General features: G+C 31.9%; 45 protein-coding genes and 1 tRNA gene. 14 read left to right on the top strand and 32 right to left on the bottom strand.

Annotation, left to right across the window (positions count from 1 at the left end; all coding sequences use genetic code 11):
* The 11 genes from atpA to ACE01P_RS21035 all read right to left on the bottom strand — a co-directional run.
* A partial coding sequence (gene atpA, locus ACE01P_RS21085; RefSeq protein ID WP_379701018.1) for a F0F1 ATP synthase subunit alpha occupies positions 1 to 1,272 on the bottom strand: 1,272 nt, incomplete at its 3' end.
* 37 nt (positions 1,273 to 1,309) lie between these two features.
* Positions 1,310 to 1,843, bottom strand: coding sequence for an ATP synthase F1 subunit delta (gene atpH, locus ACE01P_RS21080; RefSeq protein ID WP_379701017.1), 534 nt, complete (start codon positions 1,841 to 1,843; stop codon positions 1,310 to 1,312).
* 4 nt (positions 1,844 to 1,847) lie between these two features.
* Positions 1,848 to 2,348, bottom strand: coding sequence for a F0F1 ATP synthase subunit B (locus tag ACE01P_RS21075; RefSeq protein ID WP_290963757.1), 501 nt, complete (start codon positions 2,346 to 2,348; stop codon positions 1,848 to 1,850).
* Positions 2,349 to 2,438: 90 nt separating this feature from the next.
* Positions 2,439 to 2,636: an ATP synthase F0 subunit C gene (gene atpE, locus ACE01P_RS21070; protein ID WP_008465835.1), complete on the bottom strand. Its 198-nt coding sequence runs from the start codon at positions 2,634 to 2,636 to the stop codon at positions 2,439 to 2,441.
* Positions 2,637 to 2,669: 33 nt separating this feature from the next.
* Positions 2,670 to 3,845 (bottom strand): F0F1 ATP synthase subunit A, encoded by a 1,176-nt coding sequence (gene atpB / locus ACE01P_RS21065; RefSeq protein ID WP_379701016.1) that lies wholly within the window; start codon positions 3,843 to 3,845, stop codon positions 2,670 to 2,672.
* 118 nt (positions 3,846 to 3,963) lie between these two features.
* Positions 3,964 to 4,356, bottom strand: a complete 393-nt coding sequence (locus ACE01P_RS21060) for a hypothetical protein (RefSeq protein WP_379701015.1) — start codon at positions 4,354 to 4,356, stop codon at positions 3,964 to 3,966.
* Between the two features lie 58 nt (positions 4,357 to 4,414).
* Positions 4,415 to 4,642 carry an AtpZ/AtpI family protein gene (locus ACE01P_RS21055; RefSeq protein ID WP_095930601.1) on the bottom strand — a complete coding sequence of 76 codons (228 nt, stop codon included), beginning with the start codon at positions 4,640 to 4,642 and terminating at the stop codon, positions 4,415 to 4,417.
* The gene (locus ACE01P_RS21050; RefSeq protein ID WP_379701014.1) at positions 4,620 to 5,021 is read right to left on the bottom strand and encodes a polymer-forming cytoskeletal protein; all 402 of its coding nucleotides are present in this window, start codon (positions 5,019 to 5,021) and stop codon (positions 4,620 to 4,622) included. The genes ACE01P_RS21055 and ACE01P_RS21050 overlap by 23 nt, the downstream gene beginning before the upstream one ends.
* Positions 5,022 to 5,026: 5 nt before the next feature.
* On the bottom strand, positions 5,027 to 7,639 hold the full coding sequence (locus tag ACE01P_RS21045; RefSeq protein WP_379701013.1) for a tetratricopeptide repeat protein: 2,613 nt from the start codon (positions 7,637 to 7,639) through the stop codon (positions 5,027 to 5,029).
* A gap of 91 nt (positions 7,640 to 7,730) precedes the next feature.
* On the bottom strand, positions 7,731 to 8,426 hold the full coding sequence (locus ACE01P_RS21040; protein ID WP_379701011.1) for an ABC transporter ATP-binding protein: 696 nt from the start codon (positions 8,424 to 8,426) through the stop codon (positions 7,731 to 7,733).
* Positions 8,427 to 8,496: 70 nt separating this feature from the next.
* The gene (locus ACE01P_RS21035; RefSeq protein WP_379701010.1) at positions 8,497 to 9,957 is read right to left on the bottom strand and encodes a DUF5687 family protein; all 1,461 of its coding nucleotides are present in this window, start codon (positions 9,955 to 9,957) and stop codon (positions 8,497 to 8,499) included.
* A 128-nt stretch (positions 9,958 to 10,085) separates the two neighbouring features.
* Between ACE01P_RS21035 and ACE01P_RS21030 the strand changes: the two genes are divergently transcribed.
* Together ACE01P_RS21030 and ACE01P_RS21025 are read left to right on the top strand one after the other, a co-directional pair.
* Positions 10,086 to 11,138 (top strand): 2Fe-2S iron-sulfur cluster-binding protein, encoded by a 1,053-nt coding sequence (locus ACE01P_RS21030; protein ID WP_379701009.1) that lies wholly within the window; start codon positions 10,086 to 10,088, stop codon positions 11,136 to 11,138.
* A gap of 248 nt (positions 11,139 to 11,386) precedes the next feature.
* Positions 11,387 to 11,782 (top strand): hypothetical protein, encoded by a 396-nt coding sequence (locus ACE01P_RS21025; RefSeq protein ID WP_379701008.1) that lies wholly within the window; start codon positions 11,387 to 11,389, stop codon positions 11,780 to 11,782.
* A 136-nt stretch (positions 11,783 to 11,918) separates the two neighbouring features.
* On the opposite strand, the gene ACE01P_RS21020 is transcribed toward ACE01P_RS21025, so the two are convergent.
* Together ACE01P_RS21020 and ACE01P_RS21015 are read right to left on the bottom strand one after the other, a co-directional pair.
* A complete protein-coding gene (locus ACE01P_RS21020) occupies positions 11,919 to 12,926 on the bottom strand; it encodes a glycosyltransferase family 9 protein (RefSeq protein ID WP_379701007.1) in 1,008 nt (335 codons plus the stop codon).
* Between the two features lie 43 nt (positions 12,927 to 12,969).
* Complete coding sequence (locus tag ACE01P_RS21015; protein WP_095930592.1) at positions 12,970 to 13,575, bottom strand: DUF4254 domain-containing protein; 606 nt, start codon at positions 13,573 to 13,575, stop codon at positions 12,970 to 12,972.
* A gap of 110 nt (positions 13,576 to 13,685) precedes the next feature.
* Between ACE01P_RS21015 and upp the strand changes: the two genes are divergently transcribed.
* Positions 13,686 to 14,339, top strand: coding sequence for a uracil phosphoribosyltransferase (gene upp / locus ACE01P_RS21010; RefSeq protein WP_379701006.1), 654 nt, complete (start codon positions 13,686 to 13,688; stop codon positions 14,337 to 14,339).
* Here the strand turns inward: upp and ACE01P_RS21005 are convergent.
* Positions 14,334 to 15,263 (bottom strand): DUF6427 family protein, encoded by a 930-nt coding sequence (locus ACE01P_RS21005; RefSeq protein ID WP_379701005.1) that lies wholly within the window; start codon positions 15,261 to 15,263, stop codon positions 14,334 to 14,336. The two genes, upp and ACE01P_RS21005, sit on opposite strands and share 6 nt — an antisense overlap.
* A 141-nt stretch (positions 15,264 to 15,404) precedes the next feature.
* On the opposite strand from ACE01P_RS21005, the gene ACE01P_RS21000 reads away from it, so the two are divergent.
* On the top strand, positions 15,405 to 15,635 hold the full coding sequence (locus tag ACE01P_RS21000; protein ID WP_379701004.1) for a uracil phosphoribosyltransferase: 231 nt from the start codon (positions 15,405 to 15,407) through the stop codon (positions 15,633 to 15,635).
* Positions 15,636 to 15,678: 43 nt separating this feature from the next.
* Here the strand turns inward: ACE01P_RS21000 and purD are convergent, their stop codons facing one another.
* Positions 15,679 to 16,953: a phosphoribosylamine--glycine ligase gene (gene purD / locus ACE01P_RS20995; RefSeq protein WP_379701003.1), complete on the bottom strand. Its 1,275-nt coding sequence runs from the start codon at positions 16,951 to 16,953 to the stop codon at positions 15,679 to 15,681.
* Positions 16,954 to 17,087: 134 nt separating this feature from the next.
* Here purD and ACE01P_RS20990 point away from each other — a divergent pair, with 134 nt between their 5' ends.
* Both ACE01P_RS20990 and ACE01P_RS20985 read left to right on the top strand, forming a co-directional pair.
* A complete protein-coding gene (locus tag ACE01P_RS20990) occupies positions 17,088 to 18,398 on the top strand; it encodes a phenylacetate--CoA ligase family protein (protein WP_379701002.1) in 1,311 nt (436 codons plus the stop codon).
* Between the two features lie 43 nt (positions 18,399 to 18,441).
* Positions 18,442 to 18,783, top strand: a complete 342-nt coding sequence (locus ACE01P_RS20985; RefSeq protein ID WP_379701001.1) for an ORF6N domain-containing protein — start codon at positions 18,442 to 18,444, stop codon at positions 18,781 to 18,783.
* 68 nt (positions 18,784 to 18,851) lie between these two features.
* On the opposite strand, the gene ACE01P_RS20980 is transcribed toward ACE01P_RS20985, so the two are convergent.
* Positions 18,852 to 19,619, bottom strand: coding sequence for a glycosyltransferase family 2 protein (locus tag ACE01P_RS20980; protein WP_379701000.1), 768 nt, complete (start codon positions 19,617 to 19,619; stop codon positions 18,852 to 18,854).
* Positions 19,620 to 19,692: 73 nt separating this feature from the next.
* Positions 19,693 to 20,676, bottom strand: coding sequence for a UDP-glucuronic acid decarboxylase family protein (locus ACE01P_RS20975; protein ID WP_379700999.1), 984 nt, complete (start codon positions 20,674 to 20,676; stop codon positions 19,693 to 19,695).
* Between the two features lie 186 nt (positions 20,677 to 20,862).
* On the opposite strand from ACE01P_RS20975, the gene ACE01P_RS20970 reads away from it, so the two are divergent.
* Positions 20,863 to 21,972 carry a glycosyltransferase gene (locus tag ACE01P_RS20970; RefSeq protein WP_379700998.1) on the top strand — a complete coding sequence of 370 codons (1,110 nt, stop codon included), beginning with the start codon at positions 20,863 to 20,865 and terminating at the stop codon, positions 21,970 to 21,972.
* Here the strand turns inward: ACE01P_RS20970 and ACE01P_RS20965 are convergent.
* From ACE01P_RS20965 to ACE01P_RS20930, 8 genes are all read right to left on the bottom strand, one after another.
* A complete protein-coding gene (locus ACE01P_RS20965; RefSeq protein ID WP_379700997.1) occupies positions 21,908 to 23,044 on the bottom strand; it encodes an O-antigen ligase family protein in 1,137 nt (378 codons plus the stop codon). The two genes, ACE01P_RS20970 and ACE01P_RS20965, sit on opposite strands and share 65 nt — an antisense overlap.
* 139 nt (positions 23,045 to 23,183) lie before the next feature.
* Positions 23,184 to 24,248 carry a hypothetical protein gene (locus ACE01P_RS20960; protein ID WP_379700996.1) on the bottom strand — a complete coding sequence of 355 codons (1,065 nt, stop codon included), beginning with the start codon at positions 24,246 to 24,248 and terminating at the stop codon, positions 23,184 to 23,186.
* Between the two features lie 11 nt (positions 24,249 to 24,259).
* Positions 24,260 to 25,288 carry a glycosyltransferase family 2 protein gene (locus tag ACE01P_RS20955; RefSeq protein ID WP_379700995.1) on the bottom strand — a complete coding sequence of 343 codons (1,029 nt, stop codon included), beginning with the start codon at positions 25,286 to 25,288 and terminating at the stop codon, positions 24,260 to 24,262.
* Positions 25,289 to 26,593 carry an MATE family efflux transporter gene (locus ACE01P_RS20950; protein WP_379700994.1) on the bottom strand — a complete coding sequence of 435 codons (1,305 nt, stop codon included), beginning with the start codon at positions 26,591 to 26,593 and terminating at the stop codon, positions 25,289 to 25,291.
* Between the two features lie 39 nt (positions 26,594 to 26,632).
* Positions 26,633 to 27,625, bottom strand: a complete 993-nt coding sequence (locus ACE01P_RS20945; RefSeq protein ID WP_379700993.1) for a hypothetical protein — start codon at positions 27,623 to 27,625, stop codon at positions 26,633 to 26,635.
* 6 nt (positions 27,626 to 27,631) lie between these two features.
* On the bottom strand, positions 27,632 to 29,311 hold the full coding sequence (locus tag ACE01P_RS20940; RefSeq protein ID WP_379700992.1) for a DUF6909 family protein: 1,680 nt from the start codon (positions 29,309 to 29,311) through the stop codon (positions 27,632 to 27,634).
* Positions 29,312 to 29,448: 137 nt separating this feature from the next.
* On the bottom strand, positions 29,449 to 30,933 hold the full coding sequence (locus tag ACE01P_RS20935) for a GH3 auxin-responsive promoter family protein (RefSeq protein ID WP_379700991.1): 1,485 nt from the start codon (positions 30,931 to 30,933) through the stop codon (positions 29,449 to 29,451).
* An 11-nt stretch (positions 30,934 to 30,944) separates the two neighbouring features.
* The gene (locus tag ACE01P_RS20930; protein ID WP_379700990.1) at positions 30,945 to 31,451 is read right to left on the bottom strand and encodes a peptidase; all 507 of its coding nucleotides are present in this window, start codon (positions 31,449 to 31,451) and stop codon (positions 30,945 to 30,947) included.
* A 212-nt stretch (positions 31,452 to 31,663) separates the two neighbouring features.
* Between ACE01P_RS20930 and ACE01P_RS20925 the strand changes: the two genes are divergently transcribed.
* Both ACE01P_RS20925 and ACE01P_RS20920 read left to right on the top strand, forming a co-directional pair.
* Entirely contained in the window at positions 31,664 to 31,843 is a 180-nt protein-coding gene (locus ACE01P_RS20925; RefSeq protein ID WP_008465789.1) for a twin-arginine translocase TatA/TatE family subunit, read from the top strand.
* A 99-nt stretch (positions 31,844 to 31,942) separates the two neighbouring features.
* Positions 31,943 to 33,343, top strand: coding sequence for a glycosyl hydrolase family 8 (locus tag ACE01P_RS20920; protein WP_379700989.1), 1,401 nt, complete (start codon positions 31,943 to 31,945; stop codon positions 33,341 to 33,343).
* 68 nt (positions 33,344 to 33,411) lie between these two features.
* On the opposite strand, the gene ACE01P_RS20915 is transcribed toward ACE01P_RS20920, so the two are convergent.
* The 3 genes from ACE01P_RS20915 to ACE01P_RS20905 form a co-directional block, all read right to left on the bottom strand.
* Complete coding sequence (locus ACE01P_RS20915) at positions 33,412 to 34,038, bottom strand: hypothetical protein (RefSeq protein WP_379700988.1); 627 nt, start codon at positions 34,036 to 34,038, stop codon at positions 33,412 to 33,414.
* A 222-nt stretch (positions 34,039 to 34,260) separates the two neighbouring features.
* On the bottom strand, positions 34,261 to 36,384 hold the full coding sequence (locus tag ACE01P_RS20910) for a Tex family protein (RefSeq protein ID WP_379700987.1): 2,124 nt from the start codon (positions 36,382 to 36,384) through the stop codon (positions 34,261 to 34,263).
* A gap of 125 nt (positions 36,385 to 36,509) precedes the next feature.
* The gene (locus ACE01P_RS20905) at positions 36,510 to 37,331 is read right to left on the bottom strand and encodes a Bro-N domain-containing protein (protein WP_379700986.1); all 822 of its coding nucleotides are present in this window, start codon (positions 37,329 to 37,331) and stop codon (positions 36,510 to 36,512) included.
* A gap of 78 nt (positions 37,332 to 37,409) precedes the next feature.
* Between ACE01P_RS20905 and ACE01P_RS20900 the strand changes: the two genes are divergently transcribed.
* Positions 37,410 to 37,679, top strand: a complete 270-nt coding sequence (locus ACE01P_RS20900; protein WP_379700985.1) for a DUF1294 domain-containing protein — start codon at positions 37,410 to 37,412, stop codon at positions 37,677 to 37,679.
* A 151-nt stretch (positions 37,680 to 37,830) separates the two neighbouring features.
* Here ACE01P_RS20900 and rpiB read toward each other — a convergent pair whose 3' ends face one another.
* Positions 37,831 to 38,262, bottom strand: a complete 432-nt coding sequence (gene rpiB, locus ACE01P_RS20895) for a ribose 5-phosphate isomerase B (RefSeq protein WP_008465784.1) — start codon at positions 38,260 to 38,262, stop codon at positions 37,831 to 37,833.
* Between the two features lie 803 nt (positions 38,263 to 39,065).
* Positions 39,066 to 39,299, bottom strand: coding sequence for a putative signal transducing protein (locus ACE01P_RS20890; RefSeq protein WP_379700984.1), 234 nt, complete (start codon positions 39,297 to 39,299; stop codon positions 39,066 to 39,068).
* 110 nt (positions 39,300 to 39,409) lie between these two features.
* On the opposite strand from ACE01P_RS20890, the gene rnr reads away from it, so the two are divergent.
* Genes rnr through ACE01P_RS20875 form a run of 3 tightly spaced genes read left to right on the top strand, consistent with a single transcriptional unit; the run spans position 39,410 to position 42,981 of the window.
* Entirely contained in the window at positions 39,410 to 41,593 is a 2,184-nt protein-coding gene (gene rnr / locus ACE01P_RS20885) for a ribonuclease R (RefSeq protein ID WP_379700983.1), read from the top strand.
* A gap of 24 nt (positions 41,594 to 41,617) precedes the next feature.
* Complete coding sequence (locus ACE01P_RS20880) at positions 41,618 to 42,286, top strand: head GIN domain-containing protein (RefSeq protein ID WP_379700982.1); 669 nt, start codon at positions 41,618 to 41,620, stop codon at positions 42,284 to 42,286.
* Between the two features lie 14 nt (positions 42,287 to 42,300).
* Complete coding sequence (locus ACE01P_RS20875) at positions 42,301 to 42,981, top strand: LysE family translocator (protein ID WP_379700981.1); 681 nt, start codon at positions 42,301 to 42,303, stop codon at positions 42,979 to 42,981.
* Positions 42,982 to 43,241: 260 nt separating this feature from the next.
* Here ACE01P_RS20875 and ACE01P_RS20870 read toward each other — a convergent pair.
* Positions 43,242 to 43,312: transfer RNA gene (locus ACE01P_RS20870), tRNA-Cys, on the bottom strand.
* A gap of 94 nt (positions 43,313 to 43,406) precedes the next feature.
* Positions 43,407 to 43,766, bottom strand: a complete 360-nt coding sequence (gene folB, locus ACE01P_RS20865; RefSeq protein WP_379700980.1) for a dihydroneopterin aldolase — start codon at positions 43,764 to 43,766, stop codon at positions 43,407 to 43,409.
* 107 nt (positions 43,767 to 43,873) lie between these two features.
* Between folB and ACE01P_RS20860 the strand changes: the two genes are divergently transcribed.
* A partial coding sequence (locus ACE01P_RS20860; RefSeq protein WP_379701019.1) for a glutamate--tRNA ligase family protein occupies positions 43,874 to 44,030 on the top strand: 157 nt, incomplete at its 3' end.

Raw genomic sequence — 44,030 nt, 5'->3', positions numbered from 1 at the left:
ACCAAATTTAGCGAAAGCTTCTAATTCACGGAATTGAGCTTGGTCTAATTTTAAAGTTCCAGAAACTTTTTTCATTGATTTAATTTGAGCATTACCTCCAACACGAGATACAGAGATACCTACGTTAATTGCAGGACGAACCCCAGAGTTGAACAAATCTCCATCAAGGAAAATCTGACCATCTGTAATAGAGATTACGTTTGTTGGGATATATGCAGAAACGTCACCAGCTTGAGTTTCAATAATTGGTAAAGCAGTTAATGAACCACCACCTTTTACGATAGACTTAATAGAATCTGGTAAATCGTTCATGTTTTTAGCGATACCGTCATCAGCGATTACTTTACAAGCACGCTCTAATAAACGAGAGTGTAAGTAGAAAACGTCTCCAGGGTAAGCCTCACGTCCCGGTGGTCTTCTTAATAAAAGAGAAACCTCACGGTAAGCAACAGCTTGTTTAGATAAATCATCATAAACGATAAGAGCTGGACGACCTGAATCTCTGAAGTATTCTCCAATTGCAGCACCAGCGAATGGAGCGTAAACTTGCATTGGAGCTGGGTCAGAAGCATTAGCAGCAACGATAACTGTATAAGCCATTGCTCCTTTTTCTTCTAACATTTTTGCAATTCCTGCTACAGTTGAAGCTTTTTGTCCAATTGCAACATATATACAGAATACAGGTTTTCCTGCATCGTAAAATTCTTTTTGATTTAAGATTGTATCGATACAAACAGTTGATTTACCTGTTTGACGGTCACCAATAACAAGCTCACGTTGTCCACGACCAACTGGGATCATAGCATCAACAGCTTTTACACCTGTTTGTAATGGCTCAGTTACTGGTTGACGGAAGATAACTCCAGGAGCTTTTCTTTCCAAAGGCATTTCGTATAAGTCACCACCGATTGGTCCTTTTCCATCAATTGGAAAACCAAGAGTGTTAACAACACGTCCTACCATTTGCTCACCAACTTTAAGAGAAGCAATACGTTGAGTTCTTTTTGCTGTAGATCCTTCTTTAATACCTGTTGAAGGTCCTAATAATACAACACCCACATTATCCTCGTCAAGATTCAATACGATACCTTCCATACCGTTATCAAATTCTACTAACTCTCCATATTGTACATTAGATAGCCCGTAAACACGAGCAATACCGTCTCCAACTTGAAGTACTGATCCTACTTCCTCTAGCGTAGCGCCAGATTCAAAACCTTCTACTTGCTTTCTTAATATCGCTGAAATTTCAGCAGGTTTGATTTCCGCCATCTTAATTTATAATTTAGACACTTTTTGTGTTATAAAACTAATTACTTAACTCTCTTTTTAATACTTGTAATCTGTTAGCAACTGAAGCGTTGTACTGATTATCTCCTATTCTCAAAATAAACCCACCAATAATTGAAGGATCTACTATATTTTCAATTGTAATTTTTTTATCTGATAAAGTTGCAACTTTTGCTAAAACTTTAGCTTCTAAAGCAGCATCCATCGGAATTGCTGTAGTAACTTTTGCTACTTCAACACCTTGACTTTCATCAAATAATTTATTGTATCCTAATGCAATTGCATCTAGAATTTCAAATCTTTTGTTTTCGTATAATAAACGGAATAATCCTTTTGTTACTCCATTTACATTTGAGAAAACTTCTAAAAGTGCACTTTCTTTAACTTCAGCTTTTGTAGTTGGGTTAAGAATAAATGTACTCAATTCTTGATTCGTCTCAATTGCATTTGCAATTGACTTCATATCGTTATTGACAGCTTCGGCAACACCTTTAGAGTTTGCTAAGTCTAGAATTGCTTTTGCATAACGAATTGCTGCTCTTGTACTTGCCATAATCTTAGTTTAACTTTACGTCACCTAACATTTTCTCAACTAATTTAGTTTGAGATTCTTTGTTAGATAATTCTTCTTTCAATAATTTTTCAGCAATACTCAATGATAGAGAAGAAACTTGAGATTTCAATTCTGCCATTGCAGCATTTTTTTCGCTTTCGATAGCAGCTTTAGCTTGCTCGATCATTTTTTGACCAGCTTCTTGCGCTTCGTTTTTAGAATCAGCAATCATTTTCTCTTTCATTTCGCGAGCTTCTTTCAACATCGCGTCACGTTCTGCACGAGCTTCATTCAAAATTCTTTGATTGTCAGCTTGTAAATTTTCCATTTCTCTCTTTGCGTTTTCAGCAGAAAGCAATGCATTTTTAATACCTTCTTCTCTTGCAGTAATAGATTCCATAATTGGTTTCCAAGCAAATTTTACTAAAAGTAAAATTAATATTACCAAGATTAAAGCCTGCCAGAAGAATAATCCGAATGAAAAATCGTTAATTAACTTATCCATTTTATATAACTATATTAAATATTTAATTTCTTTTTTAAAAGTAACAACATCTTTAACCAACCGTTAAAGATGCTGTTATTTCTCTCTTTATTATTTTCCTAAGATTAAAGCAGCGAATGCTAAACCTTCTAATAAAGCCGCGATAATAATCATCGCAGTTTGAATTTTACCAGCAGCTTCTGGCTGACGAGCAATAGCGTCCATAGCAGATCCACCGATTTTACCTAAACCTAAACCTGCACCGATTACTACTAAACCAGCACCTACTAAAGTTGGAATTGTTCCCATAACTATTTATATATATAAAATTAAACTTCTAAATTAAATAATTGCTGTTTCATCTTCGTGGTGGTGAGCATGATCATGATCTTGAACTGCCATACCAATAAACAATGATGATAACATTGTAAAGATAAACGCTTGCAAAAACGCAACTAAAATTTCAATAACAGAGATGAACAATGTCAATCCTAATGAGATTGGTAAATCTGCTGCTAAATTTTTACCAACGAAAATCATTCCGATCAAACTCATAACTACTACGTGTCCTGCAGTAATGTTAGCGTACAAACGAATTAATAATGCGAATGGTTTTGTTAATGTTCCTAAAACCTCAATTGGAGCTAAAATGATTTTCATTGGAACTGGTACTCCTGGCATCCAGAAGATGTGTCCCCAATAATCTTTGTTTGCACTAAATTGAGTGATGATAAATGTAAAGGCTGCTAGACAAACTGTGATAGCGATGTTTCCTGTTACGTTGATTCCTAGCGGAGTCATTCCTAATAAGTTCAAAATCCAAACAAAGAAAAATACAGTTAATAGGTAACCCATATATTTACGGTATTTTTTCTCTCCAATATTTGGAACTGCGATTTCATCTCTGATGAAAATAATAAGTGGTTCTAAAACTCTACCGAATCCAGTTGGGATTGGTCCTTTTTTATATGATTTTGCTAAACCAGTAAACATTAACAATAATAATACTGATACAAAAAGCATTGAAACAACATTTTTAGTAATTGAAAAATCTAATGGCTTTTCATTTTCTGGATGACCGTGCTCATTAAATGTAACTGTTCCGGCTGCATCTGTTTTGTAAATTTTACCGTGAACTAATTTGTAGAAATTTCCATCAACTTCTGCAACTGTTTCTCCAAAGTGGAATTTTGAAGAAGAGAAAACTTTTAATCCACCATCAATTAAAATAACTGGTAATGGAAAACCGAAGTGTTTATTTTCTTTTTCATCTTGAAAGAAAACAAAGTCATGAGAATCTTGTAAGTGGTGATCAATAAATGCATCCACTTTTGCCTTAGGATCTAGAGCAACATGCTCTCCTTCTTCATGAGCGTTATGTGAAACTACTTTCTCTTCGTGAGTCGTTTCAGTTTGAACATGCGTCGAATCATTCTCTTGATTTGCAAAACCCATAATAGGTAGAGAAGCTACAAAAGCTGCAAGAATAAAGCTGAGTGGTTTGTTTGAAATCACCATATCGTGGAAAATCTTATTTTTTTACGTTTCTAAAATTTGGTGCAAAGGTACATTTTTTATTAATATTCAAAAGGATATGAAAAATTATTTTTAAACCTTGTTTTAAAGAATTGTTATTTTAACGCTTTTGATTTAATAATCGGACAGTTAAAAGCGTCTGAAATAACAAAAACAGCACAAATGTTATAAAAAAACTAACTTTTTCAACATCGCTTTCTCCAGTTTTGTTTTTTAAGATCGGCTGCAGAATTAAATAGGCTAATAGCATTTGTGTAAAAGTTCCAAATAAAAACGCCATTCCGACGATTTCAAAATTCTTCTTTTTTACTACTAATAATATAAGGTATAATAAAGACGAAATCGCGAAGAAAGAAAAATACAGTAATTCTAAACTGTAATGAAAATTCTCCGTACCAATTTCACTAAAGAAAAAAACTGCTTTATGAACAATGTAAGCTCCTAAAGCAAGACATAACAAATAAAAAAACAGTTTGTAATTTTTTGAAAGCATTTGAAATAATTTTTGTGCAAAGATGCAACTTTTATCTCAAGGCATTTTTATTTACAAACTACTTTGTTTTATTGATATCATTTACTTGTCGGATTACATTATACAATGCAACTCCGACACCGGCTAATACAAAAATGGTATTATAATATACTTTTGGACTTGGATGTTTCTCGTCGAGCCAAGTGCCAAAATAAGAGAATACAAAAATGATCACTCCCATTTGAAAGGGAATGTTAATAAATGCCAGCCATTTATTTCTCCTATTATTGTTCGGCTCCTTTTCCATCTTCTAACATTATAACCTGATTAGAATGTGCAAGCATCGTACAGGTTGCAGTAAAGTCGGCACCTGGTTCTATCGACAGTTTTCCTACTGATACTTCTCCGTGTATTATGGCAGTCGATTTAATATTAAGAGTTTCAAGGACTTTTATTTTTCCGTGAAATTCTCCTTCAATATCTGCATTGTTACAGATAATTTCTCCTTTAACAGATCCTTTTGCCCCAATAACAATTTTGCCTTGTGAAGTAAAATTTCCAATCAATTCGCCGTCTAATCTAAAATCGGCTTTAGAGACTATATCTCCTACGATGGATGTTCCTTCTACAATTCTATTCGTTTTTCCTAATTGTTCAGTTCCGTTTTTTTTTACTTTTTCAAACATGGCGGTTAAGGGTTTTTCGGGGTCAAGTATGCTTCTAAATTCTTTTTAATCTGAACAATTTTATAATTATCATTTGATATAATTATTGCCTGATCTGGGATTTTATATTTTTTATCGTCTCTGAAAACTCCTGCAATATCATTTGCATAAGCTTCAGATTTTAAACCATGAATAACTACAAAACTTTCTGTTTTATTGTACTTATCCAAAGATGATGTCAATCTTTCGTAATTTTCAACTAATAAAAATACTCGAATTGCTTCTTCAATTCTTTTAACTGCTTTTGTATCAGTATTAGCAACACGGTATACTATTTTCCAGTTTTTAGTATCTGTTGTTGTAAAGTTAAGTTTCTCTAAAACAGGAACTTGTTTCTCTAAAATTTCTCTCGCATTTTTACCTTCTTCACTATTTGGGTAATTATCCGCTACATTTTCAAGTCCTTTTTTATAAGCATCTAAGCCATACACTTTTCCTGAAACGTTGGCTTTTAGCAATTCATATTTCGAAACTATATCGTCTCCAGAGTATTGGTTAATCAGATTATCAATATTTGATAAGACTTCGTCAAAATGTTCTTCTTCAAAAAGTTTATACCATTTTTTATATTCTTTGTCAGGACTAGAATTTGGATCGTCTTCTTTATGATTTAAAATATGAGCATATCTCGAATCTGAATATTTCGAAGAAATCTCTGTTTTTATAGCTTCTGCTTTCGCCGGATTTGTAATTTGATAAATTTTGTACAAATTATACATCGATGGCAGAACTAGTTTTTCTTCAGGATTATTCTGAAGCAATTGTTCTAGTTTGTCGCTCGCTAAATTATATTCTTTAAACTTCTCCTTATATATAAGTCCTAATTGATAGTATGAAAAATTACGTTCTTTTCCAATACTATCCATTGCCGCTTGCGAAGAAGGAAGCTGTTTTACATAATATGCAACCGTATATTTTTCTGGTACAATCGTATCATTCAATACGTTGGCAACTTCTTTATTAGCAATTGAATCATTCAAAGCTTCGTTATTAGCAGCCTTTACTCCTCCCAATCTCCAGTTTCCAGCCATAGTCCTGCTACCCCACATTTTTTTAAATTGAAGTTTTCCGTAAGCAACAGTTGTCGGATTATAAAAATAGAAGGTGCTTGCATTATCATTTGCGCCTGGAGGCATTCCTATTCCCTCTGGATCAGATGATTTGCCCAATGATTGAGGATTTACGGCTCCATTACCTGGAATTTCCGCCTGAGAATTTCGATCGATATTGGCTAATCGTTCTTTTTCTTTTTCTTCTAAAAGTTTTTTAGCTTCGTCTTTCTTTTTAAGTTCGGCAATATAATTTTCGAAATAATCTTTCTTTCCGTTTGGCGGGAGATTGTATACCTTAATAATACTATCGTTACGTTTTGCGATTGCTTCGTATTTAATTACGTCGTCAAGATTTTTTCTGTTTTTTTCGATAAAAGTGTATTCTCTGGTTTTAGGATCCATTTTTACCAAAGTACTGTCATAATATTTTGCCGCCATTGAATAATCTGTATTTTTAAAATACATGTTTCCAATGTTTCTGTAAGCAGAAGCCATCAAATACGAATCTTTAGATTTTCTTCCCAAAGATTTATTGTAAAGTTTCAAAGCATTTTCTTGATCATTCTTTTTATCATAATAAACTCCCATTTCATAAAAAAGAACATCATAGTAAGGACGATTTTCACGATCAGTCACCAATTTATTATATATCTTTAAGAAAATCGTATCATTATCTTTCCCATAATCAAACATCTGAGCCTTTTTTGCATAAGCATGCATCATGTACTTACGATCTGCTTTTCTGTTTAAATCAATAACAGCATCATAATAATAAATGGCGCTATCACGTTGGCCTTCTGCTTGATACATTTGCCCAAGGATAAAACGATATCTCGCGCGCTCTTCGTTATTTCTTGTGAATTGTTCTGCAACTCTGAGTTTAGCAACGGCACTGTCTTTTTCTTCCAAATTCAGATAAGCTTCTGCCAAAAGAGCGTGGGCATCTGCATAAGTTTGTTTATCTAAATCTGTTTTTTTAAGTAAAATTTTGATGTTTTTAAGAGCAATTGCATCGTTTCCTAAACGCATATTGGTTTTTTCGCGCCAGATTTTTGCCGTATAAATATTATTGCTTTCGGGATATTTGTATAAAATATAATTGAATGCCTCAATTGCTGGAATAAAACGCTGATCGTAATATCTTGCTTTTCCAAGCATAAGATAAGCTTCGTCAATCTGCCAGTTTCTTTCTCTTCCTCCAATATTCATAGAGTGTTTTTGAATGGCTTTTGTAGCTTTTGTTTCTGCTTTTTCAAAGTCAGGATTTTTAGCTTTTTCGCCTTCAGAAAAATTTTCATCAAACTGCATTTTTTCAATCGGCAGCTGTTTCCAGAAATTGTCTTCGTTATTGGCCTGAATAGACTTTAAACCTTTTTCAAGACCAATTCCTCCATTGTAAAGAATGTTATATTTTGTCCCGATTGAGTGAGAACTTCGAGCCAAAAAAGTATTTTTTTTGGTAGAACAAGCTATCAAAAAGAATAAAAAAACGAGAGTAAAACTATATTTAAGAGTATTCTTTTTCAATAGAAACGAGTTTAAAACAGATAACTACTAAAAATTGGTTTTAGTATATTCTATTTGTAAAAATACGCTTCTTTTTTAAATATAGAAATTCTTACACGGCAAAAAATAATTCTAGTTCCTGTAAGGTCTCTTTTGAGGTCTGAATATCCTTAACAATTTCGCCTTTATTAAGAGCAACAATTCGATTGCAAACCTCTACAGTATGTTGTAAATCATGGCTTGAAACCAAAACAGTTACATTTGGATCATCGGCCAATTCCTTGATGATTTTTTTTAATCGGCTCACTGTCGTTGGATCTAAATTTGCAAAAGGTTCGTCTAAAATTACAACTTCTGGATTTCCAATAAGCGTTGCGATAATACCTACTTTTTTCTGGTTTCCTTTTGATAAATCTCGAAGGTATTTTTTGTTCTTTAAAATTTCTCCATTAAAAAACTCTTCATGTTTTGCCAACAAAGCATCAATATCTGCTTTATTCTGATTGCGCAAATCACCAATAAAATAAAAATATTCTTCTGGTGTTAAATATCCGATAAGGAAATTTTCATCTAAAAATGATCCAGTAAAAGATTTCCAGCTCTCGCTTGTATTTACCTGAATATCATTACTTTTTATATATCCTGTTGAAGGCTGGATTAGGTCTAAAAGCAAACTGAAGAAAGTTGTTTTTCCTGCTCCGTTATTTCCAACCAAACCAAAACTTTGCCCTTTTGGAATTTCTAGATTACTGATATTTAAAACTGTTGTTTCGTTATATATTTTAGAAAGCTGATGTACTTGTATCATTGCAATTTTATGTTTTATGAGTTTAATTTTTAGATTAATTTTCTAATTGGCAAATTCTATAATTATCAAATTAACTCTTTTGTTTGTAAGCACTTATAGTACTATACTTTTCTTTTTTGTATCTCTTTTCTATTAATGAAAATACTTTTTCTTTGAAGATAAAACCCAGCACTCCTGCCCCTGCAACTAATATTAATGCAACTGTTTTATCTCCGTAGTGTAAGCCAAGCCAATACAGCAATGAAGGCAAAAATATTTTTGGCAATGACAATAGCATTGCATTCACATTAAACACTTTTTTATCTGAAAAAGCTCCGCCAGCATTACTTAAATCGATTGGCGTCTTGGTAAAAGCACCGCCCAGAAGGACCATGTGAGAATTAACTCCTATATTATAAATCGCTCCAACTACAATAATTAAATACGTTTCCCATCCGTACAAAAGATAAAAGGAAGCAAGTATCGTCGAGATGAAAGTTGCAATTACAATAAGCCACCATTTTGAAGTGATGTAACCTCTATACGGAATATTCTGCGTCATCATTAATTGATAATATGAACTGTCCCAGCTTGGTACAAATTGTCCAAAGACAAATAGAAATCCTCCTGAAACAAATATTCCAGCAAAAATTTGCATGGCTGGCGGCTGGTGCGTGTTTCCGAAAAAAATCAATCCGTAGAATAAAAAGATCACACTCATAACAATTGTGGTTTTTGACCTTTTATTTCTTTTGATGAGTTTAATGTCGTTTTTCAAAAATGTTCCCAAAGTACCAAACTGATTCAGCCAAGCAAGATTTTCTGTAGAAGCAACATCTTGTTTTACAGAGAGTCCCGCGTCGAGATATAGATTTCTTTCGAAATATTTAAAAGTAAAATAATGCAGTGTTATTAATAGTAGAATCGGAATCAAAAATAATCCGTCTATCTCGTAAAAGTTTTGAAAAAACGGAGTCGTAAATAACGTAATATCAAACAATTGATAATATTGTGCACTTCCTAAAACTATAATCAACAGTAGAAAAAGAGCAAATAATCTGTCGATATTGCTTAAAATAATATTCAGAAAATTGTTAATGTAAATAACAGACATTACTCCTAAATGCCAGAAAATAATCTGAACAACATCGTAACCATTTAAAATAAGCACAACCGTAAACGGAATAAAAAATAATGCATGTATCCAGTTAAAAAAAGATAAAACCGTTTTACCCAGAGAAAAATGAACAATGGTTGTTTTTTTTAAAGGAAGAACCAGTAAAGGTTTGATATTCATTACAGGAATTGATTGTAACAACAATCGAATTACTAAATCGCCTAAAAAATAATAGATTAGAAATTTGTTTAAAGTTGCCAGCGGTTCCAAATTCATTTCCTTAAGAACATAAAATGCACCTACTCCCATACCAATAAAAATTAATGAAAAATAGATCATCAAAAAACCTATTATAATTTTCATTGTCAGATTTTTACCGAAAGATGCCGACCTAATAAAGGCCTTCCATTCGAGATAAATAAACTTCTTAATCATGGTTTATGGTTTTTATATTTTTGTAGTAAGAGACCAAATGTAGGAAAACGTTACAAAAAAAGTTAAAAAAAATAATTTCGTGCTAAAATTTTAATAGTGGTTTGCTACTTTTGCATAAAAATTCTATCATGCCTTCATTCTTAAAACTTATAATTAAAGAGGTTAAACGCGAAACTGCAGATGCTGTTTCTATTCTTTTTAATGTTCCTGAAGAACTAAAATCTGACTATAAATTTATAGCAGGCCAATATATAAATTTAAAACTAACTCTTGATAACCAAGAAATTAGACGTGCTTATTCTATTTGCTCTGCACCAGACAGCGGCGAATTAAGAATTGCTGTAAAAGCAGTAAAAAATGGTCTTTTTTCTCAGTTTGCCAATACTAAATTAAAATCAGGGGATGTTCTTGAAGTGGGTCATCCAGAAGGTAAATTTACTTTTGAACCAGATGCCGAAAGACAAAAAAACTATGCGGCTTTTGCTGCAGGAAGCGGAATTACTCCAGTTCTTTCTATTATAAAATCGGTTTTAAAAAATGAGCCAAAAAGTTCATTTGTATTGGTTTACGGAAACAAAACTCCTGAAAGCACAATCTTTCATCAAGAACTTCACGATTTACAATTACAATATGTAGGCAGATTTTTTGTACATTATGTGTACAGCCAGGCAAAAGCTGAAAATGCTTTGTTTGGAAGAATTGAAAAATCGGCTGTGAATTTTGTTTTAAACAACAAACACAAAGAACTTGAATTTGATAAATTTTTCCTTTGCGGGCCAGAAGAAATGATTAACACTGTTTCTAATGTATTGAAAGAGAAAAATGTAAAAGAATCTGCGATTAAATTTGAGCTGTTTACATCTTCTACTGAAGAGCATGCAATTCAAGGTTCTCAAGAAGGTCATACAAAAATTACAGTTTTAGTAGACGATGAAGAAACTACTTTCGAAATGTCTAAAAAACAAACGATTCTTGATGCTGCTCTAAAACAAGGCGTTGACGCTCCTTATTCTTGCCAAGGCGGAATCTGCAGCAGCTGCTTAGGTCGTGTTACAAAAGGAAGTGCAGAAATGACAAAGAATTCTATTTTAACTGATGGCGAAATTGCTGAAGGTTTAATCTTAACTTGTCAGGCGCACCCAACCTCAGAGACTATTTATGTTGATTATGACGATGTTTAATCGATAAAAAATCTTAAAATATAAAATCCAAATTTCAATTTTACTGTTGAAATTTGGATTTTTTTTGTTCTATACTTTTAGAAATATAATTTCTGATTTAAAAATGTATAAAAAAGCATATATCTCTTTAAAGATTTTTTAAAAAATATGCCGAAAATTTAGTATATTAGTAGTACGCTCCAGACTGATACATCTTTTATCTTTTGAAGATACATTTAATTGTTAACACACTTAAAACATTAAATATCATGGAAATGCATCACTACCTTCGTCTAACTTTTATATTACTTTTTGTAATAACTGCTCTATTTTGTGCCTATTTTATAATTAAAAGAGGACAAAACAGACAAACTCCCAAATTGCTTTCGCAAGAAAAATATAATTCTTCAATGAGTGGAGGAATGAAAGAAATAGCAATCTCTGATAGTTTTTTTAATATTTGGCCTTATGTAAGCGAATTAAAAGCAGCCAAAATTTTATCGAAAAAAATCAAAGAATCTGATTTGGTGCATAAAGTTTACCGAAATTCAACCGAAGATTTTGAACACATTTTATTAACCACCGAAAAAGAAAACCAATTTGTTGAAGTGGTCGTTGACAAAAACAAAAAGAAAGTCTTGGGATATCTTTTTCTAAATTTATGATGATCTAGCTTTCGCTAAAATTCCAATAAAAAAATTCCAAATTCCAACTTTTAAATTGGGATTTGGAATTTTTAGTTTTTATAAGACTTTGACAAAGAGAATGCTTATTCTCAATTTTGGAATTTGGATATTGAATTTAAACATTCGAATTTATCCTAGAAACAACATCTTCTGGAGAAATTGTTCTCATCGCATCTTCATATCCTTCAACAATTTTGTTTCCGTAAACAGAAGTTGGCAATTTCGGATATTGATTTCGATCTGATGTCAGCGCATTTTCTAAGCTTTGATTGAAAGGCAAAAATCCAGCATAAGGATGTGTCGCGCCCCAAAGCGTAACCACTTTTACACCCAGCATTGCTGCAATATGCGCATTTCCAGAATCCATAGAAAGCATTACATCTAAATTGCTTATCAATTTTAATTCTTGCTGAAATTTAATTTTTCCAGCTACATTTATTACATTTTTGAATGGCTCAGAAAGAGCATCTAAAATTTCGATTTCCTTCTTTCCTCCACCAAAAAGCAAAATCGTTTGATCTTTATTTTCGGCTAATTTGGCAATTACTTCCTGCATTAAATCTACAGGATAAACTTTAGAATCATATTGAGCGAAAGGCGCAATTCCAATTAGTTTTTGATAATTTTCTCCAATTAAATCGGTAATTTCTGCACTTAAAACTGCTTTTTCAGGAAATTCAGGATGAGATAAATCTACAGGAAAACCAAGTTCTTCAAACACTTTTGTGTGTCTTTCAAACATGGTTGGCAATTGTTTGAAAATCTTATTTTCTGCACGCGTCAATTCTTTTTTTCCTTCTCTGCCTTTATCAACAATTGCTCTTTTTTTTCCGCTTAAAGCGAAAAGCAAACCCACAACCTTAGATCTCAAAACGTTATGAAGATCTGCAAATGCATCAACTTTCAGTTTTTTCACATCTTTAAATAAACGTAAAAGTCCTAGAAATCCTTTGTGTTTTTCTTTTTCATCAAAAGCAAAAAATTCAAGATTTGGAATTCCTTCAAAAAAAGGTTTAAAAAAAGGACGAGAAATAACGGTAACTTTTACCGTTGGATATTGTTTTACAAAAGCTCGTAAAACAGGAACCGTCATGGCGACATCTCCCATTGCGGATAGTCTCATGACGGCTATATGCTTAATTTTGCTAGACAAGTCTGCCAAATTATTATTTTTTATTTTGATATAAAACTGGGTTCAAATCGTCGTCGTTGTACATTTTCATTTGTTTGTACACTTTCATGAATTTATCTCCGTTTTCAATATCTGTCAATAATTCTTCAATTGCTGTAGATAAATCTGTTCTTTGCTCTAAAAGAATATTTAATTTTTCCTGACATTTATCTCTATGTTCCTGAGAAGCTTCAGCACGATTAGCTTCTTCATGCATGTGATAAATTTTTAAAGCCAAAATAGACAATCTGTCAAAAGCCCAAGCAGGACTCTCAGAATTGATTTTTGCTCCATCTTTTACTTTTACATTGCTGTACTTTTGTAAAAAATAACTATCTATATATTCCACCATATCAGTACGTTCCTGATTTGATGCATCAATTCTTCTTTTTAAAGTTAATGCCGCAACTGGATCAATCTGCGGATCACGGATAATATCTTCAAAATGCCATTGAACGGTGTCAATCCAGTTTTTTAGATATAACAAATGCTCGAACTTATCTTTTGGATAAGGATTATTGATCGGCTGGTCAACATTATCAAACTGGTGATAATCTTTGATACTTTGCTCGAAAACAGAATATGCTAATTTTGAAAACATGTTTTTATTTTTTTATAAAACAAAGATACTTTTTATACTTTTATACTTTGAAAAAAAACATTAATTTTTCAATTATTCTTAATAAACAATTGATCTTCTAAAAAAATATTATGAAAATCCACTATATCTCTGAGAACAACAGCGTATTAAATCATTTTTTAGGTCAGATCCGGAATGTAAATGTTCAAAATGACAGTCTGCGTTTTCGTAGAAATATTGAACGTATTGGTGAAATTATGGCTTATGAATTGAGCAAAATTTTACCATATAAACAGGTTGAAATTCAGACGCCTCTTGGAATTAAAAACACTACAGAAATTGATACCGATTTGGTATTATGCCCAATTTTAAGAGCTGGACTTCCTCTCCATAATGGTTTTTTAAATTATTTTGATCACGCAGAAAACAGCTTTGTTTCTGCTTGCAGATACCATCCAAATAATGATGATGATTTTGAAATTCGTGTTGAATATCAAGCTATTTCGGACTTAAATAATAAAACTGTTCTGCTTCTTGACCCAATGCTTGCCACTGGACAATCGATTGTTGCCGTTCACAAAAAATTAGTAGAAAATGCAACTCCAACAGAAATTCATATTGTTGTTGTTATTGCTGCTCCAGAAGGAATTGCTCACCTCGAAAAAAATCTTCCAGAAAATTGCCACTTATGGGTTGCATCTCTAGACGAAAAATTAAATGAGAAAAACTACATTGTTCCAGGACTTGGCGACGCTGGCGATCTTGCTTACGGAAGTAAATTATAATTGAGAGAAAAAAGTAAATAAACTACACACAATCAGAGTATAATAAACAATTTCGTTGTTAAGTTTCTGTTGCATATATTCTACATGACTTGTTGCCATAACTGCCAATGGTGCAATACTAAACAATAATAAATCATTGCTTTTATTTGGTGAAATGATGTAAACAAAAACGGCAATAAAAAAATAAGCCACAATTTTTTTGTACGAAGAATGCACAATTTGTGGTCTATTTGATAACGTCATTAACATCGAAGTAACAAAAAATAATGCTACAGCAGTATAAATAGAAAGTGCTGCGTTTTCGTAATTATTCTTAAAATAATCAATTCTAAAATCGACTAATGCTCTTTCTTGAATGAAAGTTACTGCATCAATATTTAAAATTAAAGATGTCATGTAGAATAAAATCATTACGGCCAAAAGTGCTATAAAAGGCAAAACCCAGTTTCTATAATCTCTTGAAACGTGAAAAATGATGGAGATATAAACCAATATTAAGAATAAAATACTCCAAAATTGAAATAAAGAAGCTACAAAAATCCAAAATGCAGCATCAAATATTTTTTCTTTTGATGATTTTAGCGATTGCAGCGAAATCAATCTTCGAAGTGCCAATAAAACAAAGAAATTGGCATAGATAACATTTGAGTCATTAAATATGGTTGGGAAAAATAAAACAAACAACAAGTAAAAAAGTATCGCGTAACCGTTGTCTTTGCTGAGTCCGTTCTTTTTTACAATGAAATTAATCATGAAAAAAGAAGCCAAAATAAAGCACAACAAACTCACTTTTTGAAAAGCCAAAAAATAAGAAGTAACCCAAGATGGCTCTTTAATTTGGAACATAAAAAAGAAAACCAGTATTAAAATTACAACCAATGAATAATTTAATGGCGTAGATTTTTTAAAAACACTTGTTATCATAAGGATATTTTATACTTTTGTGATTGTAAAGATAATACTTGTTTAAAAGGAAAAACCTAACAAGTTGAAAAAAGATTTGGTTTACCGAATTTTATCTTCAAAGCATTACACAACAATAAATAACATATAATTTTTAAAATTATGACAGCTTTTTTTGAAGGAATTCAATACCTATTCGTTAACATTTTGTTTGCTCCTCTTGACTTTTTACGTCGTTTAGAATTAATTACATGGTTCGGTGCAAACACTATTAACTGGATTTTTATGATCATCTGTGCATGCGCAATCGCTTATTGGATTAAACAATTACGTATTTTTGATGATGCTGGAACAGAAAACCAAGATACAACGGCTCATTCATTTTTAAAATAAAAAACCAAACCCTTTAATTAAAAAGGGCTTGTGAATTTATTTTTTAGATTAAATCGAAACCGATATCTTTTCTAAAATACATCTTATCAAAACTTAGTTTATCTATGTTTTGGTAAGATTTTTTTATGGCCTCTTGGAAATTATCTCCGTAAGATGTCACTGCAATTACACGTCCTCCATTAGTAACGACATTTTCGCCATCTAATTTTGTTCCCGCGTGAAAAACTATCGAATCAGTAACATTTTCTAAACCAGAAATTACTTTTCCTTTTTCGAAATCTTCAGGATATCCGCCAGAAACTACCATTACAGTTGTTGCGCTTCTTGAATCAACTTCTAAATTAAAGTCTCCTAATTTCTGATCTGCAACAGATAAGAACAATTCAACTAAGTCAGATTTCAATCTTGGAACCACAACTTCAGTTTCAGGATCACCCATTCTTACGTTGTATTCAATAACGATTGGTTCGTTTTTAACATTGATCAAACCAATGAATACGAATCCTTTATATTCTATTCCGTCTTTTTGGAAACCTTCAATAGTTGGTTTTACGATACGAGTTTCAATTTTTTCCATTAAAACTGCATCTACATAAGGAACTGGAGAAACTGCTCCCATTCCGCCTGTGTTTAAACCTGTATCTCCTTCTCCAATTCTTTTGTAATCTTTTGCTGTTGGAAGAATTTTATAGTTTTTTCCGTCAGTTAAAACGAAACAGCTTAATTCGATTCCGTCCAAGAATTCTTCGATAACCACTTTTGAACTTGCTGTTCCGAATTTTGCATGAACCAACATATTACGCAATTCTGTTTTTGCTTCTTCAAGATCTTGAATAATCAAAACTCCTTTTCCTGCTGCTAAACCGTCTGCTTTTAAAACGTAAGGCGGCTGTAGCGTTTCTAGAAACTCACATCCCTTTTCAACTGTTTCAGCCGTGAAACTGTCATAAGCTGCAGTTGGAATGTTATGTTTCATCAAGAATTCTTTTGCAAATTCTTTACTTCCTTCTAATTGAGCCCCTAATTGAGATGGTCCAATTACTGGAATATGTTGCAAACTTTCGTCGTTTTTGAAATAATCGTAAATACCTTTTACCAACGGATCTTCAGGTCCAACGACTACTAAACTTATATTTTCTTTAAGTACTAATGCTTTTACGGCTTCAAAATCTGTTGCAGAGATCGCAACGTTTTCAGCAATTGCAGCAGTTCCCGCATTTCCAGGCACTACAAAAAGTTTTTCGCAAAGCGGACTCTGTGTCATTTTCCATGCAAATGCATGCTCTCTTCCGCCTGATCCCAATAATAAAATTGTCATGGTGTTGTTGTATTTAGTTGTGGTGCAAAAATACTTGCTTTTGCACGTAAAAAATAATTAAATCTCTAAAAAGTTGTTGGTTCTATACTGTTAGTAATTCGTAAACCTTATTTTTGACGAAAATTTTTCTGAAAATGATCCGCCTTTTTGATATTACGCTTCAATTGAATGGTTTTCCTATAAAGGAAGCCAAAGCCGAATTAGATAAAATTGTTCATTTTTCTGAAGAAGAATTTGCTTCATTTCTTGAAAATAAAAAAGCAGAAATTGTTGATTTTCATCTTAAAAACAACTCTTTTTACAAGGAATTAGCTGGAAATATGACTGCCGAAAATTGGGAAAGTCTTCCGATTTTAAACAAACATAATTTACAAAAACCGCTAGAAGAAAGACTTTCAAAAGGCTATTCTAAAAAATCGGTTTACCTCAACAAAACGTCAGGATCTAGCGGAACTCCTTTTGTTTTTGCTAAAGACAAATATTCTCATGCTTTGACTTGGGCTTCTAATATTATGCGTTTCGGCTGGTTCGGAATTGATTTTAATCATTCGTACCAAGCTCGTTTTTACGGAATTCCGATGGATTTTATTGGATATCAAAAAGAACGTTTCAAGGATTTTTTGACGCATCGTTTTCGTTTTCCCGTTTTTGATTTATCTGATGAAGTTTTGGAGAAATTTCTGCAGAAATTCAAAACCAAAAAGTTTGATTACCTCAACGGTTACACCAGTTCTATTGTTTTATTTGCTAAATATTTAGAGCAGAAAAATATTATTTTAAATGAAATTTGTCCAACCCTAAAAGCGTGTTTTGTTACTTCGGAAATGCTTTTTGAAATGGATAAAAAATTACTTGAAAAACAATTCGGAATTCCAGTTATTAGCGAATATGGCGCTTCTGAATTGGATTTAATTGCTTTTGAAAATCCGAATGGAGAATGGCAGGTAAATGCAGAAACTCTTTTTGTCGAAATTTTAGACGAAAACAATAATTCTGTTTCACATGGAACGGAAGGAAAAATTGTGATTACTTCTTTATTCAACAAAGCAAATCCTTTCATTCGATATGAAATTGGCGACATTGGAATTTTGGATGAAAAAAGCACTCCGCAAAAACCAATTCTGAAAAAACTTATCGGAAGAACAAACGATGTTGCGATTTTGCCAAGCGGTAAAAAATCTCCAGGTTTGACGTTTTATTATGTAACCAAAAGCATTATTGAAGACGATGGAAACGTAAAAGAATTCATTATCAAACAAACCAAATTAGACACTTTCGAAATTGAATATGTTGCTGAAAAAGAATTAGTTTCAGAACAAATCGAAAAAATAAAACAAGCAATTGATTTATATTTAGAACCCAATCTAAACTTCACTTTCACCCGAAAAACAGTTTTAGAAAGAACCAATCGTGGCAAGCTAAAACAATTTAAATCTTATTTATAATATATATAAAATCCTACATTTGTTTTTTTTTATTTAAAAACTTATGGACGATCAATCTTTACTTTCTGAAGATACAATTTCAGACAAAATATACTTTATTCGCGGGCAAAAAGTGATGCTGGATCGTGATTTGGCTTTACTTTATGGAATAGAAACTAAAGTTTTCAAACAATCTGTCAAAAGAAATATTTCTAGATTTCCAGAAGATTTTATGTTTGAATTATCACAAACTGAGTTTAACAACTTGAGGTCACAAATTGTGACCTCAAGTTGGGGAGGCACAAGAATACTGCCTTTAGTTTTCACCGAACATGGCATATTAATGCTTTCAAGCGTATTAAAAAGTGATTCTTCAAGGTCTCAAATTGTGATCTTAAAAACTTGAAGTCGCAAATTGCGACTTCAAGTTTCAATAAATTCAAAAATTGGAGGTCGAAAATTGCGACCTCCAAACTAAATTTTCTTTATATATCGTCGTTTCACAATCAATTGAGTATATAAAAACCTCATCATCAGTAAAACAGCAAACACAAAATTATATCCGTGGAATTCTCTATAAACGCCAAAGTTGTGTTTTATCAATTTGAATTTTGAAGACGAAACAGAATCTTTTCTGATTCTGTAAAATGCCAAAGGTTCTGGAACTGGTTTTGCAATTTTAATTTGTTTTACAATCGTAAGCCAAATTCTCCAATCCTGGCGTTTTTGCGTGGTTTCCAGAATAATTTTTCCGAAATAATCTGCATCGTAAATGGCGGTCAAATTGCCTACATAATTGCAGAAAAACAATTGTTTATAACTCAATGGGTTTGGCGATTCAACTCTTCTGTTTAAATCATTTCCTTCTTCGTCAATAGAATCGTAAAAACTAAAAGTAAAGTGCAAATCATTTGCTTTTAAAAACTGAACCTGCTTTTCTAGTTTCGCAGGAAACCATAAATCATCAGAATCTAAATACGCAATATATTTTCCAGTTGCTTTTTCTAAAGCAGCGTTTCTGGCAAAACCGTTTCCGCGATTTTCTGGTAATTTGAAGAGTTTTATTCGGTTATCTTTTTGAGCAAATTCTTCAATTATAGAAACCGTTTGGTCAGTTGAAGCATCATCAGCCAAAATCATTTCCCAATTTTGATAGGTTTGATTTTGAACAGATTCAATGGTTTGCCTAATGAACTTTTCAGTATTATAAGTTGGGACAATAATAGAAACTAATTCGCTCATTTGGAACTTGGTCGATTGGGGAAATTAATTAAAAAACAACTCGAACTTTATTCAAATTCGAGCTGTCTGAAGTTTATTTTATATAACTAGAAAAGTCTTTATGCTCTTCTTTTGAAAGTTCTTCTGGAGATAACGATCTGAAATAATCATAAGTGATTTTCATTCCTTCGGCACGATTTACTTTCGCTTCCCAGCCTAACAATTCTTTGGCTTTTGTTGTATCTGGCTGACGCTGTAATGGATCGTTTACTGGCAGTGGATGATAAACGACTTTCTGATTTGTTCCTGTTAATTTTATAATTTCTTCAGCAAAATCTTTGATTGTAATTTCATCCGGATTTCCAATATTTACTGGATAAACATAATCTGAATGCAATAATCTGTAGATACCTTCGACTTGATCATCAACATAACAGAAAGAACGCGTCTGCATTCCGTCGCCAAAAATCGTTAAATCTTCTCCGCGTAAAGCTTGTCCAATAAACGCTGGAATTACACGTCCGTCGTTTAATCGCATTCTTGGTCCGTAAGTATTAAAAATACGCACAATTCTAGTTTCTACACCGTGAAAAGTATGGTATGCCATTGTAATTGATTCCTGAAAACGTTTTGCTTCATCATAAACCCCACGTGGACCAATTGTATTTACGTTTCCGTAGTACTCCTCAGTTTGTGGATGCACTAAAGGATCTCCGTAAACTTCTGAAGTCGAAGCAATCAAAATTCTGGCTTTTTTTACTCGCGCTAATCCAAGCAAATTATGCGTTCCTAAAGAACCCACTTTCAAAGTCTGAATCGGAATTTTTAAATAATCTATAGGACTTGCTGGTGATGCAAAATGCAATATATAATCTAAATCGCCTGGAACATGAACAAACTTGGTAATATCATGGTGATAGAATTCGAAATTTTCTAATTTGAATAAATGTTCAATATTCTTAAGATCTCCCGTAATCAAGTTATCCATTCCGATTACAAAGTAACCTTCTTTGATAAATCTGTCACATAAATGCGATCCTAAAAATCCTGCCGCTCCAGTAATAAGTATTCTTTTCATAAACAGTTCTAATTAAACATCTTGAAATCAATTCTTAGCAAAAAGCTTAAGAAATCCTTGCAAATGTAATAAAATATGACCCTTTAATAAAGAATAACCAAAGCCATAATTTTAAAATAAGTTAACTCATTTCAAATCAATATTAATCTTAATTATCTATTTTTACGATAAAATAATCCTATCCTTTTGAAAGTCGTACATGTTATTGAAGCCCTTGGCGGAGGCGTTTATACTTATTTTAATGATTTATCAGCTTATTTTGGTGATGATGAAGTTAAAAGACACATTGAGACTACAATAATTTATAGCGGAAACCGAAAAGAAATAAACAGAGATAAAATTAAATCTGAATTTTCAAGTAACATCAATTTATTAGAAATTAATATGTTACGGAATTTTTCTCCTTTACAAGATTTAAAATCTGTAATTCAGTTAACAAAAGAACTGAAAAAAATAGATCCCGATGTTATCCATCTTCATTCTTCAAAAGCTGGTGTTTTAGGAAGAGTTGCTTATTTCTTCTTGTTCAAAAAAAAGAAGCTTTATTATTCTCCGCATGGCTATTCTTTTCTTAGAACAGATGCTTCAAAACCTATTCGGAAATTATATTGGCTAATTGAAAAATATACTCAAACTCTGTTTGGAGGCGTTACGATTGCGTGTGGAGATACTGAATTTGAAATTGCAAAAAAATTAGGTCCTGTAAAATTAGTCCGAAACGGAATTGACATTGCAAATGTTCAAGAACAATTTGCACCTCATCAAAATGAAAAATTAACGATTGGAATTATGGCTAGGATTACAGCTGCCAGAAATCCTGAAATGTTCAACAAAATTGCCTTAAAATTTCCAGACTTCGATTTTGTATGGATTGGAGACGGTGAGTTAAGGCATTTAATTACAGCTCCAAACATTCGAATTACAGGATGGATTTTAGATCGAAAAACGGTCTTAAAAGAACTTAACAATATTGATATTTACATACAGGTTTCTCTTTGGGAAGGTTTGCCCATTGCCGTTCTCGAAGCTATGGCATTGCAAAAACCTGTTATCGCAACTAATATTATTGGGAATAAAGATGCCGTTCTGCATGAAAAAACTGGATTTCTATTTACTGATATTTCTGAGTTAGATCCCATCTTTGAAATTTTAAAAGAAGAAAAAACTAGAGCAAAATTTGGTAAAAATGCTTTGGCGAGATGTCATGAATTATTTGACAAAAATCAAAATTTTAAGCAACTTTCGGATCTCTATCAAGAATCGTTTTTTGTTGCAACCAATGACTTGCAAAAATAGAAGACCAAAGTCCGCTGAAGGCAATTCCATCAAAACGGAGGAAAAAATCATCAGTGAGATTAGAGGTAAAAAAAATCAGAAAAAAAGAAAGTATTATTCCATTTTTCAAATCATAGCCTAAATATCCGATCGTAAAAATATAAAGCGTTACAACAAGCGGTCCCAAAATTCCAAATTTTAATAAAAAATCTAAAAACTGATTGTGTGTAGGAAATTCGTATTTAGCTAAAAATTGCTGATTTGTATTTTTATAATATTTAAATAATTCTGGTTTTCCATCTGAAGCACCTACACCAAATGGAAGATTTTTTAGCGATAATTCCCAAGCCGATTTCCAGATTGAAACTCTCGTAACCAGCGAGTTAAAAACCTTAATTTCTGGATGGTCAATTTCGTCCAACTTACCCACTTTATCCATATATGCAAAAGTTACCGATGAATATTTTTCTTTCATGTATGGATTCTTTTGAAGGAATAAAAACAGAATTCCTCCCAATAAGACAACAATTGAAATTCCTGTTAATACAACTTTCTTAGGGTTGAATCGGTGTTTAATTTCATAAAAGAAAACAATCAAAAATCCAATTAAAGCGTTTAATAACGCCATTCTGGTATTTACTAAAAGAACAAAGAAAAAGGATGATAAAAAAACAACAACGTTCATAAGTTTGGTCTTTATTTTATCATGATTTTTAAAACTTTCAAAAACAAAATATAATGCGCAAACTGATACAAAAGCCAAGTGCATGTTTAATGCTGGCGCGTGAATTCCGACACTGTCTGCAAATTGATAACCCATTTCCCAAAGATCAATTCCATTTAAATATTTTTGCATCAGTTCTGGGTATACAACATTGAACCGAATGAAAAAACACAGCATGATAAAAGTTGTTGATATGGTATAAATCTGAGCTATTTTTAGAAATTTCACCCGATGGTAATTTCCAATAATAAACAACGGAAATATAATTAAAGAAGTGCTTTTTTCAATTGCTTTTAGTCCTTTATAAAAAGAATCATTGTTCCAAAAAAGTAATAATTCTAATAAAATTGGCGAGGCAATGCAAGCCATTAAAATTACAGCCTTTTTCGTATATGCTAATTTTCTGAAAAAGATCAGATTAAATACTGCAAACAAAATAATAATCAATGAACATGGTTTTCTGAAAATCATTGTAATACCAATGAGACACAAAAAAAAGTGGAATATTTTATTGAAGTTCTTTTCGGAAATGTTCATAATATAAGGCGAAATAGATTAATGGAAAAATACCGATTTTATGTTTTACGACTGATCCTAAATCAGGTTCGAAAACACCTTGAATAATGAAAAAAGAAAATAAAATCAATAGAACAAAAAATTCATATTTGTATTTTTCCTTTTCTTTTAAGCATTTAGAAAAACGTACTAATAAAATATAAAATAATAGAAGTTGCCAAATTATAAATATTAAAATTTGAGGTGAAAATATATGCTTAAGTCCATTTATAGGAATATTTACTGTGAAGAAACCGTAAAAAATTCCTAAAATTTCGCCATACCAAGTATCCGGTTTTATTGGTGAAACAATCGCTGAATTTGCATCAGATGGATTATCTCGGGTAGTATTTACTAACTCACGGCTAATTTCAGAAAAATAATGGCCTTTTATAATTCCGTAACTTACAGACAAAAAAATGGCAATTAGCAAGCCATAAAAAATGACCATTACCGTTTTATTTTTAAAATTAATAAAACTTACTAAATACATCCCGCCAGCAATTATCGGAATTAAAGCAAAATACGGTCGATATAAAGCTCCAAAAACAAACAAAAGAAAAACAGATACTATTATTTTTTTTTGAGTAGAATATTCCTTTTTTCTGTAAATGAAAACTATAGGAGTAACACACAAGAAGGTAATAAATTCTTTGGACGGCATGGAAATAAAAACAGCCATTAGAAAAATTCCAATATAGACCAAGATGTTTTTAATATTCACTTTTTCAAAATTATCCGGAATTCCTATTTTGTTTAAGATGTACATTAGGATTGGAAATTGTAAAATTCCGATTAATGGAAATGGCAAATATTTTAAACCTGTAATTTTATAAAACAAAATCGTAAGCGGATAACTTCCAATATATCCAACCTCACCAAACTTGTCATAAATAATAATGGCAGCATCGTAAAAGAACTTTGGTGGCAAAATAAAAAAAGCAACAAATGCAACAATCAAATTGACTGCTGAAAGTAATAAAAATGTAGCTGTACTTTTTTTAATTAAAATTTGCATAAATAAAATGATTATCTCGACGCTCTATATTTTTTATAAAAAGATGTTTTTATTCGATATCCGTTTAAAAAGAATATTAAAAACCTAAATGATAAATACTTATAAAAAAACATTACTTTATCTACTTTTAAATTTCGATTCGATTGAAGTAAAAATTTCCAATTTAGTAAATCGTTCCAGATTTCTTGCCTCTTTTTTGAAGACAGTACGTAAAATTCTTTTAAAATTATAGCATAAATGCAAGCCCAATAGTTTTCTACAGCTTGATTCAGTTTTTCAGAATTTGTCTGTTGCTTTTCTAGACCGTTTTTAACCATCAAATAAACATCTACTATATTTTTTTCTTCAATAGTCGTTGTAAATGAACCTTTTCTAGCCTGACGATAGAAGTAAAATGATTTTGAATAAACACTAAATGTTTTAATGTGATACATCAATTTTCCAGTCCATTCAATATCTTCTGATCTCTTATCTGTTGGAAAAAATAATTCGTTATTAATCAAAATTGATCTTTTGATAATTTTATCCCAAGGCGCAGGAGCGTACAAATCATAATAAACCAAATTTATAATTTCATCTGTAAAATTTCCTTCCTTGTTTTTTAGAAACTTCTGATTGTATTTACAAATGATATCTTCATTAGAAAAAAAACGGCTCTCTTCGTGGATTATTAAATCTGGTTGCGACTCTCTTATTAAAATATTAATATTGGATAATGTGTCGGTTCCAACCCAATAATCATCACTATCACAAAAAAGAATATAATCACCTTTTGATATTCTTAAACCTGTATTTCTTGCATCTGATACTCCTCCATTTTCTTTATCAATCAAAATAATGTTATCATGGATTTGCTTGTATTTTTTACAGATTTCTAATGATGAATCTTTTGACCCATCGTTAATAAGCAAAACCTCAAAATTAAAGTAGTTCTGACCCAAAATACTATTAAGACACTGCTCCAGATAATCTTCAACATTATAAACTGGAACAATAATGCTGAAAAAAGTACTTTCAATATGAGAATTTGTTTCTTCCATTTAATTCAGAAAAACTTTCATTTTATCCTTTCTGTAAATAATTATTACTGAAACAAAATTCCAGAAAAAAGTACTCGTAACGAATGCAATAGCTCCTCCAGTCATTCCATAAATAGGAATTAAAAATCTATTCAGGACAAAGTTTATTATCACAGCAATAATTAAAATTATCTGATAAATATGCTGTCTCCCTGTCATATTCAAATAAACAGAAGAGGAACCAAATGCCGAACAAACTCCTTGGCCGATTATTAAAATCAAAAAAGCTTGTTTCGCGGCTATATATCCTTCCCCGAAAAAAGATAAAATATAATCTGAAAAAACACTCAAAAGAATAATTATCGGAAGCGTTATGCTAAAAATGGTACGCGAGCTATTTTTTAAAATCTTAGCCAATTCTTCTCTGTTATTGCCTGAAAAATATTCTGAAATTTTGGATGAAATTGTAATGTTTATGGTAATTATAATAATCGAAACTATTGTCATTATTTTAAACCCAACCGAGTAAAAAGCAACTGTTTCGTCATTACGGTATTTTTTTAAAAACAAGATATCAAAACTCATTAATAAAAATAGCGCCATTCCGCTAATTGCAATCGGATAGGATTTAAAAAATATTTCTTTGTGAGATATGTTTTCTGTCAAATCTTGCTTTTTTATCTTTTTAAAATAGACAAAAACAAAAATTGAACTTATAATCGCCAAAGCAACAAATCCGATTAAAAAAACATCTACGAGATAGGTTTCTTTTTGATAATAAAACAAAATTATTGCGCCTAAAATTAATGGAACGTATTTAATTACATTTCTAAATAATTCAGCAACAATTAATTTATCTAATGCCCTAAAAATCTCTGTATTTAACATCGATATTCCTGAAAAAAATAACGCAATAGCTGATTTTAAAATTATTGGATAAACTTCGTTGTCTGAGAAATAATTGTTGATTGTTTTTTTATCAATTATCAAAATAATTAATAAAGCCGTTAATGATGCCAAAAATAGCATCAGAACCATTTTTCCGTATATATTTTTTAATTCTTCTAAAGATTTTTTGCTGGTTAGTATTCCTTTAAAATATAAAATAGACTGATCAAAACCCAACAAACAAATGCTTCCAACAACCAAAAGAAAAGTACGCGCAAAATCATATTGGCCCACAATTTTAGGGCTAAAAGATTTTGTCAAAAAAACAGTAAAACCAAATAAGAGAGCCGCTCCAGAAATCCTCAAAAACAAAGTAACAATACTTTGCTTTAAGAAAGAATTGTTACTGATTTTATCAAAAAAAATATTTGTTTTCAATTGATTTAGGCATAGTTAACAAATAAAAAATCGCTTTTTTTAAATTTTATTTACCTGAGATTTCAAAAGCTGATTACGATAAAACTTCTGAAACAAATGAATCAAAACAAAAAGGAAAAGGAATAATACAGGAAATAAAAGTTTAAAGTTTCCGTTTGTAATTTTAGTATTATTTCTATTTAAAGTTGAATTTATCTCCTTAATTGCTTTATCATAATTAACTAATTTCAGTCTGTTTTTACCCTGCTCTAAAATTAAAGATTGCTTTGTTTTAATGATATCGTTCAGCTGCGTATTCTCATTGTAATAAACCAATTTATCGTTTTTAGCTCCATTTTTTACAGCGCTAGAGAAACCATTTAACACTTGGTCAATTTGACTAATAATAGTATCGTTTTTAACGATCTGATCTGCAAGGTTTTTATATCCAATTTTTTGTAGCGCATTAAAATACTCCGAACTGTTTAGGTATTTTAATAATGGTTCTACAATATCCTTTTCATTAGTAATTTGATCCGTTACAAAAGAAATAGTATGAAAAGTATAATTTTTACTCGTCACATTATCCTCTAATACTTTTTTTACCTCTCCAACCTCAGCCATTAATTTGATCAATTGAAAATTTTGCTCGTTGTCTTCAATAAATTTATAAACATCGGCAATTGGTTTAATTTCAATTTTTCTGATCAATTTAGGCTTATTAATTCCAACTTCTTTTTTCAAGAAAGCAGTATCGCCAGCAATAATTTTAGATTCGATCAAATCTATTTTAGAATAAAGATAATCTACACTGCCAAAATTTGGAGTTACAATAACTTGATTTTCAAATGTTTTTTTATTTGCATCTAAAAACCAGCCCAGTCCAAATCCTAAAACAATTAAAATTAAAACGATAATCCAGTTTCGAACAAAAAAATGAATAGATTGAAAAATCATGGCATTGATTCTATCAAAAAAACTACCAATACTTTTTGAAAGCTGAAAAATATCAATCTCCTGATCTGGATTATCTTGCGGTACTTTTGTACTCATTTACAATTATTTTATATTGAAAATCTGTTCTAAAATTTTAATAGTAATCAAATAAGTTGGTTTTACACCAGTTGTTCCTAATCCGCCTGAAGCTAGTGTACTTCCTGTTTCAAGAGGGTTATCTGATGCATAATAAGCGTAACGAACTTTAATATCGTGCGGTACACTTTTTCTAATTTTTGATGCCGACTGAATTGCTTTTTGGTAGTAAGAACCTTCCATTTCAAGTCCAATTACACCCCAAGTCGATTCGTGGAAAAATTTAAGTAAATCTCTGTTTTGCAACGAAGTTCCTAAAACGGTAACCATTGCTCCTTCATAAATATCAATGTCATTTCCTTCGAACATTGAACCTGTCAATTCATTTTCAAAGAAATAATTATCTGCTGTCCCTTCGTTAATATGTGCAGTCGGAATCATGATATCTCCTTTTCCACCTTCTAAAATTCCGGCTTTACCCATAATAGAAACCGATTTTACATTTAGTAAAGTTTCTTTTTTAAATGGTTTTAAAAGTTCATCAATTGTTTCGTAAGCTTGTTCTCCAAAAGCATAATCCATTACGATAATAACTGGTTTCTCTTCACCTACATTAGCATGCGAAAAAGCCGTTTTTGACCAGTCAATTTTAGCTGTATCAAAAATCTGAACATCTATATTGGTTCCTGAACAATCTGGCAATGAAATCATTCCGCTTTTTAAAGCCAAATCTTCAACCTGACCTCTAATTTCTTTTGAACCCGAACCACTTAATTCTTCATAAATAAAGAAATCTGTTTTTCCTTTAAATTTAGTTTTTAACAATGGCGTCGCAAAAATAGAATTCATTACACTGTGCATATTCGCACTGATCACGTGAATTGGTCTTTTCAGCAAATCGTTTGCTTTTAAAACTTCTTTGATGTTGGTTGCCCAGATTTCTCCGTGAATGTGGTGTCCTAAACGCTCACGCAAAACTGGACTAAAAGTAATTGTACGTTTATTGTTTTCAACAATTTCTTCAATTGCTAATTTTCCTAACCAATAAATAACGTGCAAGAAACGATCTGGTGCAGTTTCAGAACCAAATGCGTCGTAAATGTCTAAAACTTCCTCGAAAGTTCTAGCTAAAATATTTGCAACGTGAGAAATCGCTTTTTCTTTTTCAACCAAAGTAAGCTTTTTGGTTTGCATAACCGCTTGTTCCAGTTTTTGCCAATCGCGAGAAACTTCTCCTCCATCGTCTACTAAAACTCTGTTTTTAATTTTATGAGATTCAATGAAAATGAAAGTTAAGTGAGTCAAAATATCGTAAATGTCTGAACGTCCGCGTGTGATTTCGACATTCATTTGTTCTTCGTCAATTCTGTAGCAGTTTCTTCTTCTTTTTGGAGGAACAATTGCTTGAAAATGAGATTTAGAATAGCCTTCGTCTGAAGTTAAATTGATAAAACGACATTGCTCGATTCCGATTGGAAGACGCTCAATAACGTATAAAAGTCCGTTAAGTTCTACCTTTTCTTCGGCGATATTTCCGTAGATTTCAGGACGTAACGCTAATAATGATTCTCTCAAACTGTCACCAGAAACTCCCATTGGTTTGTAAAAACCACGGTTGAATAAATGGCGCATTGTAATGTACATTTTTTCTATCGCCGCAGAAGATTCCTGCGCTCTAGATCTTGATATATGTTTAGTTTCTTTCATGTCTTTTTAATTTTAAAATCATCTTCCTTTAAAGAAGATTCGAATACTTTCGACTAACGAAAGTAGGAATTATATATATAACTTTAATGAATTAGCATTTAACAAATTGTTAGAAGGTCTTTTCTAAAAGCTAAATTCTACTTCAAATTATCTGCAATATCTCTATTATTTGATAATCTCGGAATTTTATTCTGGCCGCCCAGTTTTCCTTGCGATTTCATGTAATCTTGGAATCCGTTTTTTGAAACTTTCGTGATAACTACTTTTCTTAAAACATTTCCAGTAATTAAATCTTCGTAATAAATGTTCTGCTTTCGCATTGAATTGTCAATCGTTTCAGCAAAAACCTCCATGTTTTCAGGCTCTTTTTCAAATTCGATCAGCCACTCGTGATAAGGCAATCCGCTGGCTGGCGTGATTTGCGGCGCTACCGTAAATTCGTTAATAACGATATTGGTAGAATTTACAGCTTCTTTCATCGCATTTTCGACTTCATTGGCAATTACGTGTTCGCCAAAAGCCGAAATATAATGTTTGATACGTCCAGAAACTATAACACGGTACGGAGCCAAGGACGTAAATTGAATTGTGTCTCCAATATTATATCGCCAAAGTCCCGCATTAGTAGAAATAATCAAAACGTAGTTTACTCCTACCTCAACTTCTCCAATTGTATATACTTTCGGATTTTCGTTAAAGAATTCGTCAGCTTTTATAAACTCATAGAAAATACCAGAATTCAAAAGTAGCAACATCCCTTTTTCTTTCTGTGAATCTTGATAAGCAAAAAATCCTTCAGAAGCTGGAAACAATTCGATGCTATCTACTTTTTTACCAATCATTTGCTCAAATTTGGCGCGGTATGGCTCGTAATTCACACCTCCGTAAATAAACAAATTGAAGTTTTTAAAGATCTCGCTAATCTGTTTTCCGTCGCTTTTTTGCTGTAAACGTTCAAAATACATCTGTACCCAAGACGGAATTCCAGAAATCACCGACATATCTTCTTTTATCGTTTCATCTACAATTGCATCTACTTTAGTTTCCCAATCCTCAATACAATTGGTTTCCCAAGATGGCATTCTATTCTTTTGCAGATATTTCGGAACAAAATGCGCTACAATTCCAGAAAGTCTTCCAAATTTAATTCCGTATTTTTCTGTTAGAATGGGACTTCCTTGTAAAAAGATCATTTTTCCGTCAACAAAATCGGCATTTCCGGTTTCATTTATATAATGAAGAATTGCATTTCGAGCCGCTTCTATATGATACGGCATTGATTCTTTGGTCAGCGGAATAAATTTTGCTCCAGAAGTTGTTCCAGAAGTTTTAGCAAAATATAATGGTTTTCCTTTCCAAAGAATATCTGATTCGCCTTTTACAACTTTTTCAACATATGGTTTTAAATCTTCATAATCTCTAACAGGCACACGTTTCTGAAAATCCTCAAAAGTATTTATCTGACTAAAGTGATGATCTCTTCCAAATTCGGTGTTTTGAGCATTTTCGATCAAACTTTTAAAAACCTTTTGCTGAGTTTCAACTGGTTTTTCGGCCCATCTAAGCGTTTGTTTATATATTTTTCGGGCAAAAATTTTCGCCGCAATTGACTTAATTGACATTTTCAGTGGTATTATTTTTTGTCACTTTTCTTTTTGTCTTGAGATTTTGCCTTCAGCTCTTTTTCAGTTTCAGAGACATCTTCTCTTAATTTTATTTCGGCATCAGATGCTTTCATATTTACATTTGAAGCATCTTCAACAGATTCTGTTAATATAGAATCTTTATTAAATTTTGAATATTCTAATTCTCCCTTCAAAACCTTCTGAATTCCTTTTATATAAGCTTCATTCTGTTTTAAAGCCGTTTCTAAAGAATCTGATTTAATGGACAATCTCGTAGCATTTCGTTTCAATTCTGTCGAAGAATATCCAGGAATAAATTCGCGAAGCGGGGTAAATGCAATGATGAAAGTAGTAACCAAAATTAGAAATATTCCGCCTAAAGTAAATGTTACGAATACATTCATTAAAGTAAGCTTAAAAGAAAAGATCTCTTCAAAAGTGTCTTCATTTAAAATTACTAATCGGTTTTTAATGAATAGTTTTTTCCTAAAATTCTTTTTCTTTTTCTTAGTCATTCTGCTTCTTTATGCTAGCAAATATAGTAATTAATCGTCATGATATTTATTCTAAAAATTTCATGAAGAGCTATAATTTACGATTTTATAAAATATTTAACGTGGTCTGATACAAATATTTTAAACTAAAAATACTTCTATTTCGTATATTTCTATATACCTTTGCGGAATAATTAAGAAAAACAATTTGCTTCGGCATTAAATATACAGTCATGGGAAGATTAGGTCTTACAGAAATCCTTGTAATAGTAGGTATTGTGATTTTACTTTTTGGAGGTAAAAAAATTCCAGAATTAATGAAAGGTTTAGGAAGCGGAATTAAGGAGTTCAAAAACGCTGCTAAAGACGATCAACCTGCTGCTTCTAAAAAACAAGAAGAAGAAACAAAATAAGAAATTCGAAAAACTTATTAAATCCCAAATTACAAAATGTAGTTTGGGATTTTTTTTATATCTAAAAATTCCTACTTTTAGAGTCCCAAATTTTTAGATATGAAAAACTTACTTTTCGTGATGGTTTTTCTGCTCGCAGCAGAAAGCCGGTCACAAACTCAGCCCTTTCCAGCCAATAAGGTATACGGAAACGGGATCATGGCTGCATCAAAAAATAGTCAAGATGCAGAAAACAATTACAAAACTTGGAAAATCAATTTTGTAGAAGAATGCAATAATGGACTGTACAGAGTAAAATTTGACAATCCAAGCGAAACTGTTTCTGAAGGTATTGCATACGGAATGCTGCTTTCTGCTTACATGGCCGATAAAGCTCTTTTTGATGGCTTTTGGCTTTATTACAAAGACAATGTAAATGCTAACAAAGTAATGAACTGGAAAATAAACGGTTGTTCTGGAGGAAAAGCTGGTGAAAACGGAGCTACAGATGCTGAATTAGATGCCGCTTTTGCCTTGATTGTTGCCGATTATCAATGGGCAAGCGCTGGAAACATCAATTACAAAAGTGATGCAAAAGCCCTTATTACTGCCATTAAAAATTATGAAGTTGAAGCCAATACTTATGTTTTAAAACCTGGAGATCAATTCGGCGGAAGCCAAATTACCAATATATCCTACTTCTCTCCTGCTTATTACAGAGCTTTTGGTGTTTTTACAAATGATACTGCCTTTTGGAATCAGGTTGCAACAAAGGCATATACGGTTATCAACAACAATTTGACAAAGAATAATGCTGTTGGCGGTTTAGTTTCTGATTGGTGTCAAGCCGATGGTTCTTATTCTTCTCAAGCTGGAGGTTATAACAATGCTGGCAAAACATATACTTATGATGCTGCAAGAACTCCTTGGCGAATTGCGGTTGATTATCTTTGGTATGGTACTCCTGAGGCTAAAGTCTATTCTAAAAAATCTTCAGATTTTGTACGAGTAAATCTTGGAGGTTCTCTTAATATAAAAGATGGTTATAACCAAAATGGAACCGTAATCGGACAATGGCATAATCCTACGTTTGTAGGTGCTTTTGCTTGTGCTGCAATGGGCGGCGAAGATCAAGCACATTTGAATGCTTCTTATGCCGATCTTAAAAACCTTAACGAGCCAAATAATTATTTTCATCAAACATTAAAAACATTATACTCCCTTTTACTAACAGGTAATTTCTATTTACCTATAAACGCCACATTGTCTAATGATACTTTCGATATTGAAAAATCTACAGTCACGCTTTACCCCAATCCGAGTGCTGATCGAATCACGATTAACGCACCTAGGGAATCTACTATCTCGATAATTTCTCCATCTGGAAGTGTCATTCATGAGCAGAAAACAACTTCAGAATTGACAGAAATAAATTTAGCCCACCAATCTCGTGGCATTTATTTTGTAAAAATATCCAATGATGATTTTAAAAACATCACCAAAAAAGTGATTTTGAAATAACTCTAAACTAAAAACGCCCAAATTACGAATTGTAATTTGGGCGTTTTTTTAAAAGATAATTCTATTTATTATTTACACTTATTTTTATCAAAAATAGCCGTAATCTGATTTAATACTTTATCAAGTTCAAATGTTTCCTTTTCTATTGCTTTGCTTATTTTAGCACAATCTGCAAATTCTTGCTTCGCCATTTTTTTCATAGTTGCATCTGTTCCGTATGATTTTACTACATTACCCATAGTATTGTAGCCAAAAACTAAATGATCTGTATCTTTTTTTCCAAAGAAATAAGAAGAACTAGCTGATCTGAAAGTATTTCTTCTGGCGTCCCCTTTATCAAAAATTTTACCGATTTTAAATTCTTTAGTATATACAATTTCAAACCAATGCTTTTTTTTGGAATTAGAAAATTTTCCTGAAAAAATACCAGCGCTTGTTAAATAAAGATGTTCCATTGTAAATATACTGCCTGATTCCGTGGTGTATACTATTGTAGTAAGATCAGTGCTAGGTATTTTTTCAGATTTTGCATCTTCATTAGCTCTAAAAGTAACTTTTGAGTCATCGTCTTCAACAAGTTTTGCTAGACCAGTTTTATTAGTTCCATCAGTAAAGTACAAAACTGCTTTAAGAAATTTTGCTTGCCCTACAGTTGAGCATAATAATGCTATTAGAATTAAAAAGTTTTTTTTCATGGGTATTTTCGGGGTTTTAATTTCGGGCAAATATAGTAGAATAGGTAAGAATTATTTTAAAGAATAAAGTTTCAACACATACATTCAATCTTTAATAAAGTTTAATTTACTCATTATCAAAAGTTTTTATAACATTCAAAATCTAAACTGATTACAACTAAAAACGCCCAAACTTTTGAAGTTTGGGCGTTTTATGTGGTGTCCTAATTATAATTTAGAATATTATAAAACCATTGTTAATTGAATTCTTTTTCTATCCTCATCAACTTCAGTTACTTTAACATCAACATGTTGGTGTAATTTTACCACTTCGTTTACGTCGCTCACAAAACCCGCTTTTAACTGCGAAATATGCACTAAACCGCTTTCTTTGATTCCGATGTCAACAAAACAACCAAAATTGGTGATGTTATTAACAATTCCAGGTAAAATCATTCCTGTTTTCAAATCTTTGATCGATTTTACATTCGCGTCAAATTCAAAAACCTTAGCAGATTTTCTAGGGTCCAATCCAGGTTTTTCAAGCTCTTTAATGATATCTTTTAGTGTAAGCAAACCAATTTCTGGTGTTACATACTTTTCGGCTTTAATAAGCGCTGTTTTCTCTTTGTTGGCAATTAAGTCATTTAGCGAAATATTCAAATCTTTCGCCATCTTTTCAACAACCGGATAAGCCTCTGGATGTACCGCCGAATTATCCAACGGATTTTTAGCGTTTGCAATTCTAATAAACGCTGCTCCTTGCTGATACGCTTTATCTCCTAAACGTGGCACTTTTTTCAGTTGTTTTCTATCTTCGAAAGGCCCGTTTTCAGAACGGTATTGCACAATGTTTTCCGCCAGCTTCTCCCCGATTCCACTCACATAACTCAATAAGTGTTTACTTGCAGTGTTGATGTTGATTCCAACCGAGTTCACGCAACGAATAACCGTATTATCTAATTCTTCTTTTAATTTCGTTTGGTCAACATCATGCTGATACTGCCCTACTCCAATTGCTTTTGGATCAATTTTAACCAATTCGGCCAACGGATCTGAAAGTCGTCTTCCGATCGAAACCGAACCACGAACCGTTACATCATAATTAGGGAATTCTTCTCTCGCAATTTTTGAAGCAGAATATACCGAAGCTCCCGCTTCTGAAACGATAAAAACTTGAACTGGTTTATCAAACGCGATTTTTTTAATGAAAAATTCTGTTTCGCGCGAAGCGGTTCCGTTTCCAATCGAAATCGCATCAATTTGATACGCATTTACCATAGAACGGATTTTTTTTATCGCCATAGTTTCCTCGTTTTGAGGCGCGTGCGGATAAATCGTTTCGTTGTATAATAAGTCGCCTTTTTCGTCTAAGCAAACTACTTTACAACCACTTCTAAATCCTGGATCGATTGCCAAAATACGTTTTTCTCCCAACGGCGGCGCCAATAATAACTGACCTAAATTGTTGGCAAAAACCTGAATAGAATTCGCGTCAGCTTTTGCTTTTGCTTCCTGTAAAGTTTCGTTTCCAATCGCTGGATTCAACAAACGTTTATAACTGTCTTCAATCGCTAGCTGTAAATGAGCCGTTGAATTATTTTGTTTTTTAATGATAATTTCGTCAATTACATCATATGCATCGTCGATATCAACATCAATTTTCATTTTTATAAAACCTTCATTTTCTGCACGAAGCATTGCTAATAAACGGTGCGCAGGCGCTTTTGTCAACGGTTCTTCCCAATCAAAATACTGATCGAATTTTTTTGCTCCTTCTTCTTCAGCTTTCTTTTTAACGACTTTTGTAGCAATAGTCGCTTTTCGCTGAAACAATCTACGAAGTTGTTTACGAACATAAATATTTTCGTTGATCCACTCTGCTACAATATCTCTTGCACCTTGAATGGCGGCTTCTTCGTTAATAACATTTTCATTAATATATTGCGTCGAAATAAAATCGATATCAGCATCACTTTCAGAGATAATTAGTTTTGCTAAAGGTTCAAGACCAAATTCGCGCGCAACATCGGCTTTTGTTTTTTTCTTCTTTTTATATGGAAGATAGAAATCTTCAATTTCTTGTAAATCAAAACTGTCTTCTATCTTTTTCTTCAATTCTGGCGTAAGTGCTTTTTGCTCTTCGATCGATTTTAAAACAGCTTCTTTACGTTTTATAAGTGTATCGTATTCTTTCTGCAATTTGGCAATCAGCTCAATAACAGTTTCATCAAGATTTCCCGTTGCATCTTTTCGGTAACGCGAAATAAACGGAATCGTACAGTCTTCCTCTAATAATTTTACTGTGTTTTGAATACTAACTGCGGGCGCCTGAACAGACTTGGCAATAAATTGAATATTGGTCATTCTTATTTTATTTTGAATAGCAAAGATGCAAAAGTGTTTTATAATTTTTGCAGCGTTTTTTATATATATTGTTGTTTTATACTAATTAAAATTAATATAAATCTTTTAAAAGTTTTAATTCTATTTTAGTCTAGATTTTTTTTACTTGGAGGTAAAAAGTTTTCTCCTGTTACCACACTTTTACCTGTTTTATCTTCCAGAGCTATTCGTGCATTTTTAGCAATAGAACCTCCTTTTTTACCCGCTTGCGCATTTTCTACTAATCCTTTTGCTTCATCACTTTCAGCGATCTGACGTGTAGAAAGCTCTGCCAGCGCCGTAAAAATTAATTCAGCTTCAGACATATGATCACGTAAATTTTGAGATTCCAATCCCTTTACTTCTTTATGTTTTTTAACAGATAATCCTGTCCATTCTTGATGAATAATATTTGTTAACAATGCAAATTCATCCTTTCCTTCAACACCAGATTCTTTCCAATAATCTGTCAGTTTATTTCTAGTCTCCTGTCCTGTCATTCTCTGTTGAATCCATTTCTCGCTTCGTCCCATATTTTGCCAGTTTTCACGAGCGCGATCTACACTTTGCGACGGGTCTCCAATTTCCTGAATCCTTTCATAACCTACTTTTGCCAACCATTGTTTAAAAGGTTCTGCTTTTGGAGAAGGAATAGATTGAATTAAACGCAATAAAGTTTCGGTATCTGCAGTATCTGTGAGACGATTTTTCCCGTCTTCTGCGAGCATTTTGAACTGTCGACAAAGTGTCGACAGTTCAAGTCCATCATCTGTTTTAACTCTAATTTTCATTTTATACCAATAATCTCTTGGATTGACACTATCAGTTAAAATTTGAATAACATCAATTACCGAAAAATACCAAATTTCATTTTCAGCGTCATAATGACTTCTTACCTTTTTTTCTTCAAATAATTGTATTGGACTCATATTGATTATAATTATATTTTTTGTTCTTACTTTGATGGAACTAAAATAATATCTTTGTACGAATTTTATTAATAATTTATGAGAATTTTATTACTTTATTTTTCGATTATAAATGTCATAGTTTTCATTTTAGCTGGATATGACAAATCTCAAGCCAGAAAAAATAATCGACGAATTCCTGAAAAAACCTTGTTTCTCATGGCTTTAACTGGAGGTTCACCAGGGTTATTAACAGCGATGTTATTCTTTAAACATAAAACGAGTAAAACTTCTTTTATTGTGAAGTTTGTAGTGATTTTAGCAATTCAAGCAACACTTATTATTGCCTTTCTAAACTATAAAAAGTAGATATTAACATTGTTAATAACTCAAAAAATAGTGTTTTATAAACAATTTAAATAACTGAATTATAATTAGTTAAATAAAAACCGGACAAATTTAAAAATCGGTCCGGTGTGTTTATGAATAGGTGCGCAGCACCGAATTTTTTTTTGACTTTTTACGCACAAGCGATTTTATTCACTCTATTTTGGTGTCTTCCACCTTCAAAAGCCGTATCAAGGAAAGTTTCAACGATTTCAACAGCCTGATGAATCGATGTGAATCTCGCTGGAATACTCACAATATTTGCATCATTATGTAAACGTGTTAAATACGCGATTTCTTTAGTCCAACATAAACCAGCTCTTACTTTCGGGTGTTTATTAACAGTCATTGCGATTCCGTTACCGCTTCCGCAGATTACGATTCCAAAATCAGCTTTTCCTTCAGATACATCATTGGCAACCGGATGTCCAAAATCTGGATAATCTACAGAAGCGTCAGTATCTGTACCATAGTTAGTTACCTCATATCCTCTAGCTTTCAGCATTTCAACAATTGCTTTTTTATATTCTGGTCCTGCGTGATCGTTTCCTATTGAAATTTTCATTTTTAATACTATTAAGTTGTGTATTGCAAATTTACTTAATAAAAAGATGTTTGCCACTAATTACACTAATTTTCACAAATTTTTTTCTTTTTAATTACATTCTCAACAATGCAACTATAATTAGTGTACATTCGTGAAATTCGTGGCATAAAACCTTCGTTTTACAACTATCTTACTTTCAAATATTTATGAGGTTATTAACATTTTTGATAACTATATAACTATCTCATAATCAATAAATAAAATTCAGAATATTTGTTAAAATTTTGAGGTGTTAATAGCAGTTCGTAATTCGTTGATATTCAATTAACTTTAAGTTAACAGAAAATGTTAATAAGTTCGAAAAGAAAATTAGAAGTTTTTTTTGGTTGTTTCGAAAAATTCCATAATCCAAAACTGGAATTTAATATGCAAGAAAAGTTTCGTGAATTTTTGGAAAAGTTATCAATATCAAAAATACCATTTTCAACAGAAATCAACATATCAACTTATCTACAAAATCAATTCATTTTTGGTTGTCAACCGTTGTTAATTAAAATACAAAAAGTCTTATAAATTAATCATTTAACTAAAAATAACTATGTTGATAACTCAGAATAACTAAGAGAAACTTCATTTCAATACTTTTAAAAATAAATTTATTCGACATATTAACACACTATAATAACCAACAAATTTTTTTAAATTTTTAAAAATCTTTTTTGTTGTATTTAATATATGTTGAAAACTAAAAAAGGTTGAAAAGGAAAAAAAATTTTTTTGAATTGAATTTTACTCTGTTTTGAATTTGTTTGAATTTTGTTTCAGACGATTTTGAGAGGGTTGTTGAGATTATCCAGAATTTCTTGAACTTGATCGAAATCGTTTGGATGAACTTTGAGTTTGATGCCACCAAGCGCATTGGAGTAAAACGGCATAACGGAGAGTGTCATTTCGTTTTCGAAAAAATAAGGGATTCCTTCTTGTTCCAGTAAGTGTTTGAGAACTACGGTTTCGTGCAGATAATTGAATACGGCGATCGTTTTAAAGCTTTCCATTTTAGGTCTTTTTGTAAATGTACGAAAAGTTATATTTTTAATAATTCTATTTGCTAAAAAGTATTATCTGATATCTTATTTGTAATTTTAAGCCTTATTAGAAAAGATATATGAGTAAGAAAATTAGAAAGCCGATAAAAAAGGAGAAAGATTTCTCTGGAAAAATACTTAAAATTTTATCGCAAAATGCTAATAAACCTTTCAATTACAAACAAATAGGAGCTAAGCTAGAATTAGACGATACCAATAGCAGAAATCAGATTATAAAAGATTTAAAGATTCTTGCAGCTCAAAAGAAGATTATAGAAACAGAACCTGGAAAATACTTAGTCAAAGCAGTTAGCCAAGATTATTACGAAGGAACAATAGATATGACGAGTAGAAAAACGGCATATTTTGTTTGTCCTGATTTTTCAGAAGATGTTTTTATTCCTACCAATAATTTGAATCGTGCATTAGACAAAGACAAAGTAAAAGTTTACGTTTATAACAGAAGAAAAGGAAAAAGACCTGAAGGTGAAGTAATTGAAATTATTGAAAGAGATAAAACAGAGTTTGTAGGTGTAATAGATATGCAGCCAAATTTTGCTTTTGTATCTACTGCAAATCCTAAAATGTATACCGATATTTTTATTCCAAAGGATAAAATTGGTGAAGCAGAAAATGGAGATGTAGTTTTAGTGAAGATAGAAGATTGGCCAAAAAGAGCTGATAGTCCGTTTGGATCTGTAATTCGAGTACTTGGAAAACCTGGAGAACACAATACAGAAATTCATGCAATTTTAGCAGAATATGGTTTGCCATCTGATTTCCCAGTAGAAGTAGAGGTTTTTGCACAAAAACTGGATACTTCAATTCAGGAATCTGAGATTGCAAAACGTCGTGATATGCGTGATACACTTACGTTTACGATTGACCCGAAAGATGCAAAAGATTTTGATGATGCCTTGTCTTTCAAAAAGTTAGAAAACGGAAATTTCGAAATTGGTATTCACATTGCTGATGTTTCCTATTATTTAGAAGAAGGTACGATTCTGGATGATGAAGCGTATCAAAGAGCTACTTCGGTTTATTTGGTCGATAGAGTAGTGCCAATGCTTCCTGAAGTATTGTCTAACTTTGCTTGTTCGTTACGTCCGAATGAGGAGAAATATACTTTCTCTGCAGTATTTGAAGTTTCTCCGACAGCTCAAGTTATTAACCAATGGTTTGGAAGAACTGTAATTTATTCAGATCAGCGTTTTGCTTACGAAGAAGCTCAGCATATCATTGAAACAAAAGGAAATAATACAATTCCGGTTGATATTTCTATTACTGGAGATTCTTATGTTGTTTCAGATGAAATTGTTGAAGCGACTTTAAAACTAGATGAATTAGCGAAGATTTTAAGAAAGAAAAGAATGCAGCAAGGTGCCATTTCTTTTGATAAAGTCGAAGTGAAATTTAATCTGAATCAAGAAGGAGAACCTGAAGGTGTTTATTTCAAAATATCAAAAGATGCCAATCATTTGATTGAAGAATTCATGCTTTTGGCTAATAGAAAAGTAGCTGAATACATTGGAAAGCAAAAGAAAACCTTTGTTTACCGTATTCACGACGAACCAAATGAAGACAAACTAATTGCGATGCAAAACGTAATTGCTAAGTTTGGTTATAAAATTGATTTTAGAACAAAAGGCGATATAGCAAAATCTATCAATGCTTTGATGGAAGAAGTAAATGGTAAGAAAGAACAAAATCTTATTGATACTCTTGCGATTAGAAGTATGAGTAAAGCCAAGTATTCGACTGATAATATTGGTCATTATGGTTTAGCTTTTGATTATTATAGCCATTTCACATCGCCAATTCGTCGTTATCCAGACGTTATGGTACACCGTTTGTTACAATATTATTTGGATGGAGGAGCTTCTGTAGACGAAGAAACCTACGAAACAAAATCGTTGCATTGTTCTAACATGGAAAGTTTAGCTACTAATGCTGAACGAGATAGTATTAAATACATGCAGGTTAAATACATGCAGGATCATCAGGACGAAGAATTCCTTGGAGTTATTTCTGGTGTTACTGAATGGGGAATTTATGTTGAAATCATTTCAAACAAATGCGAAGGAATGGTGAGAATCAGAGAGATAAAAGAGGATTACTATACTTTTGACGAAAGGCAATATGCTTTGGTTGGAGCTAATTCTAATCGTTTATTGCAGTTAGGAGATGAAATTTATGTGAAGGTAAAAAATGCCGATTTAGTTAAAAAACAACTGGATTTTCACTTTTTGAGAAGAGCAGAATAAAATAATTAATTTAAAAATAAAAGTATGAGAAAGCTAATTATAGGAGCAGCAATTTTATTTGTACAAATGTCTTTTGGTCAGGTTACCAAAGAGTTGGGTGATTTTGATACCGTTAAAGTGTTTGATAAATTAAGCGTAAAGTTAGTTCAAGGATCTGAAAATAAAATTGTTATAAAAGGAACAAGAGAAGCAGAATTAGAAGCTGTTAATAAGAATGGTATTTTAAAATTAAGAATGCCATTTCCAAAACTTCTATCTGGAAATGATCTTGAAGTTACTTTGTATTATAAACATATAGAATTGATTGATGCTAACGAAGGAGCAACCGTAACAAGCAATGAAGCTATTAAAGCAACTTCGTTTAAAGTAAGTGCACAAGAAGGTGCAATTATAAATGTTGATTTAGATGTTGATAAGTTAAAAGTAAGCTCAGTATCAGGAGGTTCGATTACATTAACTGGTAAAGCTGCAAATCAAGATGCAAGTTTAGGAGCTGGAGGTTATTTACTAGCAAGTAAATTGGCCACTTCTCAGACTACTGTAAGTGTTTCTGCGGGAGGAAAAGCAGATGTTAATGCTTCTACCCTTGTGGATGCAAAAGTGAGCGCAGGAGGCTCTATTTACATTTATGGAAAACCGAAACAAATTAATCAGAAAACAGTTTTTGGAGGTAAAATTGAAGAAGTAAAATAACAAGTCGTATTTTGATGATAAATGATATTTTGGCTGGACTGCCTTGGGGACTTTTTCTAAGCTTTATGGTAGGTCCGGTATTTTTTGTACTATTAGAAACCAGCATTACAAAAGGATTTAGAGCTGCATTGGCTTTTGACTGTGGCGTTGTATTAGGTGATATTTTTTTCATAGCAATCGCATATCTAGGAAGTTATAGGTTAATTTCTAGCTTAAAAGATAAACCAGCACTGTTTATTTTTGGAGGTATAATTATGCTGGCTTATGGCATAATCTCTTTTGTTAAATTGAAAAAAGGAGAAAAAATAAATGACGAAGAAATCGATCGTGATATTATTAAAAGAAATTACGGGAGTTTATTCGTAAAAGGTTTTTTACTTAACGTTATTAACATTGGTGTTTTAGGTTTTTGGTTAGCGGTAATTATTTCAATTGGTCCAAAATTGCAAATGCAGACTCCAAGAATGATGACCTTTTTTGTTTCTGTTATCGTTGCCTATTTGTTAGTTGATTGTATTAAAATACTTTTAGCCAAACAGTTAAAATCTAAAATGACACCGATAAACATTCTAAAAATTAAAAAAGGAATTAGTATTGTTTTAATGGTTTTTGGAGTAGTGTTGATAACTCAAGGTTGGTTTCCAAAAGAGAAAGAAATGGTTAAAAATGCTTTCGAAAGAATAGAAAAGAAGTAGTTGTTAATAACTCTAATTATATCAAAAAAGCCTCTGATTTTCAGAGGCTTTTTTGTGTTTAGAACTTTGTCAAGGTTGACTATTTACAGATTCAGTTTGTCATTTCTGACAAGATTGTGATGAAAAAATCAGACATAAAAAAAACTTCAAATTGCTTTGAAGGTTTTTAAGGCATCGTTCGGATTCGAACTAAATATTTTAATTAATTTTTTCTAAAAATTAGGCATAAAAAAAAGAGACACATTTCTGTATCTCTTTTGAGGCATCGTCCGGATTCGAACCGGAGTAGGAGCTTTTGCAGAGCCCAGCCTAGCCGCTCGGCCACGACGCCATTACTTGAACGGTTGGCAAAAGTAACTAAAATCTTTAAATTTCAAAAGTTTCAACTAAACTATTTTAAAAAAATACAGATTTAATTTGAACGATTACTTTCTAATTTCCGTCATTTTTATAGTAACTGACTCAACATCACCACCAATAGGAGGATTAATTTTAGAAACCCAAACGGTTGTTTTTTCTACAGTTTCTATCTCTTCCAGCACTCGAATATTGATTCTTTTGGCTACATGTTCTAATAAATGCGAACGAATTGCCATTTCTTCAGCTACAATTTTGTTCAAATGTACGTAGTCAACAGTGTCTAAAAGATGATCTGTTTCGGCTGATTTCTGTAAATTAGTTTTAATTTTTAGATCAACAGTATAATCAGATCCAATTTTTCCTTCTTCAATTAAACATCCGTGGTAAGAAAAAGTACGGATATTTTTCAGTTTTATAACTCCCATTTTTATGTTGTTTCTAGTTTCAAATTTCAGGTTTTACGCCAGTTAGATAACTTTAAATCTGAAAGCTGAAACCTTTTTTTTATCTTTGCTAAAATTACTATAAAATAATGGCATCAGAAGAGAAATCACTCAATTTTATTGAACAAATCATAGAGGAAGACGTAAAATCAGGTCTTTCAAATACTAAACTTCGCTTTCGTTTTCCACCAGAACCTAATGGTTATTTACACATTGGGCATGCAAGTTCTATTGCTTTAAATTTTG

This window comes from Flavobacterium sp. HJSW_4 (assembly GCF_042436695.1).
Lineage (GTDB): Bacteria > Bacteroidota > Bacteroidia > Flavobacteriales > Flavobacteriaceae > Flavobacterium.
Note: the sequence above shows the minus strand (reverse complement) of the source record. Positions and strands in the feature narration are given on the sequence as shown.

Excerpts from the sequence above, each read along its gene's own strand:
- atpH (WP_379701017.1), bottom strand. The coding sequence starts at position 1,843 with ATGGCAAGTACAAGAGCAGCAATTCGTTATGCAAAAGCAATTCTAGAC.
- ACE01P_RS21075 (WP_290963757.1), bottom strand. The coding sequence starts at position 2,348 with ATGGATAAGTTAATTAACGATTTTTCATTCGGATTATTCTTCTGGCAG.
- atpE (WP_008465835.1), bottom strand. The coding sequence starts at position 2,636 with ATGGGAACAATTCCAACTTTAGTAGGTGCTGGTTTAGTAGTAATCGGT.
- atpB (WP_379701016.1), bottom strand. The coding sequence starts at position 3,845 with ATGGTGATTTCAAACAAACCACTCAGCTTTATTCTTGCAGCTTTTGTA.
- ACE01P_RS21060 (WP_379701015.1), bottom strand. The coding sequence starts at position 4,356 with ATGCTTTCAAAAAATTACAAACTGTTTTTTTATTTGTTATGTCTTGCT.
- ACE01P_RS21055 (WP_095930601.1), bottom strand. The coding sequence starts at position 4,642 with ATGGAAAAGGAGCCGAACAATAATAGGAGAAATAAATGGCTGGCATTT.
- ACE01P_RS21050 (WP_379701014.1), bottom strand. The coding sequence starts at position 5,021 with ATGTTTGAAAAAGTAAAAAAAAACGGAACTGAACAATTAGGAAAAACG.
- ACE01P_RS21040 (WP_379701011.1), bottom strand. The coding sequence starts at position 8,426 with ATGATACAAGTACATCAGCTTTCTAAAATATATAACGAAACAACAGTT.
- ACE01P_RS21035 (WP_379701010.1), bottom strand. The coding sequence starts at position 9,957 with ATGATTAAGAAGTTTATTTATCTCGAATGGAAGGCCTTTATTAGGTCG.
- ACE01P_RS21030 (WP_379701009.1), top strand. The coding sequence starts at position 10,086 with ATGCCTTCATTCTTAAAACTTATAATTAAAGAGGTTAAACGCGAAACT.
- ACE01P_RS21025 (WP_379701008.1), top strand. The coding sequence starts at position 11,387 with ATGGAAATGCATCACTACCTTCGTCTAACTTTTATATTACTTTTTGTA.
- ACE01P_RS21020 (WP_379701007.1), bottom strand. The coding sequence starts at position 12,926 with ATGAGACTATCCGCAATGGGAGATGTCGCCATGACGGTTCCTGTTTTA.
- ACE01P_RS21015 (WP_095930592.1), bottom strand. The coding sequence starts at position 13,575 with ATGTTTTCAAAATTAGCATATTCTGTTTTCGAGCAAAGTATCAAAGAT.
- upp (WP_379701006.1), top strand. The coding sequence starts at position 13,686 with ATGAAAATCCACTATATCTCTGAGAACAACAGCGTATTAAATCATTTT.
- ACE01P_RS21005 (WP_379701005.1), bottom strand. The coding sequence starts at position 15,263 with ATGATAACAAGTGTTTTTAAAAAATCTACGCCATTAAATTATTCATTG.
- ACE01P_RS21000 (WP_379701004.1), top strand. The coding sequence starts at position 15,405 with ATGACAGCTTTTTTTGAAGGAATTCAATACCTATTCGTTAACATTTTG.
- purD (WP_379701003.1), bottom strand. The coding sequence starts at position 16,953 with ATGACAATTTTATTATTGGGATCAGGCGGAAGAGAGCATGCATTTGCA.
- ACE01P_RS20990 (WP_379701002.1), top strand. The coding sequence starts at position 17,088 with ATGATCCGCCTTTTTGATATTACGCTTCAATTGAATGGTTTTCCTATA.
- ACE01P_RS20985 (WP_379701001.1), top strand. The coding sequence starts at position 18,442 with ATGGACGATCAATCTTTACTTTCTGAAGATACAATTTCAGACAAAATA.
- ACE01P_RS20980 (WP_379701000.1), bottom strand. The coding sequence starts at position 19,619 with ATGAGCGAATTAGTTTCTATTATTGTCCCAACTTATAATACTGAAAAG.
- ACE01P_RS20975 (WP_379700999.1), bottom strand. The coding sequence starts at position 20,676 with ATGAAAAGAATACTTATTACTGGAGCGGCAGGATTTTTAGGATCGCAT.
- ACE01P_RS20965 (WP_379700997.1), bottom strand. The coding sequence starts at position 23,044 with ATGGCTTGCATTGCCTCGCCAATTTTATTAGAATTATTACTTTTTTGG.
- ACE01P_RS20960 (WP_379700996.1), bottom strand. The coding sequence starts at position 24,248 with ATGCAAATTTTAATTAAAAAAAGTACAGCTACATTTTTATTACTTTCA.
- ACE01P_RS20955 (WP_379700995.1), bottom strand. The coding sequence starts at position 25,288 with ATGGAAGAAACAAATTCTCATATTGAAAGTACTTTTTTCAGCATTATT.
- ACE01P_RS20945 (WP_379700993.1), bottom strand. The coding sequence starts at position 27,625 with ATGAGTACAAAAGTACCGCAAGATAATCCAGATCAGGAGATTGATATT.
- ACE01P_RS20940 (WP_379700992.1), bottom strand. The coding sequence starts at position 29,311 with ATGAAAGAAACTAAACATATATCAAGATCTAGAGCGCAGGAATCTTCT.
- ACE01P_RS20935 (WP_379700991.1), bottom strand. The coding sequence starts at position 30,933 with ATGTCAATTAAGTCAATTGCGGCGAAAATTTTTGCCCGAAAAATATAT.
- ACE01P_RS20930 (WP_379700990.1), bottom strand. The coding sequence starts at position 31,451 with ATGACTAAGAAAAAGAAAAAGAATTTTAGGAAAAAACTATTCATTAAA.
- ACE01P_RS20925 (WP_008465789.1), top strand. The coding sequence starts at position 31,664 with ATGGGAAGATTAGGTCTTACAGAAATCCTTGTAATAGTAGGTATTGTG.
- ACE01P_RS20920 (WP_379700989.1), top strand. The coding sequence starts at position 31,943 with ATGAAAAACTTACTTTTCGTGATGGTTTTTCTGCTCGCAGCAGAAAGC.
- ACE01P_RS20915 (WP_379700988.1), bottom strand. The coding sequence starts at position 34,038 with ATGAAAAAAAACTTTTTAATTCTAATAGCATTATTATGCTCAACTGTA.
- ACE01P_RS20910 (WP_379700987.1), bottom strand. The coding sequence starts at position 36,384 with ATGACCAATATTCAATTTATTGCCAAGTCTGTTCAGGCGCCCGCAGTT.
- ACE01P_RS20905 (WP_379700986.1), bottom strand. The coding sequence starts at position 37,331 with ATGAGTCCAATACAATTATTTGAAGAAAAAAAGGTAAGAAGTCATTAT.
- ACE01P_RS20900 (WP_379700985.1), top strand. The coding sequence starts at position 37,410 with ATGAGAATTTTATTACTTTATTTTTCGATTATAAATGTCATAGTTTTC.
- rpiB (WP_008465784.1), bottom strand. The coding sequence starts at position 38,262 with ATGAAAATTTCAATAGGAAACGATCACGCAGGACCAGAATATAAAAAA.
- ACE01P_RS20890 (WP_379700984.1), bottom strand. The coding sequence starts at position 39,299 with ATGGAAAGCTTTAAAACGATCGCCGTATTCAATTATCTGCACGAAACC.
- rnr (WP_379700983.1), top strand. The coding sequence starts at position 39,410 with ATGAGTAAGAAAATTAGAAAGCCGATAAAAAAGGAGAAAGATTTCTCT.
- ACE01P_RS20880 (WP_379700982.1), top strand. The coding sequence starts at position 41,618 with ATGAGAAAGCTAATTATAGGAGCAGCAATTTTATTTGTACAAATGTCT.
- ACE01P_RS20875 (WP_379700981.1), top strand. The coding sequence starts at position 42,301 with ATGATAAATGATATTTTGGCTGGACTGCCTTGGGGACTTTTTCTAAGC.
- folB (WP_379700980.1), bottom strand. The coding sequence starts at position 43,766 with ATGGGAGTTATAAAACTGAAAAATATCCGTACTTTTTCTTACCACGGA.